Raw genomic sequence first — 57,671 nt, forward strand, 5'->3', positions numbered from 1 at the left:
GGGAAAATATTGTATCATCTTCGCATCAATTAAATTAATTTTATTTGCAACACATTTGCAACAAAATAGCCGAGAAACGGCATAAAATCGTTAAATCTCAATAATCCTCATTTACTTTTCCACTTTTTTTGATATAATTATTCCAATGAATGGAGGAAAACATCATGTTGTCAAATCAGGTACTGCAAAGAACAATATCAGAAATAGAAAATATAGCAGGGGGTTCCTGTTCTGTGTGGGCAATGGACGGACATCGCATTGTACAGGCAGGGACAGAGAGTATGAATGCGGGCGAGAGGATTCAGGCATTTCTCGAAGAGATAAAAAAAGAAGAGATCTTTCAGGGACTCGAAGAGATCCGCACAGGATACGCCCTCTTCCTTGTGTGTGATGAGGAGAAACCTGCTTACATATTAAATATAGAAAACATGAGCGGAGAAAAGGCGGAAATTGTAGGGCGCCTCGGCGTTAAACAGATGGAGGGGTTGATACGTGCCTATAAAGAAAAGATTGACAAGAACCGTTTTCTTCAGAATCTTCTTCTTGATAATATGCTTCTTGTGGATGTTTACAACCAGGCAAAGAAGCTTCATATCGAAAACGATCAGAAGAGAGTGGTCTATCTTGTAGAGGCCAGGGCCAAAGATAATCAGATGCTTCTTGAAACGATGAAAGGAATGTACGCGTCCGGCATGAAAGATTTTGTAACTGCGGTGGATGAGGGAAGTGTGATTCTTGTCAAGGCGCTGGAAGAGACAGATGGATACCGGGAAGTGTTTGAAAGCGCCAAGAGCATCGCGGATACGGTATCTGCTGAGGCAATGGTTAATATCCGGGTGTCTTACGGTACGATGATCCACGAGTTGAAGGATGTATCAAAATCCTACAAAGAGGCCGGCATGGCACTGGATGTGGGGCGGATTTTCTATCCGGACAGGAATATTCTTGCTTATAACGAACTGGGAATAGGACGGCTGATCCATCAGCTTCCGCTCTCTCTGTGCGAGATGTTTTTGAAAGAGGTTTTCGGGGACAGGGATGTATCCGAGTTTGAGGAAGAAACACTTTCCACGGTTTACAAATTCTTCGAAAACAATCTGAATATCTCCGAGACGGCCAGACAGCTCTATATCCACAGAAATACGCTTGTGTACCGGCTGGAAAAGATTCAGAAGCTGACAGGTCTGGATGTGCGGGTGTTTGAGGACGCTCTGACATTTAAAATCGCGATGATGGTATCAGAGCATATGAAATTTATGAATCAATAAAGTTTATAAACAGGGAAAACACAGAGACAGGTATTACAGCTTGTCTCTGTTATTTTAATGTGCTAAAATGAGAAAAGTACAAAATGAAGGAGGTATTTGCCTGTATGATAAAGTTATTTAAAAATGGAGTCTACTTACTGAATGGTAAAGATATCATAGAAGACGGACCGGAAGCTGCCGAGGCGCTGAAAGCAAAGACGGGACGTGTGGTTACAAAAGAAGAGGCGGCGGCGCAGACGATCGCCTATGAAATTCTGAAAGCCCACAATGTTTCAGGAAATATGAAAAATCTGAATATCAAGTTTGACAAACTGACGTCACATGACATTACGTTTGTCGGAATCATTCAGACAGCAAGAGCGTCCGGACTTGAGCGGTTCCCGATTCCGTACGTGCTTACCAACTGCCACAACAGCCTCTGTGCTGTAGGCGGCACGATCAATGAGGATGACCATATGTTTGGACTGACCTGTGCAAAAAAATACGGCGGCGTCTATGTACCGCCTCATCAGGCTGTCATCCACCAGTATGCGAGAGAAATGCTTGCCGGAGGCGGTCAGATGATCCTGGGATCTGACAGTCATACCCGATACGGCGCTCTTGGAACAATGGCAGTAGGGGAAGGCGGACCGGAGCTTGTAAAGCAGCTTCTCAGCAAGACATATGATATCCGGATGCCGGAAGTGATTGCAGTTTATCTGGACGGAGAGCCGGTTAAAGGAGTCGGCCCGCAGGATGTTGCTCTGGCGATTATCAAAGCGGTGTTCCAGAACGGTTATGTGAATAATAAAGTGATGGAGTTTGTGGGACCTGGCGTTGAAAAGCTGAGTGCGGATTTCCGTATCGGCATTGATGTTATGACGACAGAGACGACCTGCCTCTCTTCGATCTGGAAGACGGATGACACCATCCGGGAGTTCTATGAGATCCACGGAAGAAGCGGAGACTATAAAGAGCTGAATCCTGGAGAAGCCGCTTACTATGACGGAATGGTCTATGTAGACCTTGGAAGCATCCGCCCGATGATCGCAATGCCGTTTCATCCGAGCAACGCCTACACGATCGAAGAAGTTAATGCAAACTTAAAGGATATTCTTCATGATGTGGAAGAAAAAGCAAAGGTAAGCCTTGACAATGCGGTGGAATATTCACTGCAGGATAAAATACGAAACGGAAAACTCTACGTGGAGCAGGGAATCATTGCAGGATGTGCCGGAGGCGGATTTGAGAATATCTGTGCCGCGGCGGACATTATCCGCGGGAAGAACATCGGCTCCGATGCCTTTACATTCAGTGTGTATCCGGCAAGTACTCCGATTTACATGGAACTGGTGAAAAACGGTGCTGTCGCAGATCTCCTTGCGGCAGGAACGGTTGTTAAGACAGCATTCTGCGGACCTTGCTTTGGCGCGGGGGATACTCCGGCAAATAATGCGTTCAGTATCCGTCATACGACAAGAAACTTCCCGAACAGAGAAGGATCCAAGCTTCAGAACGGTCAGATTTCCTCTGTGGCGCTGATGGATGCAAGATCCATTGCAGCAACAGCCGCCAATAAAGGATATCTGACACCGGCGACCGATCTCGATGTGGAATATAAAAATCCGACCTATCATTTTGATGCCTCCATTTATGCGAACCGTGTCTTTGACAGCCACGGAAAAGCAGATCCGGACGCAGCGATCCAGTTTGGTCCAAACATCAAGGACTGGCCGCAGATGCCGGCGCTTCCGGAAAACTTATTGTTAAAGGTTGTTTCAGAGATCCATGATCCGGTAACGACGACAGATGAGCTGATTCCGTCAGGAGAGACTTCCTCTTACCGGTCCAATCCGCTTGGACTTGCGGAGTTTGCGCTTTCCAGAAAGGATCCGGCATATGTCGGGCGTGCAAAAGAGGTGCAGAAGGCCCAGAAAGCAATCGAGGCACACACTTGTCCGCTGGAAGTACTGGAAGAACTCAAACCTGTGATGGCGAAAGTGAGAGAACAGTTCCAGAATGTGGGAGAAGGAAACCTTGGTATCGGAAGCACGATCTTTGCAGTGAAGCCGGGAGACGGATCTGCAAGAGAACAGGCGGCATCATGCCAGAAGGTGCTTGGAGGATGGGCGAACATCGCAAGCGAATATGCGACGAAGCGTTACCGCTCCAACCTGATCAACTGGGGAATGCTTCCATTTATTACAAAGGAAGACCACAAAGCCCTTCCGTTTAAAAATGGCGACTATATCTTTGTTCCGGAAATCCGCAAAGTGATTGAAGGCAAAGCAGAAGAAGTGAAAGCCTATGTTGTGGATGGCGGCCTGAAAGAAATCACGCTTCATCTTGGCGCGCTGACAGATACAGAACGGGAAATCATTATGAAAGGCTGTCTCATCAATTATTATAGAGGCTGGTAAGCAGCAGAAAACCCCGTCCGGGAGCTGGACGGGGTTCATTTTTACTTTATTCTTCTCCGTTGAAGCAGTACGTACAGAGCTTGCAGGAGTCGATTCCGATGGATTCGATCAGGTCATCCAGACGGTGGTAACGAAGAGAGGTGAAATTCTGCTGACGGCAGATTTCATCCAGCATCTTCTGGTACCGGTCACTGTTCGGGTCTGCGTATTCAGCCAGGATTTCCGGGGAAGCATCTCCTTCCCAGTCGCGGATAATCCGGCGTGTAATCAGATCCAGTTCGGATTTGGATCTTGAGAAGTTCAGATACTTACATCCATATAACAACGGAGGACATGCAGGGCGTACATGCACTTCCTTGGCACCGCTCTGATAAAGGAATTCAGTAGTCTCACGCAGCTGTGTTCCGCGGACAATGGAATCATCGATCAGAAGCAGCTTTCTGTCTTCAATTAAAGCCTGCACCGGAATCAATTTCATGCGGGCGATCAGATTTCTCTGACTCTGAGTGGTCGGCATGAAAGAACGCGGCCAGGTAGGTGTATATTTAATGAACGGGCGGGCATATGGGATACCGGATTCATTTGCGTAACCTATGGCATGTGCCACTCCGGAATCCGGGACGCCTGCAACGATGTCAGGAGTAACGGTTCCGGCATCTCTTTTTGCAAGAAGGCTTCCGCATTTGTAGCGCATCTCCTCTACATTGACTCCCTCATAGGAAGAAGTAGGGTATCCATAATAAACCCAGAGGAAGGAACAGATCTTCATTTTTTCAAAAGGCTGTCCGACTGTTTCCACGCTTTCAGGTGTTACATAGACGATCTCACCAGGTCCCAGTTCCTTATAATCGGTATATCCGAGATTGATATATGCGAAACTCTCAAAAGAAACACAGTATGCATCATCTTTCTTTCCAACGACAACCGGAGTGCGTCCGTAACGGTCACGTGCCGCATAGATACCTTCCGGAGTCATGACAAGCAGAGTCATGGAACCGTCCACGATCGACTGTACATAACGGATTCCTTCTACAATCGAATCCTTTTTGCAGATCAGGGAAGCAACCAGTTCTGTGGCATTAATCTGCCCGGTGCTCATCTCCTGAAAATGAGAATGTCCATCATTATAAATCATGTTCAAAAGTGAATCAAGATTATTGATCTTGCCGACTGTAGTGATAGCAAAGCTGCCAAGATGTGACTGGATCAGCAGAGGCTGCGGTTCGAAGTCGGAAATACAGCCAATACCCAGATTTCCCTTCAGCTCCTCCAGATCTTTGTCAAATTTGGTACGAAACGGGGAATTTTCAATATTATGGATTGCGCGGCTGAATCCATTCTCTCCGTGAGTTGCCATACCGCCTCTTCGTGTTCCGAGGTGAGAATGATAATCTACCCCGTAAAATAAATCAAGTACACATTCATTTTTTGAAGCTACGCCAAAAAATCCGCCCATAGTGTGTATTTCTCCTTTCCCATTCTAAAACAATCTTACATTGACAATACTAATTTAGTTTAGCACGGATGGACCGGTAAATGAAGAGGAAATTAAAAATAGATAAATGAATAAAAAATATAAATAAATCAGATAATAAGTACAATTAGAATCAAAGAATGAAATAAAATAAAAAATATAAAAGAAAAGTATTGACAAAATGGAGGCGGGATGCTATAGTGTAATCAATCCAAAAGAAAAGAAACCTGACGAGAAAGGGATTCTTGAAAACTGGAAGTTGTTTCACTTTCAGAATTGGAAATTTAGAAAAGGAGGGCTTTTACCATTGGACAATACGGAATTCAAAACTCAATATGTTAGTGGTGTTACAGATGAAGGTTCCCATGATGAAAGCCTTTATCAATAAATCAATCCAGTAAATAGTTGAGTATACAAAGTATATCGGAGTTGTTAGAAACTGGAATTTGTGATTGAAAGATCTGTAAGACATATTGAGGATGATACCACATCAGTCAATAGTTCAAAGAGTTAGAAGATGTGTAAAGAAACATCGCATAACCATCAGAAATTTTATTAACCATTTATTTTATATTTAGTATGAGTTGATGAATGAAGACGTAGTATGCGGATAGTAAGAGGGGAGGAAGCCAAGGAGCAGAACCCATAAGAAGATTGAAATAAGAAAGAGAGTTTCTCTAAATTATATGAATCTGATATATTGGCAGAAGATCCGAAAAGTCAACAAAATTAAATACATTATAAAAGGAAGTAAAAGATCTGAGATCAAAGATTACATTAGCGGAAAATTAATCAGAGACTTTGAGTTATATATCGAATATAAAATAAAAAAGGCTTTTGGGAACCGGTAGATCAAAAGAAAGATTCCTCCGGTAAGAGAATATAGAATATGAAAAAATTGAATAGTTAGAGTAGCCATTATAAGAAAAAACGTTATAATGGCTACTTTTTTTGCGTAATAGTTTTGTAATAATTAAGAAAAAAACACTCCCATTTTTTTGACATTGACAGGTTGGTATGATACACTAAGAAAATGAAAAGATATATCATTCTTGCGTATAGAAGGCTGGTAAGGAATCGCTGCAAAAGCAAGTAATTAATGAGGTGAATGACATTGGATAAATACGAGTATCGTGAAAAAACGGAACAAATGATGAAGTACGTCCAGACAAGATCCTACGACAAGGCAAAGGAGATCGCAGATACGATCGACTGGAAGCGAGTAAAAAATGCGTCAATGCTTTGTGCTGTAAGTGAAATTTACGAATATACCGGGGAGTATCAGAAGAGCAGAGAGATCCTTTTTATTGCATATGACAGAAGTCCGGGGAGCAGGAAGATTGTATACCGCCTGGGGACTCTGGCGCTTCGGCTGGGGGAGACGGAGGAAGCGCTGGACTGCTATGACGAATTTGTGAGTATGGCTCCGAAGGATCCGAACCAGTACATATTAAAGTATAAGATTTTAAAGGCGCAGAACGCCCCGATTAAGGAACAGATTCATGTGCTGGAAGAATTTAAAAAAGCGGAATATATTGAAAAATGGGCATATGAGCTTGCAGAGCTTTACGATCAGGCGGGAATGACAACCGAGTGCCTCGAAGAGTGTGACGATCTGATTCTGTGGTTCAGTGACGGAGCTTTTGTACAAAAGGCGATGGAGCTGAAAATGAAATATAAACCTCTGACGCCGCAGCAACAAAAGAAATATCGAAAAGCGGGGAATGAGGAAGAATCCGGAAACCTGACTGCCGCTGTGGAAGAAGCACAGACAAGGAAGCCGGAAAAAGAAGAGCAGGTAAAGGTTGAGGAGATTCCGGCGGAAAATCAGAAAGAGGTTCAGGGAGAACCGGAAAAGACAGTAGATTTTGAGCAGGTGATTTCGATGCTTCAGGACCAGGGGAAAAGAGAAACACTGATTCTGAAAGCAGATTCTTCAAAAGCGCTGACAGGAGCCTTTCTGCTTGGAATGGCTGTCGGAGGAAATAAGACGATAACAGAAGTGAAGCAGATGTTCGAAAAAGGAGAGGGAGACGTGTACGAAACAGGCCAGATGAAAATAGAAGAGATCCTTCGTCAATGGGAAGAAAGACAAAGGAAAAATGCAGCCGTTATTGAAGAAAAACGGCGCGAAGCAGAGGCAAAAGCAGAGGAAGAAAAAGCAAAGCAGGAAACAGTTTCCAAGGACACAGCGACGATACTTTCAGAAGATATTCAAAGACTTCTCAGCGAGATGGAAGCGGAAGAAAAAGAAAGAGAAGAGGCTGTCGGCGGCACGACAGAGTCTCTTGCAAGACTTTCCGAGTCGATGAAAGATCAGACAGAAGAAGAGACAGAAAGTGAAACAGAACCGGATGAATCTGTCGAAGAAGAAAGTCCTGAGGACGAGTACGCCGAAGAAGAGTACGACGAGGACGAGTACGCCAAAGAAGAGTACGACGAAGACGAGTACGCTGAGGAGGAGTATGACGAGGACGAGTACGCCGAAGAGGAGTATGACGAGGACGAGTACGCCGAGGAGGAGTATGACGAGGACGAGTACACCGAAGAGGAGTATGACGAGGACGAGTATGCTGAAGAGGAGTACGATGAGGACGAGTACGCCGAAGAGGAGTATGACGAGGATGAGTACGCCGAAGAGGAGTATGACGAGGACGAGTACGCCGAAGAGGAGTATGACGAGGACGAGTACACCGAAGAGGAGTATGACGAGGACGAGTACGCTGAAGAGGAGTCCGTGGAAGAGGAGCATGAGGACGAAGAATCCGATTTTGAAGAGGATGATTCTGACTATGAAGAAGAGGTAGAAGAGTCAGATCAGGAAGAAGAGGAAGCGGCGGAACAGGAGCCGGAAAAAGAAGAGGTTCTGGAAATCGAGGAACCGGATGAAGACGAAGACTCCAGATCTTCCGGCGGATCTTCCTTTGATACAGGATTTATTGTTCAGGGAAGATATGACTTGAGCGCAACAAGTGAAATCGGTCTGAAGCTTGGTTTGACAGAGGAGCAGAAAAAACTGTTCTCCTATTTTGTACCGATCCGTGGAATGAGTGAGCAGCTTGTCGATGTTCTCGAGCAGGACAGAAACTGCAGAAAGCGGTATGGAACTTCCAGAACAGGAAATATTCTTGTAATCGGACACAAAGGATCCGGTAAGACTGTACTTGCGGTTGATATTGTAAAAGCGATTCAGAAGCAGCGCAGGATGAAGCAGGGCAAGGTTGCGATTATCACCGGAGACGCACTGAATAAGAAGAACCTGATCAGTATTATCCAGAAGCTCAGCGGTGGTGCGCTGATTATTGAAAAAGCAAGTAAAATGAATGATAAAACCATTGATGAATTGACAGGATTAATGGAAGAGCAGACCGGAGAGATGCTGTTTATTCTGGAAGATGAGAGACGTCCGATGGAGAAAATGCTTTCTGAGTATCCGGACTTCCGCAGAAAATTTACTTCCCGTGTGGAACTTCCGATCTTTATCAATGATGAGCTTGTTACGTTCGGCCAGACATATGCAAAAGAAAACGGATACCGGATTGATGAAATGGGAATTCTTGCTCTTTACAGCCGTATCGATGTACTTCAGAAAGAAGATCACTTTGTGACAGTAGCTGAAGTGAAGGAGATCATGGATGACGCGATTGCCCATTCCCAGAAAGCGAATGTAAAACATCTGATGAAGAGGGTATTTGGAAAGAGCACAGATGAAACTGACAGAATTATTCTGAAAGAGGATGATTTCAAACATTAAAGATAATCGACAATAATTGTATAAAATGACGAAAAGAGTTTTGATAAAGTGAAAAACTTTGTTAAAACTCTTTCTTTTTATCCATCCCTAAAGTATAATAAACTTAGATTTTTTGTGAGAAGGTGGATAGTATGGCGAGAACAAAAAAGAAAAAACCATATGAGATAGGAGAACTGGATCAGTACTTATTTGGACAAGGAACTCATTATGATTTATATAAAAAAATGGGATCCCATCTTGTTACGGATGGACGCAGAAAAGGTGCGTATTTTGCAGTCTGGGCGCCGAATGCGAAGGCAGTTTCGGTTGTAGGTGATTTTAACAACTGGGACAAGGATAAAAATCCGATGGTAAGAGAAGAGCCGCTTGGGATCTATACCTGCTTTATTCAGGGGATCGAAGAGGATATGATCTATAAGTACTGTATTGAGACGAAGACCGGAGACTTCCTCTACAAGGCTGATCCGTTCGCGAATTATGCGGAAGTAAGGCCTGGAACCGCTTCGAAAGTGCATGACATATCAAATCTGAAATGGAGCGACAGTGCGTGGATGGAAAAGAGGACTACCTGGAACATGGATGAGAGTCCGATGTCTATCTATGAAGCGCACATTGGTTCCTGGAAACAGCATCCGGGAGAAGAAGAGGAGCGCTTTTACAACTACCGTGAGTTTGCAGTGGAAGCTGCGAAATATATGAAAGAGATGGGATATACCCACATTGAATTGATGGGAATCGCAGAGCATCCGTATGACGGTTCCTGGGGATACCAGGTAACAGGATATTTTGCGCCGACTTCCAGATATGGAACCCCGGAAGATTTTGCGTATATGATCAACTACTTCCACAAAAATAAAATCGGGGTTATTCTGGACTGGGTACCGGCTCATTTTCCAAGAGACGCGCACGGACTTGCGGATTTTGACGGTACAGCGGTTTATGAATATGCGGATCCAAGAAAAGGTGAGCACCCTGACTGGGGTACGAAGATTTTTGACTACGGCAAGTCTGAGGTAAAAAATTTCCTGATCAGCAATGCGTTGTTCTGGATGGAACATTTCCATGTGGACGGGCTTCGTGTCGACGCAGTTGCATCGATGTTGTACCTGGATTATGGAAAGCAGGACGGTCAGTGGGTTGCCAACAAATATGGAGGTAATCAGAATCTGGAGGCGATCGAGTTTTTCAAGCATTTAAATTCGGTTGTTCTTGGACGAAATCCGGGAGCGGTCATGATTGCGGAAGAGTCTACCGCATGGCCTAAAGTGACAGGAAAACCGGAAGACGATGGACTGGGATTCAGCCTGAAATGGAACATGGGCTGGATGCACGATTTTCTGGAATATATGAAGCTGGATCCTTATTTCCGGAAAGAGCACCACAATCAGATGACATTTGCGATGACCTATGCTTACAGTGAGAAATATGTTCTTGTACTTTCACATGATGAGGTCGTCCATTTGAAGTGTTCGATGCTCAATAAGATGCCGGGACTCGGATTTGATAAATATGCGAATCTGAAAGTCGGATACGCATTTATGATGGGGCATCCGGGGAAGAAGCTTCTGTTTATGGGACAGGATTTCGCGCAGCTTAGAGAGTGGAGTGAGGAAAGAGAGCTTGACTGGTATCTGCTGGAAGAGCCGGAGCATCAGTATCTGCAGGCGTTTACAAGAGATCTTCTGAAGCTTTACAAAAAGAACAAAGCCATGTATGAGCAGGACACTGTCGGATATGGTTTTGAGTGGGTAAATGCGAACGACGGATACAGAAGTATTTTCAGCTTTATCCGTCATTCCAGAAATAATAAAAAGAATCTGCTTTTTGTCTGCAACTTCACGCCGATGGAATGGGCGGACTACCGCGTAGGTGTGCCGCGCAGAAAGCAGTACAAGCTGATATTAAACAGTGATGAAAAACAGTATGGAGGAAAGGGCGAGGAACGGCCGCTTGTTTATAAGGCTGTGAAGCAGGAGTGCGATGGAAGACCGTATTCCTTTGCATATAAACTTCCACCATACGGTGTGGCAGTATTTGAGTTCTGATTACTGCAGTTGACAGGAAAAATGATCAGGCCCGTCTGGAAGGTGCATGAAGGCTTTGCAGGCGAGCCTGATTTTGTGTGGTTTAAAAATGGAGGGTCGATATGGAAAATTACCAGATTACACAGTGGTGCCACCGGTTTATCGAAGAACAGGTTAAGGATGGGGACTACTGTATTGATGCCACCTGTGGAAATGGACATGATACGTTGCTTTTATGCAGGCTGGCAGGCAGTGATGGACTGACAGCGGGATTTGACATCCAGGAACAGGCGGTAGAGAAGACAAAAAAACGGCTGAGGGAGGCCGGCGTGGAAGAAAAGGCCAGAATTTTCTGCTGCGGACATGAAAAGATGAGAGAACAGCTGGCAGAGGACCCGGACTGCCGAAAAATGCTGGAGAAGACGCAGGACGGTTATGGAAGTGTCTCCTGTGTTGTGTTTAACTTTGGCTATCTTCCGGGAGGGGCACATGATCTTGCCACAAAAGCGCAGACAAGTCTGGAGGCAGTTGAACAGAGTCTGGAGCTTCTGAAAAAGGGAGGAATTATCAGTCTTTGTATCTACAGCGGGAAAGACAGTGGATTTGAGGAGAAGGAAGCTTTGATGGAATATCTGAAAGGTCTTGACAGCAAAAAATATCTGGTTATAATGAGCTCATATTACAATCGTCCGAATCATCCACCGGTTCCGGGACTGATTATCCGGCTTTGATGTAGCAGAATGTGGATGATATCATATACTAACTGACAGGAGGGATGAAGATATGCAGCTTGCAGCAGGACTGTTGTTACCGTTTATAGGGACCACGCTTGGTTCGGCGTGTGTTTTTTTTATGAAAGGCCAGATGAAACCGCTTATTCAGAAGATACTTCTTGGATTTGCGTCCGGAGTGATGGTGGCGGCATCGGTATGGTCACTGTTGATTCCATCGATGGAAATGTCGGAAAACATGGGAAAATATGCGTTTATTCCGGCGGCAGCCGGATTTCTGCTTGGGATTTTCTTTCTGCTTATGATGGATCAGGCGGTACCGCACCTTCACATGGGGGCGGAGAAGTCAGAGGGACCGAAATGTTCTTTAAAAAAAACAACCATGCTTGTCCTTGCCGTCACACTTCATAATATTCCGGAAGGAATGGCGGTCGGCGTGGTTTTCGCGGGGATGCTCTCGCGGAACACAGAAATTACAATGGCAGGTGCGTTTGCGCTGTCGATCGGCATTGCGATCCAGAACTTCCCGGAGGGAGCAATTATTTCCATGCCGTTAAAAAGTGAAGGAACGGGAAAGGGAAAGGCATTTTTGTACGGGATGCTTTCCGGGGCAGTGGAACCGGTGGCGGCCGGAATTACCATTCTGCTTGCGGGATTTATTACACCGGTGCTTCCGTATCTGCTGTCTTTTGCGGCCGGAGCAATGCTTTATGTTGTGGTGGAAGAATTGATCCCGGAGGCAAGCGAAGGGGAACACAGTAATATCGGAACGATCGGATTTGCAGCCGGCTTTGTGCTGATGATGATCCTGGACGTTGCGTTGGGATAATGAAAGTCCAGATGAGATCAGGAGAGAGGAGAGAATAGGATGAGACTTCGGAATATACCGGGGGCAAGATACGTGATTGCCGGACATGAAGCGGTGATAAAGAATGAGAAGGAACAGAAAGGACACTGGGAAGAGGTCTTTGGAAATGACCATCCGGTACGTGTGGAGATCGGTATGGGGAAAGGCAGGTTCCTGATGACGATGGCGCTGGAACATCCGGAAATAAATTATATTGGAATCGAGCGATACTCCAGTGTGCTTCTGCGGGCGCTGGAGCGGATGGATGCCATGGAGGAACCGCCTTCTAACATCCGGTTTGTATGTATGGATGCGGCTGAAATAGAAGAAGTATTTGAACCGGGGGAAGTGGACCGGATCTATCTGAATTTTTCGGATCCGTGGCCAAAGGCACGTCATGCAAGGAGAAGACTGACGTCAGCCGCGTACTGGGAGAGATATGATCATATTCTGAAGCAGGACGGGGTTGTGGAGTTTAAAACGGACAATAAAGAACTGTTTGAATTTTCTCTTGAGCAGGTTCAGGAGGCCGGCTGGGAACTGAAGGCACATACTTTCGACCTGCACCATAACGAAGACCTGAACCGGGGGAATATTATGACGGAATATGAGGCAAAGTTTTCCGCCAAAGGAAATCCGATCTGCAAGCTGATTGCAGAAAGAAAAAGATAGGGGGAACGCGTAACAGAATCCTTCATCCGGCATATGATGATAGAAAAAGCAGGCAGGTGGAAAATGGGAAAAAGATGCGGAAGAAAGGTCTGCCATACGTGCGGAAGATTCTGCTACGATAATATCTGGCTGAATAAAAAGATCCGGATTCTTCAAAAATCCTGTGCAGAACTATACAGGGTATTTAATCCTGGCTGCAGGTCAGGGCGGTGTGACAAATGCAGGAGTTGACAGAGCAGAATTTCCGGAAGGAAGTACTGGAGGAGAAAAAGCCTGTACTGGTAGAGTTTTATGCAGTCTGGTGCGGGAAGTGTTCGATGATGGAAGACATATTCGGAATGGTTGCGGAAGAATTTGACGGGAAAATCAAGGCGGGGAGAGTGGAAACGGAGAGCAATCCGCTTCTTGCCGCAAGATACCGTATCCGGGCAATTCCGGCATTTCTTTTGTTTTCGGACGGGGAAGAAGTTCTGCGGATGACAGGGATGATGGAGCCGGAGGAGATGGCCGGAAGATTGAACGCTGCTGAAAATATGCTGAACAGCCGGAAGAGAAAGAGATAACCGTATCACCCGGACGCCCTGAATTTCAGGCGTTTCACAAAAAATAAAAAAATTTTTAAATTTTGCTTGCATTTTCCTGAATAATGTAATATAATTTTTCTTGCGTTAAACAAATGGAAAATGCAAAATGTGCCATTAGCTCAGTTGGTAGAGCACCTGACTCTTAATCAGGGTGTCCAGGGTTCGAGCCCCTGATGGCGCACTTTAAATCACTGTTTTTGGAGAGGGAGATCTCTGGGGGCGGTGATTTTTTTGTGCCCAAAGGGCGAAAGTTTGATTTGGAATAGATAGATTAGTGATGGAAAGGGAGCACGTATGAGGCAGGATGTACAAAAGATAATTCTTCAGATCAGAAGAAGGTGGAAAAAGAGAAAAACAAAAGTAATCAGCATTTTGCTTGCGATCATCTGGCTGGCTGTCATGGTTGTGCTTTTGACAAACTGGAGAATGTTTGGCAGGACGGCAAATGGAGATTCGATAAAAGGAATCGTGCAGTGGGTACTTCTCTGGCTGTTTGGTGTTGCGGGAGCAATTCTATGGCAGTTTTACTGCCTCTTTCTCAGAAAAAAGAGGAAAATCAAACGGCTCGGGGTTGGAAGCATCGTGGTACTGGCGATTGCAATGGGGACAGGAATGTTCTGGATCATGGAGTGGATTTATAATCCGCAGATGTTTACGATTCCGTACCAGTTTGTATCTCTCAGTATCTGTGTTTCAGCCGTTGTGTTCCTGATTTTTCTGCTGTTGTGCAATTCTCTTCGTCTTGCAGTGCTTTTGTGCAGTGCCATGTATTTTATTTGGACGATTGCCAGCTATTTTGTTTACGAATTCCGGGGCCTTCCGCTGCAGATTGTGGATCTTCTGGATCTCGGGACGGCGACAACGGTAGCGGGTGATTATGAATATTCCATGACACGGCATATGCTGATTGTGGGTGTGATTATAGTCAGCATTGTTACTTCTTTATATACGGGAAACAAATACAAACTTGTAAAAGGAAAGAAGGCCAAAGTTCTGATCCGTGTGGCGGGTATATTCCTGCTTGTCGGAGGAATTCGCTATCTTGGATGGTCCGATCAGCCGGAAAGCTGGAATGTGGTTCTGAATGGGAACCGGCCGGGAGACAGTTTTTATAATTATGGAATGCAGATGTGTGTGATCCGCGGCGCCAGAGATTCGATTGTAAAGGAGCCGGATGGATATTCGGTTGAAGAGCTGCAGCAGGTATCGGACGAGATTGAATCAGGAAATGCGGGAAGCAGCAAAAAGCCGAATATCATTGCTGTCATGGATGAAACATTTTCTGATCTGACCTGGATCAGAGATTTCCCGGTATCAGAAGAAATTATTCCATTTTATAACAGTCTGACAGAAAATACAATTAAAGGGAAGCTGTTGGTTCCGGTGCTGGGCGGAGGGACAGGAAAGACGGAGTTTGAATTCCTGACCGGAACGTCGATGCGGATGTTCAACTCGACGCCTTATGTAGTGCTCGGTAAAAAACTGGATGCCTCAATGGTGGAGCCGCTCGAAAGTCAGGGATACAAAACAGCCGCGATACATCCTTTTATTCCGACAAATTATAATCGGGAAGTTGCGTATGAAGCGATGGGATTTGACCGGTTCCTGAGCTTTGATGATTTTCAGGGAGAAAGAATGGTACGGGATTTTATCTCGGATGAGGCATGTTTTGACCGGATTGAGGAAATGATAAAGGACGAGGAAGATCCACTGTTTACATTCTGCGTCACGATGCAGAATCATTCCCCGTATACAAAAGAATATGAAAATTCGGTTGAACTGCTGGAGTATACCGATTCACAGGTGGAACAGTATATGTCACTGATTCATGAATCCGACCGGGCACTGCAGAAACTGATCGAAGATCTGGAAAAGTCCGATGAGCCGACGGTAGTTGTGTTTTTTGGAGATCATCTTCCGACATTGTCCGAAGATTTTTACGAGTATGTATTTGGAAAGACAGATGAGGAAATGACGTTTGAAGAAAACCAGAATTATTATCTGACCCCGTTTTTGATCTGGGCAAATTATGATATTGAGGAGCAGCAGGATGTTGTCACAAGCAGTAATTATCTCGGAGCTATGACACTGGAGACGGCTGGGGTAGAGCTTACAAAATATCAGCAGTATCTTCTTGACTTAAGAGAAAAGGTGCCGGCTTTCAGCGGAACAGCCTACTATGGACATGACGGCAGATTTCACGAGTACGGATCCGGAGGCCGGGAGGAGGAGTATCTGCCGCTTGATGACTGTATTAATTACAACAAGATTTTTGGAGAAGAGAGCCGGCTGGACGAGTTCTTTTTCCTGAAAAACGATGAATAAGGCACAGGTTTTGTATTTTTTCCTATACAATCGCTAGGATTTGCCGAAAAGCAGGAATTGTTCCTGAAATAGTACATGAAACGCATTGACACAGATTTCACGAATCAGCTATAATAGCCCCATGAAACAGAAACAGTTGTTTCGAAACAGTATAGGGTTTATATTTGAAGGAGGATTATCAACATGAGAAAAGAATGGGAATCTTTTCGCGGAGGCATCTGGGAAAAAGAAATCAATGTAAGAGATTTCATCCAGAAAAACTACACACCGTATTTAGGTGATGACAGCTTTCTTGCAGGACCGACAGAGGATACAAAGGCACTGTGGGAGCAGGTTATGGATCTGTCCGCGCAGGAGCGCGAAAAAGGCGGAGTCCTTGATATGGACACGAAAATTATTTCTACCATTACGTCCCATGGACCGGGATATCTTGACAAAAGCAAGGAAAAGATCGTAGGCTTCCAGACAGACAAGCCGTTCAAGCGTTCCCTGCAGCCATATGGCGGTATCCGCATGGCAATCAAGGCATGCGAAGAAAATGGATACCATGTGGACCCGGCAATCGTTGAATTCTTCACTAAACATAGAAAGACACACAATGACGGAGTATTTGATGCTTATACACCGGAGATGAGAGCGTGCCGTTCCAGCCACATCATCACAGGACTTCCGGATGCATACGGACGCGGACGTATCATCGGCGACTACAGAAGAGTTGCTCTTTACGGTGTGGACAGACTGATCGAGGACAAGCAGCATCAGAAAGATACGACAAGAACAATCATGTACTCTGATGTTACAAGAGAAAGAGAAGAGCTCTCCGAACAGATTAAAGCATTAAAAGAGTTAAAAGAACTGGGACAGATCTACGGATTTGACATTTCCAGACCGGCTGAAAATGTACAGGAAGCGATCCAGTGGCTGTATTTCGGATACCTTGCTGCAATCAAGGAGCAGAACGGTGCGGCAATGTCCCTTGGACGTACTTCCACATTCCTCGATATCTATGCTGAGCGTGACCTTGCAAACGGCACATTCACAGAGGAGCAGATTCAGGAATTCATCGACCACTTCATTATGAAGCTGCGTCTTGTAAAATTTGCGAGAACACCGGAATACAATGCACTGTTCTCCGGAGACCCGACATGGGTAACAGAGTCGATCGGAGGTATGGGAATCGACGGACGTCCGATGGTTACAAAGATGTCCTACCGTTACCTTCATACACTGCAGAACCTTGGAACAGCACCGGAACCGAACCTGACCGTGCTGTGGTCCACAAGACTTCCGGAAAACTTCAAGCGTTTCTGTGCGAAGACATCCATCGAGTCTTCTTCCATCCAGTATGAGAACGATGACCTGATGAGAGTGACACATGGTGATGACTACGCAATCGCATGCTGCGTATCCTCTATGCGCGTAGGTAAGGAAATGCAGTTCTTCGGAGCCCGCGCAAACCTTGCAAAATGTCTGCTTTACGCAATCAACGGTGGTGTGGACGAAATTTCCAAGAAACAGGTGGGACCGAAGTACCGTCCGATCACATCCGAATATCTGGATTACGATGAAGTAAAGAGCAAATTCAGTGACATGATGAAATGGCTTGCACAGGTATATGTCAATGCACTGAACATCATCCACTACATGCATGACAAATACTGCTACGAAAGAATTCAGATGGCTCTTCATGACAAGAAGGTAACACGCTGGTTCGCGACAGGTATTGCAGGACTTTCTGTTGTAGCTGACTCCCTGTCAGCGATTAAATACGCGAAAGTAAAAACAGTCCGTGACGAGAATGGTATTGTAGTAGATTACGAAATTGAAGGAGATTTCCCGAAATACGGAAATGATGATGACCGTGCAGATGAGATCGCATACGATATCGTGCATGAGTTTATGTCCTATGTAAAAGGAAATCACACATACCGTGGAGGTATCCCGACAACATCCATCCTTACGATCACATCCAACGTTGTATACGGAAAGAATACAGGATCTACACCGGATGGAAGAAAGGGCGGCGAGCCGTTCGCTCCGGGAGCAAACCCGATGCACCACAGAGACAGCCATGGTGCGGTAGCTTCCTTAAGTTCTGTAGCAAAACTGCCGTTTAAAGATGCTCAGGATGGTATTTCCAATACCTTCTCCATCATCCCGGGAGCACTCGGAAAAGATGACGCCATTCTTTTTGACGACATTGCTTTCGAGCTGGAGCCGGACTGCGCATGCTGCGAGCCAAATGCAACATTAGACGACGAAGAATAATAATATAAAATAAGGAGGACAATCATATGAAAATCAGTGAGGCTCAGATTGACAATCTTGTAGGTTTATTAGATGGATACGCTGAAAAAGGCGGACATCATCTGAATGTAAATGTATTCACAAAAGATACACTTCTGGATGCACAGGCTCATCCGGAAAAGTATCCGCAGCTTACTGTACGTGTGTCCGGATACGCAGTAAACTTCAATAAGCTGACAAAAGAGCAGCAGGATGAGGTTATCTCCAGAACATTCCATGACGAAATGTAATCAGGGCTATATTCATTCGACAGAGAGTTTCGGGACCGTGGACGGTCCCGGAATTCGTTTTGTCATCTTTTTCCAGGGGTGTCCGATGCGATGCAAGTACTGTCATAATCCGGACACCTGGCAGCCGAACCAGGGAAATCTCATGACAGTGGAGGAACTTCTGGAAACATATCGTCATAATGAGAAGTTCTACAGAAAGGGCGGGATTACCGCGACGGGCGGTGAGCCGCTTTTACAGCTTGAGTTTCTGACAGAGCTTTTCAGGCAGGCGAAAGAGACCGGGATCCATACATGCCTGGATACATCCGGTATTGTATACAGAGAATCAAGAAAAGAAGAGTTTGAGAAGCTGTTTGCGGTTACGGATCTGGTTCTGCTGGATATTAAACACAGCCTTCCGGAAGGCCACAGGGAACTGACAGGACAGGATCAGGCTCCGGTGCTGGAGTTTGCCAGAGCACTGGAGACGGCGGGGGTACCGATGATTATACGCCACGTTGTAGTTCCTGGTATTACCGACGGGAAAGAAGAGCTGGAGACACTGGGACATCTGATCTCCGGTTTCCGAAATCTGAAAGGGCTGGAAGTGCTTCCATATCATACGATGGGGACGAAAAAGTACGAACAGCTCGGAATGAAATATCCGCTGGAAGGCGTGGAAGCCATGGATAAGACAAAAGCCCATGAAGCGAGAGAATTCCTGCTGAAAATCATAATGGAAGACAGAAAGAAAAGGACTGCAAAATAAGCCCTTTATATCAGAAAACGCCAGCTCCGGCAAGACCGGAACTGGCATTTTTTAATTAGGACCTATTTGAAATTCTGCATAGACATATTCGGTTGAAGAAGAAGCATTTTCCGTATAGATAGAATATGGTTTTTTAATTCTGTAGGATCCGCTTTCTGAGACATCATCTAGCGTACAGATAAATCTTTTTTCTTCACCTGCCGCGATAGTGTAGGCAATATCCTCATATACGATCGAAACCGGAACTTCCGTCCATTTATCATTAAGAAAGGTTTCGATCTCATAGGCTTCTCCGGTTGCGATGTCCTGTTCACTATTATTTATCATATTCACTTCTATTTGTGAACTTGAAGAAGGAATTACGTTTTCGTCCGAATAAAGTTCTAATAATACTGCCGGATTCGTTTCGCCATTATCGATGTGGGCTTTATTCGACGCACACCCATTGCATCCCAGCAAAATTACAGCCAATAAAATGAAAATCTTCATATATCCTCCTATATAAGTTCCTCGTTCTGTTCTGTCTCTGCTATCAGCGAAGAAATGATCTCTACCGCTTCCTCTTCTGTGTAGAAAAGGTCTTTATCCAGATGTTCACAGAAATCGCAGAATCCGTGGAGCAGTCCCGGTTCTGTGATGTCCAGGCAGATCAGCCGTTCCGGATTGGAAGACGGGAACATCAGGTAACCGTTCCGGTGGTTGACATACATGAACAGTTCGTTATCAAGGTCGCCGATGCTGCATTTAAGCATCCGGATCCCTCCGGCCGGACAGATCTGGAGGAACTGTCTGATCAGAGTAATACGGTCGGCAGGCTCAAACGGACGGTATACTTCCGGCGGATATTCCGGGATACGCCCTGTATCCAGAAAACGCCGAAGCCCTTCTTCTGAGAAAATGAACAGCATCCGGTGGCATGTAAAGCGTTCTCTGAGATCATGTACATAATCCTTCAGCATGGAAATCAGATAATCGCGGTTTGGAAGCTCCGGATAAATATATTTCTCAAAAAAGCAATCCGGAATACAGTAGGTCAGACACGGGAGCATCTGAAAACAGTAGTTCTGATCGACGTCTGCCTTGAGGTTATGAAAATAATCAAGCTGAGTCGGCAGATCACTCATGGTAACACCAAAGGAAGAGGTCTGCTCCAGATACTGATCATAAATCTGATGAAAGAACTGCAGGCTCTTCTCTGTCTGGAACAGGATTCCGGAACGCATATCTCTGGAAAGAAGGAATGCGTGTCTGGATGTAAGCACAAGATAAGGGAAGAGAAGAAGCTCATTTGATGAATGAACCAGTTCCCCGTAGTAATAATAAACATTGTATTTACATGCACAGCAGTAGACCGGGAGAATCTTCTTCAGGCAGGTCAGATTATAGTTTTTCTTGTTAATTGTCAGCTGATCGCTGGAATTAAAACAGATAATATGGCTGATTGACAGGTTTTTGTTTTCATATCCCAGAGTCGGAAGAAGATTCATCAGAAAATCCGAGTCCGGCTGGATCAGAAGACGGATCTGGGGATCGTTTGTCCGGGATTCCAGAAAAAGAATATAAAACAGCTGATGGTTAATTTCATTCTGCCCGGTTATGGTAGATACACCCGGAGTATCCGGGAAACAGGATAAAGGCGCAGGGGTCGGGGTGGAATAAATTTCAGAGTATTTTTTAAAATTTTCAAATAATTCAAGAATGCTTTTCCTGCGGTAGTAGTTTTCCAGCCCGTCAACGGAAATTTTGTAGGATTCGATAAAATCATTCCGTTCGGAAGGGGTGAGCCGCAGATACTCGGCCATCAGAAGAACGGTGTCCATGTTTGCCACATGCCGTGTCCCCTTGATAATTTTATACATAAAGGAGCGCTCAATTCCGCAGAACTGCGCCATTTCATTTGATTTTATGGCTTTTGCAGCGATATGCTTCCCTAATAAATCCGAAAATATTGACATAGATTTTTCTCCTGATTTTAAAATAATGTTCTGTTATGGAACGTGTGTTAGAATTATTATAAAGAAAAGAGGATAAAAAAACCAGATGTAAATGGAAAAAAGATTGTCCAATTTTTTGTCCACTTGGAAAATCTATAGAAAGAACAGAATAAACATGCTACAATAAATTTGTCTAAAGGGAGAGAGGGAGTTAGTGGTTAATAATAGTGTATACCGCAGAAATGTGGTATGATGAAAACGAATCTGGCAACAAGATTCGTTTTTTGTTGTCTGTAAATATGGAGGTAGCGATGGAAATAATTATCAGAAATGCAAAAAGAGAGGAAGCGGAAATTCTCGCTCAGATAGAAAGGGAATGTTTCCCGGAGGCGGAAGCGGCGACGGAGAAAGATATTGCGGAACGGATGGGCGCGTTCCTGGACTGCTTTTTCGTGGCAGAGGCAGACGGAAAGGTAGTTGGATTTATTAATGGAGCTGTGGCAAAAGAGCCGCATCTGCCGGATGAAATGTACCATGACACCGGTCTTCATGATCCGGATGGAGACTATCAGACGGTGTTTGGCCTTGATGTGCTGCCGGAGTACCGGAGACAGGGAATTGCAGGCCGTCTTCTTGAGAGGATGATTGAACATGCGCGAGAGTGCGGCAGAAAAGGTGTTGTGCTGACATGTAAAGATCATCTGGTACATTATTATGCGGGATTTGGATTTGAAGATCACGGAGTGGCAGATTCCAGCCACGGCGGAGCCAAATGGAATGATATGCAGCTGAAATTCTGATGATGGATCAGAAGCAGAAGCGATGGAAATTTCCGGACATTTAAAGAATCCGGGAAGTGTGCTATAATCAAGGTGCTTGATAAATGCAGGATTTTTGATGAAAGGGAATGGATATGGTTTACACATGGGCGGCTGACACCGCTTTGCTGATGGATGAAAAACAGTATGAGGCTTATTACCGGCAGATTCCGAAATGGAGACAGGAAAAGGCGGACCGGATCCGGATGAGGGAAGACCGGGCGCTAAGTGTCGGTGTCTGGGCATTGTATCAGAAAGCACTTCGGGAAAGCGGGCTTTCAGAAAAAATGGTCTTTAATCTGTCTCATTCCGGACATTACGTGTTGTGTTCGATTGCGGATACGGAAACGGCGAGGACCGGATGCGATCTGGAAAAGACAGGGATTCCAAGACTGAAAGTGGCCAGGAGGTTTTTCTGCCGCTCTGAATGGGATTATATTCAGAAAAAGGCGTCTGAAGATGAGAGGAAGGAAGCGTTTTATCGTTACTGGGTTTTGAAAGAAAGCTTTATGAAGGCGACGAGACTTGGAATGAAGCTTCCTCTGGATGCATTTGCAATCCGCCTGAGTGAAGGGGAAGATCCGGTGTTGACAAAAAAGCCGGATACGATAGAAGGACGGTTTTATTTCCGGGAATATCCGGAACCGGAGAGAGGATTTTTTGCTGCTGTGTGTTCGGAAGATCCGGACATGGCAGAAAATCTGAGGTGGATGACACTGTGACAGAAAGACAGAAAGGACTGCAGAATGAAAGATCAGACAAAAGAGAAGATAAGAAAACTGGAACTTCTGATACGTTACCGGATCAGGAAGATGCACCATCCGGGAAAAGTATTTTTTGTTTCCTGCGCAACGGTTCTTGTGGCCGGATTTTTGGGCGGGGTGGCGCTCGGACGCTATGTAGAAAGCCGGCAGGCTGCGGAGACAGTACAGAAAAAAGATAACCAGTATGAATCCCTTGAGAAGGAATATAATTCTGTAAAGGAGCAGGCCGAGGCTCAGAATGAAGAGACAAGGCCGTGGTACCTGATGCTTGTAAATCAGTCTCATCCGATGGAAGACGGATACGTTCCTGAACTTGCCAATATTGATGATTCCCACCAGGTTGACGCAAGAGTACTGGAGCCTTTGCAGAACATGTTGAAGGCCGCCAGTGATGAAGGGTACAGCCTTTATGTCTGCTCGGCGTACCGCTCTGTAGACAGGCAGAAAGAGCTGTTTAACGAATCAATGATTGATTATGTGAATCAGGGAATGACCTACTACGAGGCAGCTATTGAGACGGCGAAGTCGATTGCGTGGCCGGGAGAGAGTGAACATGCGACAGGTCTTGCAATGGATATTGTATCTTCGGATTATGCAGGACTGGATGAAAAGCAGGGAGAGACCGATGACCAGAAGTGGCTGATGGAGCACTGCTACGAATACGGGTTTATCCTGAGATATCCGAAAGACAAGTCGGAAGACACCGGGATCATTTATGAGCCGTGGCATTACCGCTATGTCGGAGTGGAGGCGGCACTGGCGATCCGGGATCAGGGCGTGACGCTGGAAGAATATCTGAATGAAGAATATTAAAAGATGACAGTTCTCTTGGACAGGAGGAATGCCGGATGGAATGGAGCAGACTGTTGTCCCCGAAGCGGCAGCGGACAGGGAGAAAACATAAGGAGAAAAACAGAACAGATTTAAGAAGCAGTTTTGAGAAGGATTATCACAGAATTATCGGGAGTGCCTCATTTAGGCGGCTCCAGGATAAAACACAGGTATTCCCGCTTGACCGGAGTGACTTTGTGAGAACAAGACTGACCCATTCTCTGGAAGTCTCATCTTTTGGGAAATCACTTGGACAGAATATCGGGGAGTATATCCTCGCTTACGGGAAAGATCCGGAATTTACTCCTCAGATGAAAGAGGACATCTGTAATATACTTTTATGTGCCGGACTGATCCACGATATCGGGAATCCGCCGTTCGGCCATTTTGGGGAAACGACAATCCGGGAATGGTTTGAGGAGCATCTCTCAAGGATTACATACGGCGGGAAGCCTTTGACGCAAGTTCTGACTCCAAGAATGCTGGCTGATTTTTACTACTTCGAAGGAAATGCCCAGGCGTTCCGTCTTGTGACGAAGCTTCATTATCTTGTGGATGAAACCGGAATGAATCTGACCTTTGCGCTGTTAAACACGATTGTCAAGTATCCGGTTGATTCTCTGCATGTGGATCCGTACAGTGAGAAAATCCAGCAGAAAAAGCTGGGATATTATCTGGCGGATGAAGAACTGTTTTTTAAGATCAGCAGTGAGATAGGAACCGGAAACAACCGGCACCCTCTGACTTTTATTCTGGAGGCAGCCGATGATATTGCGTACAAAACAGCGGATATCGAAGACGCTTATGTGAAAGGATTTCTGCCGTTTTCAGCTCTTTCCAGAGAACTGGAAAAGATAGATACCGGCGAGACATTTCAGGCTTATGGACACCTGATGGATCTTTACCGCGGTGCTGTCGAAAGGCAGGAAGAAGAGCCGGAAGCCTATGCGGTCAAAAACTGGATTGTGCGGGTGCAGTCGTTCCTGATCGCCTGCGCGACAGAAGGATTCACAGAGAATTACGAGGCGATCATGTGCGGAGAGTATCAGAAGGATCTGTTTGCAGGGACGAAAGCGGAAGAGCTGATGGATGTACTCGGGCATGTTGCAGAAAAATATGTGTTTATGACCGATGAAATTTATAAAATGGAAGTAGCTGAATCGAGAATTCTTTCCTTTCTGATGGAAAAATTTGTGATGGCAGCTGTCCGGTACAGTGATCCAAAGCAGAAGATGGATTCGATTGACAGGCGGATGCTTGCTTTCATTTCGGATAATTATAAGAAAGCATATCAGCATCAGTCTCAGGGAAAAGGAGATATTGAGAAGCTGTATCTTCGGATTCTGCTTGTAACGGACTACATCTGCGGAATGACGGACAGCTACGCAAAAAGGCTGTATCAGGAGTTGACAGCGAAGATATAAAAAGAAAACACGACATAAACTGACAGGGAGGGACTGCATACGGTCTCTCCTTTTTTGAGTTCGTTTCTGGTTTCCGGTTCTTTTTCTGAAAGGACGGGCATAGTATGGAAAGGAAAAGGAAACAGGCGGGAAGCAGATTTATGAAGCGTTTTATCTGTTATCTTTATGAGTATCAGGAAGGAAGACGGATCAGAAATATCGGATTTTGTAAAGTGGAATCATCGGAGGATGGATGCACGGTCAGTATTCACGGGAAAGGCTGGGGGATGAACAGTCCAAGAAAGCTGTCACTGTATCTGTTCTGGAGAGAGAATGGAAAGTGCCTTGGGGTGTATCAGGGAGAACTTGGGAATGTCAGTCCGGCACTGAATTACAGGCTTTCCTATACGGAAGAAGATGTAGGAAGCAAAGCACGGTATGACCGCGTGGAGGGAATCATTTTATGCGGAGAGAACGGGCCGCGGTATGCTGCGGTCTGGACCGATGAGGCGGTGGATATCAGCCGGATGGAGCCGGCCGAAAAAGAAGAGATGACAGAAGAAAAGGAAGAACAGCCGGAAGAGCCGGAAGAGCCGAACGAGGAAGAGCCGGTGCCGGAGGAAAATGAGATGCCGGATGAGCAGGAAGAACCGGCAGGTGTTTCCTATGATGTGAGGGAGATTTTGCCGGAGGAGAGCCGGGAACTGGAAGAAAAGGAGCCGGAACCGTTCTATTTTGACGAGGAAGAGGAGGATTCGAAGCCTGAGATTGCGGAACAGGAGTGTCAGACAACGTGCCGGTTTCGCTGCACCAAAATCCAGAGACAGGATCTCTCAAGACTCATCCGAAGAGAATGGCAGCTGGCAAACAACAGCTTTCTCCTGCACGGTTATTATAATTATCATCATCTTGCTTTTTTGCAGGAGGGAGAGAACCTCTACCTCGGAGTACCGGGAGTCTACAGCGAAAAAGAACGAAGAGCTGCACAGGCCTTCGGATTTCCTGGATTTGTAAATTATGAGGAGGAGATGCTGGATCTGCCGGAGGGAGAAAAAGAGGACCGGGCAGATTTCGGGTATTGGTGTCGACAGGTTCATCAAATTAGAGTATAATGAATAAGAAATTGCCGTGTTTCAGAGGACTTTCGATAAAAACGGCACAGAAGAATTTCAGTAAAAGACACAGGAGTATCGAAGATGGGACGCAGACGTTCAAAAGAAGAGAAAGAACAGGAAGAGAAACTTCAAAAAGAGCTTCAGGAAAAGCAGGATATCAAATACATGAAAGAAGCGGTGAAGCAGGCGAAGAAGGCTTATGCCCTGGGTGAGGTCCCGATCGGATGTGTCATCGTATATGAAGATAAGATTATCGGACGGGGATACAACCGCCGGACGATTGATAAAAATACACTGGCCCACGCGGAGCTTCAGGCGATCCGCAAGGCGAGCCGGAAGATGAATGACTGGAGACTTGAGGACTGTACGCTGTATGTCACCCTGGAACCGTGCCAGATGTGTTCCGGGGCGATTGTGCAGGCGCGGATCAGGCGGGTAGTCGTCGGATGCATGAATCCAAAGGCGGGCTGTGCAGGATCGATCATGAATCTTCTGCAGGTGCCGCAGTTTAATCATCAGGTGGAACTTACGACGGGGATCATGGGCGAAGAGTGCAGCCGGATGATGAAGACATTTTTTAAAGAATTAAGGCAAAAAAAATAGAGCAGTCATCTGCTCTTTTTTGTGCGCTGTGCGTCGAACGCATCTCCCAAGCGTTACTCTGGCAGTTAACTCAACCCAGGCACCCTCGCGGCACACGGGAGGTTCCGCTTAGTGCTGCTTCGTTCCCGACCTGACACGGTTCACGGAGTCCAGTTGCGCGAGACCCGAAGTATCAACGCCACTTTCCAGAGGCAGCCTCACAAGAATACGCCCTCGGCACAGCATCACCCCTACTATAGCGGATTGTAGGTACAGGGTACCGCTAACACCCCGGCTGCACGTTTCATAAGTTTACAGTGTTTTTGGGGAAATGTCAATAAAATCGGCAAAATAAAAAGGAGAAAATTACGTATGAAAACCATTCTCGCGGCAGTGAATGCCAAATATATCCATTCCAATCTGGCTGTCTATTCTCTAAGGGCTTATGCAAAAGACTATCTGAGTGAGACGAAGATTGCGGAATATACGATCAACCAGCAGATTGATGAGATCCTGATGGATCTGTACCGGGAGCAGCCGGAACTTCTGTGCTTTTCCTGCTATATCTGGAATCTGGATTATGTGGAGGAGCTGGTGCGGGAGATCAAAAAGATCCTGCCGGAGACAATCATCTGGCTTGGCGGTCCGGAAGTCTCCTACGATGCGAAAGAGGTGCTTCTCAGACTGCCGGAGGTTACCGGAGTGATGAAAGGGGAGGGCGAGGAGACGTTTGCCGCGCTTCTGGACTTTTATCACGGGAAAACAGAAAGGCTGGATGAGATTGCCGGAATCACGTTCCGGAAAGAGGACGGTGAGATCCGGGAGAATACATGGCGGGAAGTCATGGATTTAAGTCTTGTACCGTTTGTATATGAGGATCTGAGCCTGTTTGAGCACAAAATTATTTATTATGAGACAAGCAGGGGATGTCCGTTCCGGTGCAGCTACTGTCTGTCCTCGGTTGATAAATGTCTGAGATTCCGGGATCTGGATCTGGTAAAACGGGAGCTTCAGTATTTCCTGGATCAGAAAGTTCCGCAGGTAAAATTTGTGGATCGGACGTTTAACTGCCGCCACGGCCATGCGAAGGAAATCTGGAAGTATCTTCTGGAACATGATAATGGAATCACAAATTTTCATTTCGAGGTGTCGGCAGATATTCTGAATGAGGAGGAACTGGAACTGATTTCCCGGATGCGTCCGGGGCTGATTCAGCTGGAGATCGGAGTGCAGTCGACCAATCCGGATACGATCCGGGAAATCAAAAGGACGATGAATTTTGAACGGCTTTCGGAAGTGGTAAAAAAGATCAAGGCAATGGGAAATACACACCAGCATCTGGATCTGATTGCGGGGCTGCCATATGAAGGGTATGAGAGCTTTGGACAGTCATTTGACGATGTCTACGGCCTGATGCCGGATCAGCTGCAGCTTGGATTTCTGAAAGTGCTGAAGGGTTCTTATATGCAGGAGCATGCGGAGGAATACGGACTGGTATATAAAGGAAAACCGCCGTACGAAGTGCTTGGGACAAGCTGGCTTTCCTACGGAGAGATTGCACAGCTTAAAAAGATCGAAGAGATGGTGGAGGTCTATTATAACAGCGGACAGTTTGCGAATACACTGCGCTTTCTGGTAAAGGAATTTGCATCGCCGTTTCGGATGTACGAGAAACTGAGCGGCTACTATGAGGAGAAAGGACTGTTTGGCCGGAGCCACACAAGAACCGCAAGATACGAGATTCTGCTTGACTTTATCGGGGAAAACGTAAAAGGAAAGACAGAATTTTACCGGGAACTTCTGGTGTATGATCTGTATCTGCGGGAAAATATCAAGAGCCGTCCGGAATTTGCAGGGGAGTCTCTGGCGGACAAGGAGTTTTTGAAAGCATTTTACGACAGGGAAGAAAAGGAGCCGGTATATCTGAAATCCTATGAAAAGGCGGATAGCCGGAAACTCCGGAAGATGACCCATATCGAAGTATTTGAGTTTCAGGTGGACCGGGATATGGAGCCGGGGAAAACCGTGCTGCTGTTTGACTATCAGAACCGGAATCCATTAAATTATGAAGCGGCGGTGTTCCGGATCGGAGAAAAAGAGGAGTAAGAAAAATGAAGAAACGGACAAAGGAGATTCTGGATATTCTGGATCAGCAGTTTGGAACAGAATATAAATGTTATCTGAATTATGAGACGCCGTGGCAGCTTCTGGCGGCCACCATGCTGAGCGCACAGTGTACGGACGCGCGGGTCAATATCGTGACGAAAGATCTGTTTCAGAAGTACACATCACCGGGAGACATTGCGGCAGCGGATTTAAAAGAACTGGAAGAAGATATCCGGCCTACCGGATTTTACCATAACAAGGCGAAAAACCTGATTGCGTGCATGAAGGACATTCACGAAAAGTATCACGATGAGGTGCCGTCCACGCTGGAGGAGCTGACGTCGCTTGCGGGAGTAGGGCGGAAAACCGCCAATGTGATCCGGGGCAATATTTACCACGATCCAAGTGTTGTGGTAGATACCCACGTGAAACGGATTTCAAGGAGACTTGGATTTACGACAAATGAGGATCCGGAAAAGATTGAGCAGGATCTGATGAAAGAACTGCCAAAAGACCACTGGATTCTCTACAACATCCAGATTATTCAGTTTGGAAGGACGATCTGCACGGCAAGAAGTCCAAAGTGCGGGGAATGTTCCTTGCAAAAATACTGTGAAGAGTATAAAATAAAAGGAAAAGTCTGACAGGAGAAAGGATGATGGGATGAATTTCCATGATAAAAAGACACGAAGACTTGTGGCAATTGTGATTATACTGGTGATTATAGCAATGGTAGCAACGTCTATTATACCTTATCTGATTTAGGAGAAATGGTGGGAGCGCCTATGGGAGAACGGAAGAAAGAAAATCCAAAACACACGCAGAGGAGAATGAGTGCAGCACAGAAAAGAAAGTTCATAGCCCTTGCCGGGCTGGCTTTTCTATGTGCTCTTTTTGTCATTGGCATTTTTTATTCTTCTGTCTACCGTTATGTACACAGAATGGATCGGGAGCAGATTGAGCAGAATGTATTTGTTCAGGGAGTAGATGTTTCCGGTATGACAGAAAAGGAGGCGCTTGAAAAGTTAGAGGACCGGTGGACGGTTATGAAACATACGCCGGTTACACTGAAAGCAGACGGAAAGACGGCACAGGTGACAGTCTCCGAGCTTGGAATCCGGCAGGGTGATTTGGAGAGTCTTGTAAAAGAGGCGTCCGAATACGGGAAGCACGGAAATCTGTATCAGCGATACAGGAAAATACGGCAGGCAAAGAAAGAGAAAGTAGAATACGCAGACGATTATCAGATCGATGAGGAAACAGCGGAAAAAGTGCTGGAAGAGAAAACAGCAGACTTCTTTGAAGAGGCAGTGAACGCAAAGATTACAAGGGTCGGAGGCGTATTTCAGATCACCGATGAAAAAGACGGAGAGAAAGCGGCAGTTCAGGATGTTCTGGATGAGATCGTTGACAGGCTGGGCGATCTTGAGAAAGGAAAAGATGTGGAAATTGAGGTGAAATCCGAAAAGGATGAGCCGAATATCAGCCGGGACGACCTGGAAGCGGTTCAGGACGAGCTTGGCAGTGCATCTGTAGAGATCCGGAATGATGAGACGCGCCAGGAGCTTCTGACGTTGACCGGAGATCTGAACGGACAGATTGTGATGCCGGAAAAGGAACTTTCCCTTCAGAAAGTGCTGGAAGAGCATTCCGGGGAGGAGATGTCTCAGGAAGCGCTGGATCTGATGGCTACCAGCCTCTATGATGCTGCCCTGTATGCAGAGACCGGGATTTCCGAACGACATGAATCAGAAACGCTTCCGGAATATGTAGACGCGGGAATGGAAGCGGTTCTCTCGGAAGAGAAGGATCTGAAAATAGAAAATACAACAGAGTCGCCTCTTTATATTGAAGCCTATATCAATGGAGATGAAGAGCTTGTCTGTACCATTTACGGGGAAGAAACCCGTGAGAAAGAGAGAAGCATTTCTTTCAAAACCGAGACGGAAGAGAAAGAGGACTCTGAGGTGGCGACTGTCTATGAGGAGGACGCTGCGCTTGCAGCCGGAAAAACCGAAGTAAAGGAGAGCGGATCGCCGGAAAGCACAGTGACTCTTTTGAAGATTGTAAAAGAAGACGGTGAAAAATCCGATGAAGAGGAAGTCGGTGCATCCGAATACGAGGCGGTCAGCAGGATTGTGAGCGTCGGCATAAAGACAGACGATGAAAAAACAAAAGAAGCACTGAAAGAGGCGGTTGCCACACAGGATCAGGAGACCATCGAAAGGGCGGTCGAACAGGCAAGGAACAGTAAAGGACAGGAAAGATGAGAAAAGGGATTTTGACACAGGCTGCATATCAGCGGTCTGTATATAGAAAATTAAAAGATGATCATCCGGCACTTTCGCCGTACAGCTGGAAACGCTGTACGAAAATACCGCTTGGTGCCAAAGAACTGGTGGTTTCGGAGATTCTCATGACCGGAAGGGAGAAGGATCTTTTTGTCTATGCCGCGGCCAGGGCGGTGACGGCTGTCGCCGCGGAGGGCGGGCATCCGTTTGGGGTAAGGGTGTCCGTCCTCGTGCCGGAGCAGACAGAGGAAGACTCCATAAAGGAAATGTCGGAGATTCTAAAAGAAACGGCAAAAGAGCAGGGATTTCAGATTCTGAATATATTTACCGAAGTATATCCTGATGCAGATGTATTTACCGTGTCGGTTACCGGATTCGGTACATGTGAAAGTACGGACGAAGAACCGGAAAAGGGATACGACGGAAAGGATCTGGTTCTTGTCAATCCGGTTGCACTCGAAGGGAGCCTTCGGGTTCTGCACGAAAAAGAGGTGGAAATCCGGGAGCGGTTTGTGCCGGTATTTTTGCAGAAACTTCTGGATTCCAGAGGGACTCTGTTTGCAGAAAAAGCAGTCAGAAAAGCAGAAGAATATCATGCGGATTTTATCAAGCCGGTGACAGACGGCGGAGTATTTGGAGCTCTGTGGGAACTGGCGGAAGAGACGAAAACGGGATACGAGGTGGATCTGAAAACATTTCCGGTCCGCCAGGATATCATCGAGATCTGCGAGCTTTTCAGACTGAATCCATATCAGATGGCATCGGGAGGATGTCTGCTTATGATCCTTGAAGATGGACGTGGTTTTGTTGAGGCTTGTAAACGGGACCAGATAATGGCGTCCGTCATCGGAAAGATGAAAGCAGGAAAGGATAAAATCATTCTCAATGGGGAGGAGAGACGGTGTACGGACCGTCCGGCTGAGGATGAGTGGTTTCGGATCTGTAAAGGAGGAAAATAAGATGAATATGAGAACGGAAATATTGCGTTACCTGGAAAAGAACAGCCGTGTGGATTTAGGGGAGCTGGCAGTGCTTCTCGGAACAGACGAGGCAACGATCGCAAATGAGATCGCGGACATGGAGAAAGAAAAGATTATCTGCGGCTACCATACATTGATTGACTGGGACAAGACAGGGGAAGAGTCTGTGACAGCCCTGATTGAAGTCCGGGTGACACCGCAGAGAGATCTGGGATTTGACCGGATTGCGGAGCGGATCTACAATTTCCCGGAAGTTACAGCGGTCTATCTTATTTCAGGAGCATATGATTTTCTGATTATTCTGGAAGGGAAGACACTCAAGGAGGTATCCCGGTTTGTTTCAGAGAAACTTTCCCCGATCGAACCGGTGCTTTCCACGGCAACCCATTTCATTTTAAAGAAATATAAGGACCACGGAACGATTCTTGCGCCTCAGAAGAAGGCAGAAAGGATGCTGGTGATGCCGTAATGAGAAATCCATTATCCGATAAGATTGTAAATATACAGCCGTCCGGTATCCGGAAGTTTTTTGATATTGTAAATGAGATGAAAGACGCGATTTCCCTGGGAGTGGGTGAGCCGGATTTTGATACTCCGTGGAGAATCCGTGAAGAGGGAATCTACTCTCTGGAAAGAGGACGGACATTCTATACATCCAATGCGGGGCTGAAAGAATTAAAAGACGAAATTTCAAAATATCTGGAGCGGAAGATTCAGGTTTCCTACGATCCGGCATCCGAGATCGTTGTGACGGTCGGAGGAAGTGAAGGAATCGACATCGCCATGCGTGCCATGCTGAATCCGGGGGATGAGGTACTGATCCCGCAGCCAAGCTATGTCTCCTATCTGCCGTGCGCAGTGCTGGCGGACGGAGTGCCGGTGGTGATTCCGCTGCAGGAGAAGAATAAATTTAAGCTGACAAGAGAAGAACTGGAAGAAAAGATTACGGATAAGACGAAGATACTTGTGCTTCCATTTCCAAACAATCCGACAGGATCCATCATGACCAAGGAGGATCTGGAGCCGATTGCAGAAGCAGTTGTGGAGCACGATCTCTTTGTAATCTCCGATGAGATTTATTCGGAGCTGACTTATGGAACGGATCATGTTTCTATTGCATCATTTCCTGGAATGAGAGAGAGAACGATTGTGATCAATGGTTTCTCCAAAGGATTTGCCATGACCGGATGGCGGCTTGGATATGCGTGCGGACCGGCTCCGATTCTGGAACAGATGTTAAAGATCCATCAGTATGCCATCATGTGCGCACCGACCAACAGCCAGTATGCGGCTGTGGAGGGACTGAGAAACTGCGAGGATGAAGTCCAGGAGATGAGAAAGGCGTATAATCAGAGAAGACGATACCTTCTGCATGAGTTTCAGCGGATGGGGCTGCAATGCTTTGAGCCGGAGGGAGCGTTCTACATGTTCCCGGGCATTCAGGAGTTCGGAATGACCTCGGAAGAATTCGCGACACGCTTTCTGGAGGAAGAGAAGGTGGCTGTCGTGCCGGGGACGGCATTTGGAGACTGCGGGGAAGGCTTCCTGCGTATTTCCTATGCGTATTCGCTGGATGACCTGAAAGTTGCGATCGGGCGTCTGGAAAACTTTATTACAAAGCTTAGAAATCAAAAGAAAGCATGATGCTGTCATATCAGGACAGCGTGTGCGGGGGGGGGAGGAATCACATGCTGAATATTGTGCTGCATGAGCCGGAAATTCCGGCAAACACCGGAAATATAGGGCGCACCTGTGTGGCGGCGGGCGCGAGGCTTCATCTGATTGAGCCTCTTGGTTTCCGCCTGACAGAGAAAAACTTAAAACGGGCCGGGATGGACTACTGGGATCAGCTGGATGTCCGGACTTATATTGATTTTCAGGATTTTCTGGAGCAGAATCCTGGAGCCAAAATCTATATGGCCACGACGAAGGCGCACCAGATTTACACGGATGTCCGCTATGAGCCGGACTGTTACATTATGTTCGGAAAAGAAAGCGCGGGAATTCCGGAGGAAATCCTTGTCGATTATGAGGATACCTGCATCCGGATTCCCATGATCGGGGATATCCGTTCCCTGAATCTTGGCAATTCGGCGGCGATTGTTCTGTACGAAGCGCTCCGCCAGAACGGATTTGCGGGAATGAACCTGGAAGGACATCTGCACAGGCTGGACTGGAAAGAATAAACAAAAGATATCTTATTTCCGCAAAGGCGGTTCTGTCTGATACAGACTGCTTTTGCGGAATTCTAATGACACATCATGTTACAGAGGGAAGATTCTCTTTCACAAAGAACTCCAAAACAGGATAAAATTTCTGAAAATGCATATTTATAGACTGAAGTACGAAAAAAACGGTACTCTTTGAGAAAAAAATAACAATTTTGAAATAGTTTTTTTCTATTATAGACAAAATATTTAGATACAGGATGTTTCAAAAGATTCATCAATAAGTAAAATATCAGCCGAAAAAGTTACGAATCGTTTCATTTGTGCAAATTGCATTATAATAAGAAGAGAAGGAACTTTTTCATTATCGGAATTGCACATTGAAAAAATTGCAGTTTAAAATATTTTATGCTAAGATAAATCTATATGGGGCAGAGATTTATAGACAAAGGTGGTGAGAAGGTGATACAGAAAACAATTCAGGCTGTACAGGAGGCGGAAGCGAAAGCAGCTGATACCTTGAAGCAGGCCGATGACAAAGCGTCTGAGGTGCTCGCCAAAGCAAATCAGAAAGCCGGTGAATTGAAAGAGGCTGTTGTCAATGAGGCACAGGAAAGAGCAGAGAAGAGGATGGAAACATTGAAAGTAAAATTGAAAGAAGAAGAAGGGGCTTTCGATGCGGATACTCAGAAAGAAGTGGATGCCTTAAGGGCAATAGCAGATCAAAGGGAAGCGCAGGCAGTGGAGATGATTCTCAGAGAGCTGTCATGACGCTTTGCAACAAGAAAGGAGGAGTTTCCATATGTCAGTATTGCAGATGCAGCGAATCAGTATCTGCGCGTTGAAAAAAGACCGGAAGGCAATACTGGAAGAACTTCAGGAACTGGGAGTACTGGAGATCGAGACTTCCAAAGTGACGGCGGACGGACTGGACAGACCGGATACAGCTGAAGAGAAACAGAGATCTGAGAAGCAGGCTCTGATGCTGGATCAGGCGCTAGATGTACTGCAGGAATATGCTCCGGAAAAAACTTCGATTTTTGCCTCCCTGGAGGGGAAGAAACTGGTGGCAAGAGGCAGCTTTTTGGCTGCTGTCAAAGAGAGAGAAGCGATTCTTGAGTCTGCCGGGAAAATTCTTTCTTTAAAGAAAAAGGAGGCGGAAAACAAAGCCGAGATCGTGAAACTGCAGACACAGAAGGAAGCGCTCACACCGTGGCTGGCACTGGATATTCCGATGAACTGTGAGGGGACTAAAAAGACCAAAATTTTTATCGGCAGTATCGGAAGTGTTATGACGCAGGAGGAGATCCTGACCAGAATTGCACAGACGGCACCTGATCTGTCTGCGGTAGATGTCGAGATTATTTCTGCAGACAAAGATCAGACCTGCCTGACGGCGGTATGTCTGAGAACCGAAGCCGACAGACTGGAAGAAGCACTCAGAGCTTCCGGCTTTTCCAGACCGGCACAGTCCTGGGAGAAGATTCCGGCACAGGAGCTGGAAGAAATCGAAAAGAAAATGGAGAAGGTCCGGAGTAATATCGCGGGGATCCAGGAAGAGATCAGATCGATGGCGGATCTCAGAGAGAACCTGAAGATGCTTTCGGATTATTGCAGGACAAGAGCACAGAGATATGAAGCTCTTGCAAAGATTCCGCAGACACAGAAGACATTTCTTGTCAGCGGATATGTGGCAGCCAAGAATGCGAAAAAGCTGGCGCAGAGACTGGAGCGTCAATTTACGCTCTCTGTAGAGATTGAGGAGCTTGCAGAGGATGAAGAGGCGCCTGTACAGCTGGAAAACGGAAAGGCGGCAGCTTCGGTGGAAGGTGTTCTCGAGGCATTTGGACTTCCGGGAAAGGGAGAAGTGGATCCGACCAGAATTATGTTTGTGTTTTATGTGTTTCTGTTTGGAATGATGCTTTCCGACGCTGCGTATGGGCTGATTGTGTTCGTAGCCTGTGCGGTTCTTTTAAAGAAGTTTCCAAGAATGTCCGAAAGTATGGCGAAATCACTCAGAATGTTTATGTACTGTGGAATTTCTACAATCGTATGGGGCGTTCTGTTTGGAGGATATTTTGGAAATATTGTAGATATTATATCTGAAAAGTTTTTTGGAGTAACAGTGACGGTACCGGCGGTATGGTTCATGCCGCTGAATGATCCGATGAAACTGCTTGTATTCTCCATGTTGTTTGGGTTGATTCATCTGTTTACAGGTCTTGGAATCAAAGGATACATGTGTCTGAGGGACAAGCGCTACATGGACTTTTTCTGTGATGTGGTTTTGTGGTACTGCCTGCTTGTCGGACTGATTCTGATGTTGCTTCCAAGCAGTATTTTTGCATCCATTGCACAGGCGCATATTGTACTGCCGGAGCCGGTGAATCTGCTTGCAAAAGTACTTGCCATTGCCGGAGCGGCAGGAATCGTACTGATGTCCGGGCGCGGAAGAAAGAATCCTGCGCTTCGGCTGGCACTTGGAGCCTATGATCTGTACAACATTACAGGGTGGCTCAGTGATGTTTTATCCTATTCCCGTCTGCTGGCACTGGGACTTGCCACGGGAGTTATTGCTTCTGTTGTAAACCAGATGGCGGGCATGCTTGGAAACGGCATTATCGGAATTATCGGATTTATTTTAATTTTTATCGTAGGTCATACGTTAAATCTTGGGATTAATCTTCTGGGTGCGTATGTGCATACAAACAGGCTGCAGTTCGTAGAGTTCTTCGGGAAGTTTTATGACGGCGGCGGAAGAGCATTTGCACCGTTTCATTCAGACACAAAATATATGGATATTATGAAGGAGGAAGAATTGTAATGAGTATTTTTGAAAATTTAGGGCTTGTTTATGCGTTATTAGGTGCTGCGCTGGCAGTTATTTTAGCAGGTATGGGTTCTGCGTATGGAGTAGGTATTGCCGGACAGGCAGCGTCCGGAGTTGTGACGGAAGATCCGTCAAAGTTCGCAAAGGTTCTGATTATTCAGCTTCTGCCTGGTACACAGGGAATTTACGGTCTGCTTGTTGCGTTCATTACACTTTCCAAGATCGGTCTTCTCGGAGGAAGTCCGGCAGATCTTGATGTGAGAACAGGGCTGCTGATTCTGATTGCCTGCCTGCCGGTTGCGCTTGTCGGACTTGTTTCCGCAAAACATCAGGGAAGAACTGCAGTGGCTGCAATCGGAATTGTGGCAAAGAAACCGGAGCAGTTCGGTAAAGCCATGCTGTTCCCGGCAATGGTTGAGACTTACGCGATCCTTTCACTTTTGATTTCCATCCTTGCTGTTACAGCAATTCAGGTATAGTATCAGGACAAAATCTAAAAGTAAAGGAGAGCTTAAGAATGACTGGATTAGATAAAATGATCAGCCAGATTCTGGAAGAAGCGGATGCCGCAGCATCACAGAAAGAAGCGGACGCCGCATCACGTGCTGAAGCGATCCTTTCGGAAGCAGAAAAAGAGGCGGAGATCCTGAAGACGGAGATTGAAGAAAAATCTGAAAAAGAACTTGCAGGATATGAGAGCCGCCACCGCCTGGCCGATGAGCAGAAGAGGCGAACAGCCCTTCTTTTGGCGAAGCAGGAGATTATTTCCGATACAATCGAAAAGGCATATCAGAAATTCTGCTCGATGGAGACAGAAGCCTATTTTGAAGTGATTGCAAAAATGATTAGAAAATTTGCGCTTCCGAAGGAAGGAGAGATACTGTTTTCCGAAAAAGACCTTGGAAGGATGCCGGAAGGATTTCGGGCGGAAATCGCCCGGGCAGCAAAAGAAAAGGGCGGCAGTCTTACTGTTTCCGGTGAGACAAGACGGATGGAAGGCGGTTTTGTCCTTGTATATGGAGGAGTTGAGGAAAACTGCTCTTTCAGGGCGCTTTTTGATTCCAGAAAGGATGAGCTGCAGGATAAGGTTAATAGATTATTATTTTTTTAGACAGCGCAATTCCGCGAGAAGGAGGATTTAACCAATGGCAAAAAATCAATACACCTATGCGGTTGCGCGGATCAGGTCAATGGAAGTATCGCTGTTTTCCCAGGCGGATATTGAACAGCTCCTTGCGTGCAGGGATGAAAAACAATGTCTGCAGCTTCTTCAGGAGAAGGGGTGGGGAAATGCGGACACACCATCTGATGCTGAAGCGATATTGACATGTGAACGGGAAAAGACCTGGGCGGAAGTCGGCGGTATGATCGATGATATGTCCGTGTTTGACGTACTGTCTTACCCGGATCTTTTTCACAATCTGAAGGCTGCGATTAAAATGGTGGCTTCCGGAACAGGGATTCCGGGTATTTTCATCAGCGGGACGAGAATTCCTGCCAGAGAGATACTGGACAGTGTAAAAAACAAAGAATTCGAAAAGCTGCCCGATTACATGGCGGGGGCTGCCAGAGAAGCATATGAGACACTTCTGCATACGCAGGATGGACAGCTTTGTGACATCATGATTGACAGGGCGGCTCTTGAGGCCGTCTATCAGGCAGGGAAAAACGCAGAGGATGACATTATCCGGGAATATGCCGAGTCCACTGTCGCGGTGGCGGATATTAAAATCGCGGTACGTTCACAGAAAACCGCAAAAAGTCTGGAATTTATGAAAAATGCGATGGCAGAGTGCGGAAGTCTGGATGTCGATGCGCTCTGCAGGGCAGCGCTTGGCGGAGTAGATACAATTGCAGAATATCTGGAAGGCACAGCATATAAAGGAGGAGCGCAGGCACTGAGAGAGTCGGCTTCCGCTTTTGAATGCTGGTGCGACAACCGGATTATCGAAACGATCCGCCCGCAGTTATACAACCCGTTTACAATCGGACCGGTTGTTGCGTATGTGCTTGCGCGGGAAAATGAAATAAAAACGGTGAGGATCATACTGACCGGAAAGCAAAATGAACTTCCGGAAGAATCCATCCGGGAAAGGGTAAGGGAGATGTATGTATAAGATAGCAGTATTAGGCGATTATGACAGCATTTACGGTTTTGCGGCCCTGGGTCTTGACATCTGTCCCGTAAACAGCCCGGAGGAGGCAAAGAAGACATTTGTACAGCTGGCGGAGGCAAAGACAGGTATCATCTATGTGACCGAAGCTCTGGCGGCTGTCTTGAAACACGAAATAGACAGATATAAGGACGCAATTGTGCCGACTGTGATCCAGATTCCTGGAATCAGCGGAAACACGGGCGCCGGAATCGATGGGGTAAAGAAGTCTGTAGAGCAGGCCGTAGGCTCCGATATTCTGTTTGGTGGTAATTAGGAAAGCAGGTGATTGTCGAAATGAGTAAGGGAACGATAAAGAAAGTGGCAGGGCCGCTGGTTATCGCTGAAGGAATGCGTGACGCCAACATGTTTGACGTGGTTCGTGTAAGTGATCAGCGATTAATCGGAGAGATCATCGAAATCCACGGTGATCAGGCCTCTGTACAGGTTTATGAAGAAACGGCGGGACTGAAACCGGGCGAACCGGTAGAGTCCATGGATGTGCCGATGTCCGTAGAGCTTGGACCTGGACTGATCACAAGCATCTACGACGGTATCCAGCGTCCGCTTGATGATATTATGAAAGTGACAGGCGGAAACAGCCTGAAACGCGGAGTCGAAGTCCCATCCCTGAAACGGGACAAGAAATGGGAGTTCGTTCCGGTAGCTAAAGTAGGAGACGAAGTTGAGGGCGGAGACGTGCTCGGAACTGTTCAGGAGACCATTGTCGTACAGCAGAAGATCATGGTACCTCCGAATGTAAAAGGAACAGTAAAAGAGATCCGTTCCGGTTCTTTCACTGTCGAAGAAGTAGTTGCGGTACTTTCCACTCCGGAAGGAGACAAAGAGCTTACCATGATGCAGAAATGGCCGGTAAGACGTGGACGTCCGTATCAGAAGAAACTTGCTCCTGAGATGCCGCTGATCACAGGACAGCGTGTTATCGATACATTCTTCCCGATTGCAAAAGGCGGTGTGGCTGCGGTTCCGGGACCATTCGGAAGTGGAAAAACAGTTATTCAGCATCAGCTTGCAAAATGGGCGGAAGCAGATATTGTCGTATATATCGGATGTGGAGAGCGTGGAAACGAGATGACCGACGTTCTGAACGAATTCCCGGAACTGAAGGACCCGAAGACAGGCGAGTCCCTGATGGAGAGAACCGTTCTGATCGCCAACACATCGGATATGCCGGTTGCAGCGCGTGAGGCATCCATTTATACAGGAATTACGATCGCGGAATATTTCCGCGATATGGGATATTCCGTAGCTTTGATGGCAGACTCCACATCCCGGTGGGCAGAGGCGCTCCGTGAGATGTCCGGACGTCTGGAAGAAATGCCTGGTGAAGAAGGATATCCGGCTTACCTCGGAAGCCGTCTGGCGCAGTTCTATGAGCGTGCAGGACATGTGGTTTCTCTTGGAAAAGACGGACGAGAGGGGGCTCTTTCCGTAATCGGAGCCGTATCGCCTCCGGGTGGTGATATTTCCGAACCGGTATCCCAGGCAACCCTTCGTATCGTAAAGGTATTCTGGGGACTGGATTCCAACCTGGCTTACAAGAGACATTTCCCGGCGATCAACTGGCTGACCAGTTATTCGCTGTATCTGCAGGATATGGAAAAATGGTTCAACGAAGAAGTAGCTGCGGACTGGATGGATAACCGTCAGAAGATGATGGGACTCCTTCAGGATGAAGCAGAACTTGACGAAATCGTTAAGATGGTAGGTATGGATGCACTGTCACCGTCCGACCGTCTGAAGATGGAGGCCGCACGGTCCATCCGTGAAGACTTCCTGCACCAGAACTCCTTCCATGAGATTGACACTTATTCTTCTTTGAAGAAGCAGTATCTCATGATGAAACTTGTGCTTGCGTTCTACGAAGAGTCTTCCAGGGCTCTTTCCGAAGGAGCATCCATGAACAAGCTGATCGGCATGCCGGTACGCGAGCAGATCGGACGTTTTAAATATACTCACGAAGATGAGCTGGATGATGCTTATCAGAAAGTGACAGAAGAGCTTACAGCAGAAGTAGCGGACACGTTCGGAAAGGAGGACTTCTAAATGCCAAAAGAATATAGAACAATTCAGGAAGTTGCCGGACCGCTTATGATGGTCCGCGGGGTAGAAGGCGTTGCATACGACGAGCTGGGCGAGATTGAACTTGTAAACGGTGAAACCCGCCGGTGCAAAGTTCTGGAAGTAGATGGAGATACCGTACTGGTACAGCTGTTTGAAAGTGCGACAGGAATCAACCTTTCCAACAGCAAGGTACGTTTCCTTGGAAGAAGCATGGAGCTTGGTGTATCAGAAGACATGCTCGGCCGTGTCTTTGACGGACTGGGACGTCCGATCGACGGCGGGCCGGAAATCCTTCCGGAAGAGAGACTGGATGTTAATGGTCTCCCGATGAACCCGGCGGCGAGAAGTTATCCGGAAGAGTTTATCCAGACAGGAGTTTCCGCAATTGACGGATTGAACACTCTTGTCCGTGGACAGAAACTTCCGATTTTCTCGGCATCCGGACTTCCGCACGCGCAGCTTGCCGCACAGATCGCAAGACAGGCAAAAGTGCGGGGCACCGATGAACCGTTCGCCGTTGTATTCGCGGCAATGGGTATCACATTCGAAGAATCCAACTTCTTTGTGGAAAGCTTCCGGGAGACAGGAGCTCTGGACCGTACGGTTCTGTTCGTCAACCTTGCAAATGACCCGGCTATCGAACGTATTTCCACGCCGAAGATGGCGCTGACAGCAGCAGAGTACCTTGCGTTTGAGAAAAACATGCACGTACTTGTTATTCTGACGGATATCACAAACTACGCGGACGCGCTCCGTGAAGTATCCGCAGCCCGTAAAGAAGTTCCGGGCCGCCGTGGCTATCCGGGATATATGTATACAGACCTTGCATCCATGTATGAAAGAGCAGGACGTCAGAAAGGAAAGAGCGGAAGTATCACGATGATTCCGATCCTGACCATGCCGGAAGATGACAAGACCCATCCAATCCCGGACCTTACCGGATATATTACAGAGGGCCAGATCATCCTGAGCCGTGATCTTTATCGTAAGGGCGTTCAGCCGCCGATCGATGTACTGCCGTCTCTGTCCCGTCTGAAAGACAAGGGAATCGGTGAAGGAAAAACCCGTGCGGATCATTCCAACACGATGAACCAGCTCTTTGCGGCGTATGCACGTGGAAAAGAAGCGAAAGAACTCATGGTCATCCTCGGTGAAGCAGCGCTGACGGAAATTGACCTGATCTACGCAAAGTTTGCAGATGCATTTGAGAAGGAATACGTTTCCCAGGGATACGGAACAGACCGTTCTATCGAGGAGACACTGGAAATCGGATGGAAGCTGCTCTCTATTTTACCGAGAAGCGAGCTGAAACGTATCGATGATAAATATCTGGATCAGTATTATGGCAAATAGAAATGGGGGTGAACTGGCTTGGCATCTACACAGGTAACACCAACCCGTATGGAGCTGACGAGGCTGAAGAAAAAGCTGGTAACTGCGACAAGAGGCCATAAGCTCTTGAAAGATAAACGTGATGAGCTGATGCGCCAGTTCCTTGATCTGGTCAGGGAAAATATGGCGCTTAGAGAAAAAGTGGAAGCCGGTATCAAGGCGGCAAACAAAAACTTTGTCATCGCAAGAGCCGGTATGTCCGGCGAGGTTCTGAAAACTGCTTTGATGATGCCGAAACAGTCGGTGGAACTTCAGGTGGGAGAGCGGAATGTCATGAGCGTTGATATCCCTGTTTTTGAGACAAAGACAAGGACCGCCGATGCAAACGATATCTACTCATACGGCTTTGCTTTTACGTCCAGCGATCTGGATGGAGCTGTAAAGTCGCTTGCCGATATTCTTCCGGATATGTTAAAACTGGCTGAAACGGAAAAAGCGTGCCAGCTGATGGCATCGGAGATTGAAAAGACGAGACGGCGTGTAAATGCGCTGGAACATGTCATCATTCCGGAGACGCAGGACAATATCAGATATATTACGATGAAGCTGGATGAAAACGAGAGAAGCTCTCAGATCCGGCTGATGAAAGTAAAAGACATGATGCTGGAAGATGCGCATCATTATAAAGAACGCCAGGCATAGACGGCGTGATCATGTATCAGGCAGATGGAGGAAACTGTTTCTTGAGAACATTTCCGCATCTGCCTGTACTGTTTGCAGCCGGATCTTTGATCTGTCTAAAAGACAAGATAGAGAACGAGAAGGAAGAAAAGATTACAGATGGTAAAGATCCGGATATATTTTCCTTTTTGCTCCGGATATCCGGATGAAATCTGCCGGTAGGAGATCAGGCTGGCCATAGAGGCAATCAATGTGCCAAGGCCGCCAAGGTTCGTTCCGATGATCAGCTCGGAAATACGGGATGTGTAATTCGAGAGCAGCATGGCAGCAGGAACATTGCTGATGACCTGGCTTGCGAGAATGCTGACCGGCCGTTCGTGATTCTCGAGCACAGAGCGGATAAAGATGCGCAGACTTTCAAAATGATCGATATTTCCCACAAAAATAAAAAAGAATACAAAAGTCAAAAGCAGCGCATAATCAATTCTTGCAAACAAGATCCTCTTTCGAAAGAAAAGAGGGACGGCAACAAGAATCAGAAGTGCCCGGTCTGGCAGAAAGCCGGCGACAGAACACAGGCAGAAAAGGAAAAGGATCCCGAAAAACAGAAGATCTTTTCTGCCGGGAAACGAGGACTTTCCGACCTGAATACTGATTGATCCGCGTTCTGTTCCAAAGAAGGAAAAGAGAGCCAGAAGCACGGCCGCAAGTGCGGTAAAAGGCAGCATCAGCCATAAAAATTCCGGAAGACTCATTCCGGAAAGGGAATACAGGTAGAGGTTCTGCGGATTTCCGATCGGGGTGAACATGCTTCCCAGATTTGCAGCGATTGTCATCAGGACAGTCAGATAACAGATCCTGGATTCCATCTGGCCCATTTTCAGGATCAGAATACCGAACGGGACGAACGTAATCAAGGATACATCGTTGGTAATGAACATGCTGCTCAGAAAGCATAAAAATACGAGGGTAAGCGCGAGCCCTCTCCTGGAAGAAGTCCTGTTTAAAAGCAGCCCTCCTATATAGAGGAAAAAGCCTGCTTCCCTTAAACCTTCCACAATCAGCATCAGGCAGAAAAGTAAAATCAAAGTATGAAAATCGATATAGCCAAGATATGCAGGCCCGGGAGGCGTGATCAGGCAGGACAGAAGAGCCAGACACAGAGATACCAGCAGAACAATATCATTTTTAAATAAACAGATGATTTTTCTTATCATTTCTCAACATTCCTTTCGTGCGTTTTTTGCACCATTGAGATTATAGCAGAAGTGAGTCGAAACGTCACCATTTTTGAAAGGAAACCGGACGGATTTGAAAAAATAAAAGAAAACAAGGAGGCAAGCTGCAAAATTCCAGTTTTTGCATATGGTAAAGTAGATTATATCAGACAGGAAGTGCGAAGAATATGGAACATAAACTACCTTATTATATGGCCTATCCGATGGATTTAAAGGAATACGGTGAGGAAAAAAGAGACCGTCGTGATGTGGAATACATGAAGAGCATGTATCCGATGTCCGCAAAGAAAATCCTGCCGTATGTGGAAGAAGAGTGTGACCGGATGGAATATGAGGGAAGTATGATCTATGACGAATACCCGGACCGTCTGCTTCTCTATCTGATGGCAGGCCGGATTTATGACAGAATGAAAGAAGGGGAGAAGAAGGAAATTGCCATGGAGATTGAAAAAGAGCAGGTGGAAACACAGGAGCTTAAACGGAAGAAAAAGGACAGGGAAGAGACTCTCATGGATCTGGTCCAGATTCTTCTGTATCAGGAAATTGTGCAAAGAAGATGTAGGCATCGCAGAAATTGCAGGCATTATTATTAAATTTTTCGTCAGGATACAGGGTTTACGCAAAGTTTAAACCATGATAAAATATGAATGGAAATACAAATCGATACCGTTTTTTCTAAAAATGAAGAATGCGGCACGAGAAGAGAGGAAGGCAGATGAAGAAAAATCTCATTTTCATAGGTATGCCGGCATCTGGAAAAAGTACGATCGGTGTTGTGACAGCAAAGCGTCTGGGATATCGGTTTATCGATACAGATCTTATGATACAGGAGCAGGAAGGAAAGCTGCTCAGGGAGATTATTGAAGAAAGAGGAACGGATGGATTTCTGGAGATCGAAAATCAGGTTAATGCGTCTGTGCAGGCAGAAAAAGCGGTGATCGCACCGGGCGGGAGTGTCGTGTACTGCGAAAACGCGATGGAGCATTACAAAGAGATCGGGACGATTGTGTATCTGCACGTTCCGTATACAGAGATCGAGGCACGGATCCAAAATGCAAGAAACCGCGGTGTTGTGCTGAAGGAAGGACAGACGCTGCGGGAACTGTACGATGAACGCTGCAGACTTTTTGAACAGTATGCAGATGTCCGTATCAATGAAGACGGTTTATCGATGGGAGAGACGGTTGAAAAAGTACTTGCTGTTCTCAGTGATATCAGGGGAGAAAACTGAGGATAAATAGTCCGGTCTGTCTGCATCTCCGGCAGTCGGCACAAAAAGGAACGAGAAATAAAAGTTTTACAAACAGAAAATTTGTGCTATACTAATCCGGTAAGAGTGTTCTTTGTTAAATTTATATGAACATTAGTTAAAATTTAGATAGATCAGGACGAAATTACGGATACGATTAAATAGTAGTCGAGGTGTGATATGGAGCAGTATATTATTAAGGGAGGGACTCCTCTTGTTGGCGAAGTTGTTATAGGGGGAGCCAAAAACGCGGCGCTTGCAATTCTTGCAGCTGCAATTATGACGGATGAGACAGTACACATTGATAATCTTCCGGATGTGAATGATATCAATGTTTTATTAGAAGCAATGGAAGGTATCGGTGCGCAGATCAAGAGAATTGACCGTCATACGGTACAGATCAGCGGTGGAGCGGTGCATGATTTTAATATTGATTATGACTATATCAAGAAGATTCGAGCTTCCTATTATCTTTTAGGAGCCCTTCTCGGTAAGTATAAGCACGCGGAAGTGGCACTTCCGGGCGGGTGCAATATCGGAAGCAGACCGATCGATCAGCATTTGAAGGGATTCCGTGCCCTTGGAGCGGAAGTGGAGATTGAGCACGGAAAGATTCTTGCCGATGCGGACAGACTTGTGGGAAGCCATATTTATTTTGACGTTGTCAGCGTAGGAGCTACGATCAATGTGATGATGGCAGCTTCGATGGCAGAGGGTATGACGATTCTTGAAAATGTGGCAAAAGAGCCGCATGTAGTAGATGTTGCCAACTTCCTGAACAGCATGGGAGCTAATATCAGAGGCGCAGGTACGGATGTGATCAAGATCAAAGGTGTAAGCAGACTTCACGGGGCGGAGTATTCTATTATTCCGGATCAGATTGAGGCAGGTACCTTTATGTTTGGAGCAGCCGTGACAAAGGGCGACGTGACAGTACTCAATGTGATTCCGAAGCATCTGGAAGCGACCATTGCAAAGCTTGTAGAGATCGGATGCGAAGTGGAAGAGTTTGATGACGCTGTGCGTGTAGTTTCAAAAGGGAAACTGCGTCATACACAGGTGAAGACCCTTCCTTATCCGGGATTCCCGACAGACATGCAGCCGCAGATGGGAGTTGCGCTGGCATTGTGCGAAGGAACAAGTACGATTACAGAAAGCATTTTTGAAAACCGTTTTAAATATCTGGATGAGCTTGCACGTATGGGCGCGGTCTCCAAGATTGAAGGAAATTCCGCGACGATCGAGGGCGTGGAGCGGTTCTCCGGAGCAAGAGTGAGCGCGCCGGATCTGAGGGCCGGAGCTGCACTGGTACTTGCAGGACTTGCTGCGGACGGTATTACGATTGTGGATGACATTGTTTATATTCAGCGTGGATATGAGCGGTTTGAGGAGAAATTAAGAGAGCTTGGCGCAGAGATTGAGAAAGTCTCAAGCGAAAAAGAGATTCAGAAATTCAAATTGAAAGTCAGCTAAAACAATGCGTGAGGAGTGGGGTGCGGAGATACCGTATCCCTGCTTTTGTTAAAAAACTCTTGACAGGATTATATGATGGTGATATGATTCCGTACAGTGACAAGTAAATCAAGTTATATTTTCTCTTATTCAGAGTGGTGGAGATACATAGGATCTGAGAAGCCACGGCAACCCCGGTCACGGAAGGTGCCAGCCTGAGCGAGTAATCGAACAATAAGAGGATTGATATATGATGTATATATAACAGTCCGCTTATGGTGGGCTGCTTTTTATTGCGCATTAATATGTTTTAGTGCAGCAGAAAAGCCCGCCAGAGAAAACAGACAGTATATGAGAGAAAAGGAAAGGCAGGAAAAGATGGAAAAATTATTATTTACTTCTGAATCAGTAACAGAAGGTCATCCGGACAAAGTCTGTGACGCGATTTCTGACGCGATTCTGGATGCTTTGATGGAGCAGGATCCGATGAGCCGTGTGGCATGTGAGACATGTACAACGACAGGTCTTGTAATGGTTATGGGTGAGATTACAACCAACGGATATGTAGATATCCAGAAGATCGTGCGCGACACGGTAAGAGAGATCGGATATACAAGAGGAAAATTCGGATTTGACGCGGACACATGCGGTGTTCTGGTAGCTATTGATGAGCAGTCCTCCGATATTGCAATGGGCGTTGATAAAGCGCTGGAAGCAAAAGAAAACAAGATGTCCGATGAGGAGATCGAAGCGATCGGTGCCGGTGATCAGGGTATGATGTTCGGATATGCGTCCAATGAGACAGAAGAGTATATGCCGTATCCGATTTCCCTTGCACACAAACTCACAAAGCAGCTTGCAAAGGTGAGAAAGGACGGAACACTCCCGTATCTTCGCCCGGATGGAAAAGCCCAGGTGACAGTAGAGTATAATGAAGAAGGAAAGCCGGGACGTCTGGAGGCAGTGGTACTTTCCACACAGCATGATCCTGCAGTCACACAGGAGCAGATCCATGAAGATATCAAAAAACATGTATTTGATCCGATTCTCGATGAAAAGATGATCGATGAGAATACGAAGTTCTTCATCAATCCGACAGGACGTTTCGTTATCGGCGGACCGCACGGTGACAGTGGATTGACAGGACGTAAGATCATCGTAGACAGCTATGGCGGAATGGCACGTCACGGCGGCGGCGCATTCTCAGGAAAGGACTGCACAAAGGTAGACCGTTCCGGAGCATATGCAGCACGTTATGTAGCAAAGAACATAGTGGCAGCAGGCCTTGCGGATAAATGTGAAGTACAGCTTTCCTACGCAATCGGAGTTGCTCAGCCAACTTCCGTGTGGGTAGATACCTTTGGGACAGGAAAACTTTCCGATGAAGCGCTGGTAAAAATGATCCGTGAAAACTTCGATTTAAGACCGGCAGGAATCATCAAAATGCTTGACCTCAGAAGACCGATCTACAAACAGACAGCAGCATACGGACACTTCGGACGTAACGATCTGGATCTTCCTTGGGAGAAGCTTGATAAGGTGGAAACACTGAAAAAGTATTTATAAAAACTTTAGAAAATTTTAGGGGCGCCTATAGTGGAGGCGCCCTTTTTCGTGATATACTGTACCTGTGATCAGAGCAGAGAAAGCAGAGAGGAAGAACTGTTTTGAAATTGAAGACAAAATTGATTATTTCATTCGTAATCATTACGATTCTGCCGGCGGTTTTGACCGGCTTTGCTGTATGGGGTGTGGCGAACTATCATATTAAAGCCATCGAACGTACCTATGGGATTTCAGGTGAGGAGTACCGGGACTTTAAGCAGTCGATCGGTACATTGAATCAAATTCCGGAAGTTCACGAATTTCTCAGCACCATGATCATTGGTGTGATCCTGATTCTTGCCCTTACGGCAATGCTGATGATTCTCTGGATTTACGGCAGCCTTCTGCGGCCGATTGAGAAGATGGAGATCGCGGTAAAGAGCATCACGGAAGGAGAGCTGGATTTTGAGCTTCATCCAGAAAAAGACGACGAGATCGGGCAGCTGTGCAAGGACATTGAAGAAATGCGAAAAAGGCTGAAGGAGAATGCGGAAGAAAAGCTGAAAAATGATAAAGACAACAAAGAATTGATCAGTAATATTTCCCATGACCTGAAGACACCGATTACAGCAATCAAAGGATATGTGGAAGGGATTATGGATGGAGTGGCAGATACGCCGGAGAAAATGGACCGTTATATCAAAACGATCTACAACAAGGCAAATGAGATGAACACACTGATTAACGAGCTGACGTTCTACACAAAGATTGATACAAACCGGATTCCATACAATTTCGCCCCCGTCCGGGTCAATGACTATTTTAATGACTGTGCGGAGAATCTGTCTTCCGAACTCACAAATCAGGGCGTGGAATTTGGATATTTTAATTATGTTGAAGACGATGTCAAGATTATTGCGGATGCCGAGCAGCTGATGCGTGTTGTCAATAATATTATCAGTAATTCCCTGAAATATATGGACAAACAGCAGCCGCGGATCAACCTGAGGGTCAAAGATGTGGGCGACTTTATCCAGGTGGAGCTGGAGGATAACGGAAAAGGAATCGACGCGAAGGATCTGCCATATATTTTTGACCGCTTTTACCGGACGGATGCTTCCAGAAATTCATCCAAAGGCGGGAGCGGAATCGGGCTTTCCATTGTAAAAAAAATTATTGAAGAACATGGCGGAAAAATCTGGGCCACAAGCAGACCGGGCACAGGGACGGTAATGTACTTTGTCATCCGAAAATATCAGGAGGTACCAATTTATGAGTAAGATTTTTATTATAGAAGATGAAGAAGCGATCGCGGATCTGGAGAAAGACTATCTGGAACTCAGTGGATTTGAGGTAGAGGTGGAAAATGACGGAAACGCAGGACTGAAAAAGGCACTGGAAGAAGACTTTGATCTTCTGATTCTGGACCTCATGCTTCCAGGAGTAGACGGATTTGAGATCTGCAGGAAAGTACGGGACGAAAAAGATGTGCCGATTATCATGGTATCCGCAAAGAAAGATGATATTGATAAAATCCGGGGACTAGGTCTTGGCGCAGATGACTATATGACCAAACCATTCAGTCCGAGCGAACTGGTAGCCAGAGTCAAGGCACATCTTGCAAGATATGAACGCCTGATTGGAAGCCACGCGGAAGAAAATAAAATCATCGAAATCCGTGGACTGAAGATTGACACCACAGCAAGACGTGTGTGGGTAAACGGAGAAGAAAAAGCATTTACGACGAAAGAATTCGATCTCCTCGCATTCCTGGCGAGCCATCCAAACCATGTATATACCAAGGATGAGCTGTTCAGTGAAATCTGGGATATGGAATCGATCGGAGACATTGCGACCGTTACAGTACATATCAAAAAAATCCGCGAAAAGATCGAGTACGACACATCCAAGCCACAGTATATTGAAACCATCTGGGGAGTTGGATACCGCTTTAAAGTATAGTGAATTGTTTCTGAATTTTTGGGGACGTGTTCCGATGCAACGGAACACGTCCCCAAAATCGTGCAGACTTCCGGAAATTCGCGGAAAACGGGGGTTGACAGGGTGTTTCGATTATAATACTCTTAAAGCTGATAATAAAATTTTTATAAATTTCAGGTTAAATAATTAATATAGTAAGGGGATTATATGAGCGGAAAGAGAAGGAAACGCAGAAGGAGAAGAACGGGGAGACTGGCGCTTGGAATCGGATGTATGCTTTTGTCGGCAGGTGCGTTTGCTGCAGTGATCTATTTTAGCAATGCAGGGCGTGATGAGGCGGAGCAGGAGGGTGCTTCGCAGCAGACAAAAGAAGATTCGGCTACACGGGAAGAAGAGACAAAGACACAGGAAAGTGAGATTGATCAGAAGCTGGAGGGGCTGACGCTGCAGGAGAAGATTGCGCAGATGTTTATGATCACACCGGATGCTCTGACAGGTGTTCAGGGAACATGGAATCCGGGAGAGGTGACGGAAACAGCCTATAAGGAGCGGCCGGTGGGCGGTCTGATCATGATGGAAAATAATCTGGTCTCTCAGGATCAGATCAAGACGTGGAATGATACGATTACAGGATTTTCCAAAGAGGTGGTCGGAGTGGAGCCGTTCCTTTCCGTGGATGAAGAGGGCGGAACAGTAGCACGGATTGCGGGAAATGCGGCTCTTGGCATTGAGAATGTAGGAAATATGTCAGAGATTGGTGCATCCGGGGACAGTCAGAAGGCGTATGATGCGGGCGAGACGATCGGAACGTATCTGAAAGAGCTTGGCTTTAATATGGATTTTGCTCCGATGGCGGATGTCTGGACAAACCAGGAGAATACGGTTGCGCAGTACCGGGCATTCGGATCGGATCCTGAGACAGTGTCAGAGATGGTATCCGAGGCGATAAAGGGATTCCACAGCCAGGGGATTTATACAGTGGCCAAGCATTTCCCGGGACACGGAGGAACGAGCGGGGATTCCCATGAGGGGACGGTGTATTTAAACAGCACGAAGGAAGAGCTGGAATCGTGCGAGTTCCTTCCATTTCAGGCTGCGATTGATGCGGACACAGAGTTTGTAATGGTTGGGCATATTTCTCTTCCGAATATTCTGGAGGATGATACACCGGCTTCTCTGTCCGAAGAAGTAGTGACAGAGATGCTGAGGAATGATCTGGGATTTGACGGGATCGTGATTACGGACGCTATGAATATGGGAGCAATTACAAATGACTATACATCTGCTGAGGCAGCGGTACAGGCTGTTCAGGCGGGAGTTGACATGATTCTGATGCCGCAGAATTTTGAGGATGCATATCAGGGAATTTTGAGCGCAGTAAATTCCGGCACAATATCGGAAGACCGGATCGATGAATCCGTAAGACGGATTCTGGAAGTGAAAATGGGAGAATCAGGAGAGAGCGCGTCATGATTACAAGTACAGCAAATCAGAAAATCAAGCGGATACTGAAGCTGCAGAAAAAGGCAAAAGCAAGAAATGAGGAAGGAATCTTTATCGTAGAGGGGATCCGGATGATGAAGGAAGCGCCGGAAAGCCGGATCAAAGAGCTGTATATTTCAGAGACATTTCTGCAAAAATATCCGGATCTGCCGGAACATTTAAAAAAGAAAGCGGAGATGGTAAGTGATACAGTGTTTGCCCACATGTCGGATACAAAAACGCCGCAGGGAATTCTCGGGGTGATTCGGAGAATGTCCTGGACGATGGACGAGCTTCTTCACGGAGAAGACGGAAGGGCACCTTTTCTGATGGTGCTGGATCATCTGCAGGACCCGGGAAATCTGGGAACGATTTTTCGGACGGCGGAGGGTGCCGGGGTGACAGGAGTGATCCTTGGTTCGAACTGCGCGGATCTTTATCAGCCCAAAGTCATCCGGTCCACGATGGGATCGATTTACCGGATGAGAGCAGTTTGTGTAGATGATATGAAAGAGACTGTTCGCCTTCTAAAACAACATGGAATTCACACGTATGCGGCACATCTGGATGACAGCCGTTTCTATGATGAGGAAGATTATACAAAACCGACGGCATTTCTTATTGGAAATGAGGGAAATGGTCTTCCGGAAGAGATATGTGCTGAGGCGGAGCATAAAATCAAGATTCCGATGCATGGTCAGGTAGAGTCTTTAAATGCGGCCATGGCAGCGGGAATTCTGATGTATGAGGTCTGCAGGCAGAGAAGAAAATAGGACAGACAGGGAAAGAAGACAGACGATCGGCGGGTGAGAGTTTTCGGTTTGATTATGAGGAGGAGCAGGATTTTGGGTCCTGCTTCTCGACGTTGAGCGTATTGACAATGTAAATACAAAAATGTAAAATAGAATACGGGAGGTGCAGAACAATGGCGAAGACATTTTTACAGGTACGGACAGATGAGAGAGACAAAGAGCAGGCCAGTGTGATTCTGGAAGAGCTCGGAACGAATCTGTCTTCTGTAGTGAATATGCTGTTGAAACAGATCATCATGACAAAAAGTATTCCGTTTGAAGTAAAAATGCCGCAGGCTTACACAGAACAGGAAAAGGCAGAAGAAGTCAAAGTTTCCATGGAGATGGAAAGGCTGACATTGACAGAAGAAGACCTGGAGCTGTTAAACCAGTACCGGAAAGCGGCAGACAAAGACAAATTCAGGGAGGAGATCCTGGCAGAATACGCGGAGGCATAAATGAGTGATACGATTTACTGTTATCCGGATTCGGACGTACTGATCAACAAGATGGACATCCGGGATCAGGCGAAACTGGAAGAGGCTGAGAGACGGCTTACGATGTTCCGCATGAGCGATTTGCTGGATGTTCCCGTGAAAGGTGATTTTGATTTGGATCACCTAAAGAGCATTCACAGATACCTGTTCCAGGATCTCTATTCCTGGGCAGGGGAGATCCGTACGGTTGATATTTCCAAATCGGCCGTCTTTTGCAAAGCACGTTTTATTGAGGGGCAGGCCGATGAACTGTTCGGAAAATTGAAAGAGGAGCATTACCTTGCAGGGCTTCCGAAAGAGCGGATTGTCAGACGTCTTGCCTATTATTTTTCCGAAATTAATGCGCTGCACCCGTTTCGGGAAGGTAATGGAAGGACACAGAGAGAGTTTATCCGGGAGCTTGCGCTGAAAAGAGGTTATGTAATCCGGTTTGCGCGGGTTTCCAGAGATGAGATGATGGAGGCGAGCAAGGAGTCTTTCCTGTGCAGATATGAAAAAATGGAGGCACTGTTCTGGAAGGCAGTGCAGTAAATGATAAAGGTAAAAAGGACTGCCCGGCAGAGAGAAAGATATTTCTGCCGGGCGGTCTTTTTGCAGTTATAGTTTTTTCGACAGATATAGTATGAGATCATCGTCGTTACAGCAGTCTGTATAAGGTTCACAGATATGATCTCCATACCAGACGCCGCTTCCGTCCGGAATGTATCCGCGTTTGATGTACATTCTCTGGGCGCTTCCATAGCCGCTGTGAAGCCCGACACCAAGATAGACTGTATCGGCAAATCCGGCAGCAATCTGTTCTGCGGTATCCATCAGAAGAGAGCCGATCCCATGGTTCCGGTATTTTTTCAGGACACCAAAATCAACCAGTTCCGGCAGCCCTTTTCCTGCAAAGGCGCCCCGGTCAGAATCCGGGTAGATGCTGATATAACCGGCTGTCTGCCCCTGGTATTCGGCAGCCAGTGCCACGGCTTTTCCCTCTGCCTGATCCTGAAGACGCATGTCATATTTTTCGCGGGTCACATGGTCGCCCTGGAGCTGTTCTTCCTCTGCAAGAATCTGCGCATCATCCGGGGCCAGCGTCCGGATCAGGATGATGCCGTCATCATAATAAATCATAATACTCCTCCCTGTGCGTTTGATAATCTGATTTTATCATACTATTGTGAGTTTATCACCGAAAAATCTGAAAAATGTGTTATGATAATGATAAATAAAGAGGACGAACAAAAAGGAGGCGTATGATATGAAACTGAAAGACAAAGTTGCATTGATTACCGGAGGGAGCCGCGGAATCGGATTTGCTACAGCAAAACGTTTTCTCGAAGAAGGAGCAAAAGTGATTGTGGCTGCCAGCAGGCAGGAGACGGCGGATAAAGCAGTCGCTCAGCTGAAAGAGAGCATTCCGGGGGCTTCCGTGGAGGGAATCTGTCCGGATCTTTCCAGTCTGGAATCTGTACGGGAAGCTGTAAAAGGCATACATGACACATACGGACGAATCGATATTCTTGTCAATAATGCAGGTGTTTCGGACAGTGTTCCGTTTACAGAATATACGGAAGAATTGTTTGACAAGGTCATGAATCTAAATGTGAAAGGTGTGTTTAACGCATCCAGAGCAGTTGTGGATTATATGGTGGAGCAGGGAGAAGGAGTGATCTTATCCACCTCATCGATGGTAAGTATCTCCGGACAGGCAGCAGGAGTGGCCTATCCGACTTCCAAATTTGCAGTAAATGGAATGACAATCTCGCTGGCACGGGAGCTTGGGCCGAAAGGAATCCGTGTCAATGCGGTGGCACCGGGAATTACGGAGACGGATATGATGAAAGCGGTACCGAAAGAAGTGATTGATCCGCTGATTGCGCAGATTCCGCTCCGCCGTCTCGGGCAGCCGGAAGATATTGCCAACGCATTTGTATTTCTGGCATCAGAGGAAGCATCCTATATTACAGGAGTGATTCTGAGTGTAGACGGCATGAGCAGGGCGTAGAGATACTGTTCTTGAAAAAACGATTGTTTTAAATCAAAGGGGCTGTCGGGAAGCGAAATTCCCGGCGGCTTTGTCTGCGCATTTGCCGAAGAATGCGGATGAAAAGAGGAATTGCAGATTGTGAAAAAAAGCTGGATTTTTTTACCGACATGGATTATACTGAAAACAGTAATTATTATTTTTATCAGACATAACCGGAGGTTAGAGAATGAAAGCACTGAAACTAAGGGAGAATTTTTACTGGACAGGAATTGTAGATGCCGATCTGCGTGTATTTGACATTATCATGTACACAGAATTTGGAACAACATACAATTCTTACGTTCTGAAAACAGGGGACAAGACCATCCTCTTCGAAACTGCAAAAGAGAAATTTTTCGATGATTATCTGGAGAAACTGAAAGAAATTACCGATGTGGAGAGCATTGACTATCTTGTTGTAGAGCACACCGAGCCGGACCATGCAGGCAGTGTGGAGCGGCTTCTGGATCTGAACCCGGGCATGAAAATCATCGCTACAGGCTGCGCCCTTGGATTCCTGAAAGAGATCGTAAACAGAGACTTTACCGGAATTCCGGCAAGAGACAACATGACAATGAAGATCGGAGACCGTACGCTCCGTTTCCTCTTTGTACCGAACCTGCACTGGCCGGATACCATGTATACTTATATTGAAGAAGAACAGATTCTTGTTACCTGTGATTCCTTCGGATCCCATTACGGATTTGACGATGTCCTGCTGAGCAAGGTGACAGACTGGGAAGGCTATATGAGAGCCACAAAATATTATTATGATAATATTATCGGGCCGTTCAAGCCGTTCATGTTAAAAGCACTGGAAAGAGTGCGCGAACTGGACATTTCCATGATCTGCACCGGACATGGACCGGTTATCGATGATAAGATTGACTTTATTCTGAATACCTACGAAGAATGGAGCACAGTAGTCAATCCAAATCCAAAGAAAACAGTGATCATGCCATATGTCAGCGCCTACGGATATACCAAATCCCTGGCGGAAAAGATTGCAGAAGGAATCCGTGCAAGCGGGGATATCGATGTGCGGGCTTATGATATGGTAGAGGCTGATCAGGCAAAAGTACTTGAAGAGCTTGGATTTGCGGACGGTATTCTGCTCGGGTCACCAACAATCGTAGGAGAAGCCCTGAAACCGATCTGGGATCTTACAACTTCCATCTTTGCGGGAACACACGGCGGAAAACTCGCCAGCGCATTCGGAAGCTATGGATGGAGCGGAGAGGCCGTACCGCATCTGATCGAAAGACTGAAACAGCTGAATATGAAGGTAACAGAAGGATTCCGTGTACGGTTTAAACCAGACGAAAATCAGCTTCAGGATGCCTTTGATTACGGATTTAACTTCGGATGCCTTCTTCAGGAAAAAGAGAATCCAAAGAAGAAAAAAGGAGCAAGAACACTGGTAAAATGTCTTGTCTGCGGCGCTGTTTTTGATTCCTCCATTGACATCTGCCCGGTTTGCGGAGTAGGACCGGAAAACTTTGTGGAAGTGGAGGCGGAAGAGAACGAATTTTCCAATGATACAAAGAATTTCTATATCATTCTCGGAAACGGAGCAGCAGGCCACTATGCAGCAGAAGCAATCCGGAAAAGAGACCGTACCGGAACCATTACGATGATTTCCAATGAACCTTACCGGACATACAACCGTCCGATGCTGACCAAATCCATCATGGCAGGTCTGAATGAAGAACAGATCGCAGTGGAAGACGCATCCTGGTACGAAGAAAATCATATTTACCAGATTCTTGGACACGAAGTAGTCAAAATCGATCCGGAAGCAAAAGAAGTACATCTGGATGACGGAAGCAAATATCATTATACAAAACTGATTTATGCACTGGGATCCGAATGTTTCATTCCGCCGATCAAAGGAGCGGACAAAGACAGAGTCATTGCAATCCGGAGGCTTTCCGATACAAAGAAAGTAGCAGAGAAATTAAAAGAGACAAAACACGCAGTTGTCATCGGCGGAGGCGTTCTCGGCCTGGAGGCGGCATGGGAACTC

At 46.4% G+C, this 57,671-nt stretch carries 52 protein-coding genes, 1 tRNA gene, 1 other RNA gene and 1 riboswitch (1 of these 55 running past the window's edge); of the genes, 48 read left to right on the plus strand and 6 right to left on the minus strand.

Going from position 1 to position 57,671, the window contains the following annotated elements:
- The first annotated feature begins 164 nt into the window (after window positions 1-164).
- On the plus strand, window positions 165-1,268 hold the full coding sequence (locus H6A32_RS06945) for a PucR family transcriptional regulator (protein WP_087166595.1): 1,104 nt from the start codon (window positions 165-167) through the stop codon (window positions 1,266-1,268).
- Between the two features lie 104 nt (window positions 1,269-1,372).
- Window positions 1,373-3,667, plus strand: coding sequence for a hydratase (locus tag H6A32_RS06950; protein WP_087251862.1), 2,295 nt, complete (start codon window positions 1,373-1,375; stop codon window positions 3,665-3,667).
- A gap of 46 nt (window positions 3,668-3,713) precedes the next feature.
- On the opposite strand, the gene H6A32_RS06955 is transcribed toward H6A32_RS06950, so the two are convergent.
- Window positions 3,714-5,123: an amidophosphoribosyltransferase gene (locus tag H6A32_RS06955; RefSeq protein WP_087166597.1), complete on the minus strand. Its 1,410-nt coding sequence runs from the start codon at window positions 5,121-5,123 to the stop codon at window positions 3,714-3,716.
- Between the two features lie 199 nt (window positions 5,124-5,322).
- On the opposite strand from H6A32_RS06955, the gene H6A32_RS06960 reads away from it, so the two are divergent.
- The 12 genes from H6A32_RS06960 to pflA all read left to right on the plus strand — a co-directional run bounded on the left by H6A32_RS06960 (window position 5,323) and on the right by pflA (window position 19,363).
- Window positions 5,323-5,529, plus strand: a complete 207-nt coding sequence (locus H6A32_RS06960) for a hypothetical protein (protein WP_087251861.1) — start codon at window positions 5,323-5,325, stop codon at window positions 5,527-5,529.
- Between the two features lie 720 nt (window positions 5,530-6,249).
- A complete protein-coding gene (locus tag H6A32_RS06965) occupies window positions 6,250-8,895 on the plus strand; it encodes a hypothetical protein (protein WP_243424870.1) in 2,646 nt (881 codons plus the stop codon).
- A 131-nt stretch (window positions 8,896-9,026) separates the two neighbouring features.
- Entirely contained in the window at window positions 9,027-10,940 is a 1,914-nt protein-coding gene (gene glgB, locus H6A32_RS06970; protein ID WP_087251860.1) for a 1,4-alpha-glucan branching protein GlgB, read from the plus strand.
- A gap of 101 nt (window positions 10,941-11,041) precedes the next feature.
- Window positions 11,042-11,650 (plus strand): class I SAM-dependent methyltransferase, encoded by a 609-nt coding sequence (locus H6A32_RS06975; RefSeq protein WP_087166601.1) that lies wholly within the window; start codon window positions 11,042-11,044, stop codon window positions 11,648-11,650.
- Between the two features lie 52 nt (window positions 11,651-11,702).
- Entirely contained in the window at window positions 11,703-12,479 is a 777-nt protein-coding gene (locus H6A32_RS06980; RefSeq protein ID WP_087166602.1) for a ZIP family metal transporter, read from the plus strand.
- Between the two features lie 39 nt (window positions 12,480-12,518).
- Window positions 12,519-13,169 (plus strand): tRNA (guanosine(46)-N7)-methyltransferase TrmB, encoded by a 651-nt coding sequence (gene trmB / locus H6A32_RS06985; protein ID WP_204863998.1) that lies wholly within the window; start codon window positions 12,519-12,521, stop codon window positions 13,167-13,169.
- Window positions 13,170-13,387: 218 nt separating this feature from the next.
- On the plus strand, window positions 13,388-13,732 hold the full coding sequence (locus H6A32_RS06990) for a thioredoxin family protein (RefSeq protein WP_087166605.1): 345 nt from the start codon (window positions 13,388-13,390) through the stop codon (window positions 13,730-13,732).
- A 129-nt stretch (window positions 13,733-13,861) separates the two neighbouring features.
- Window positions 13,862-13,934, plus strand: a tRNA-Lys gene (locus H6A32_RS06995).
- Between the two features lie 113 nt (window positions 13,935-14,047).
- Window positions 14,048-16,078: a sulfatase-like hydrolase/transferase gene (locus tag H6A32_RS07000; protein ID WP_204863999.1), complete on the plus strand. Its 2,031-nt coding sequence runs from the start codon at window positions 14,048-14,050 to the stop codon at window positions 16,076-16,078.
- Between the two features lie 183 nt (window positions 16,079-16,261).
- Window positions 16,262-18,346: a formate C-acetyltransferase gene (gene pflB, locus H6A32_RS07005; protein WP_087166607.1), complete on the plus strand. Its 2,085-nt coding sequence runs from the start codon at window positions 16,262-16,264 to the stop codon at window positions 18,344-18,346.
- Between the two features lie 26 nt (window positions 18,347-18,372).
- Window positions 18,373-18,615, plus strand: a complete 243-nt coding sequence (gene grcA3, locus H6A32_RS16660) for an autonomous glycyl radical cofactor GrcA3 (RefSeq protein ID WP_024734038.1) — start codon at window positions 18,373-18,375, stop codon at window positions 18,613-18,615.
- On the plus strand, window positions 18,602-19,363 hold the full coding sequence (gene pflA, locus H6A32_RS07015) for a pyruvate formate-lyase-activating protein (protein WP_087166608.1): 762 nt from the start codon (window positions 18,602-18,604) through the stop codon (window positions 19,361-19,363). The genes grcA3 and pflA overlap by 14 nt, the downstream gene beginning before the upstream one ends.
- A 51-nt stretch (window positions 19,364-19,414) precedes the next feature.
- On the opposite strand, the gene H6A32_RS07020 is transcribed toward pflA, so the two are convergent.
- Both H6A32_RS07020 and H6A32_RS07025 read right to left on the minus strand, forming a co-directional pair.
- On the minus strand, window positions 19,415-19,852 hold the full coding sequence (locus H6A32_RS07020; RefSeq protein ID WP_204864000.1) for an immunoglobulin-like domain-containing protein: 438 nt from the start codon (window positions 19,850-19,852) through the stop codon (window positions 19,415-19,417).
- Window positions 19,853-19,860: 8 nt separating this feature from the next.
- Window positions 19,861-21,318, minus strand: coding sequence for a helix-turn-helix transcriptional regulator (locus tag H6A32_RS07025; RefSeq protein ID WP_138372603.1), 1,458 nt, complete (start codon window positions 21,316-21,318; stop codon window positions 19,861-19,863).
- A gap of 290 nt (window positions 21,319-21,608) precedes the next feature.
- Between H6A32_RS07025 and H6A32_RS07030 the strand changes: the two genes are divergently transcribed.
- The 6 genes from H6A32_RS07030 (at window position 21,609) to tadA (ending at window position 26,831) form a co-directional block, all read left to right on the plus strand.
- Entirely contained in the window at window positions 21,609-22,097 is a 489-nt protein-coding gene (locus tag H6A32_RS07030; RefSeq protein ID WP_118637115.1) for a GNAT family N-acetyltransferase, read from the plus strand.
- 113 nt (window positions 22,098-22,210) lie between these two features.
- Window positions 22,211-22,837 (plus strand): 4'-phosphopantetheinyl transferase family protein, encoded by a 627-nt coding sequence (locus H6A32_RS07035; RefSeq protein ID WP_158099173.1) that lies wholly within the window; start codon window positions 22,211-22,213, stop codon window positions 22,835-22,837.
- Window positions 22,838-22,861: 24 nt separating this feature from the next.
- Window positions 22,862-23,692: a M15 family metallopeptidase gene (locus H6A32_RS07040; protein ID WP_087166612.1), complete on the plus strand. Its 831-nt coding sequence runs from the start codon at window positions 22,862-22,864 to the stop codon at window positions 23,690-23,692.
- A 35-nt stretch (window positions 23,693-23,727) separates the two neighbouring features.
- Window positions 23,728-25,134 (plus strand): deoxyguanosinetriphosphate triphosphohydrolase, encoded by a 1,407-nt coding sequence (locus H6A32_RS07045; RefSeq protein WP_204864001.1) that lies wholly within the window; start codon window positions 23,728-23,730, stop codon window positions 25,132-25,134.
- 104 nt (window positions 25,135-25,238) lie between these two features.
- Window positions 25,239-26,225, plus strand: a complete 987-nt coding sequence (locus H6A32_RS07050; RefSeq protein WP_204864002.1) for a DUF6128 domain-containing protein — start codon at window positions 25,239-25,241, stop codon at window positions 26,223-26,225.
- Between the two features lie 84 nt (window positions 26,226-26,309).
- Window positions 26,310-26,831 (plus strand): tRNA adenosine(34) deaminase TadA, encoded by a 522-nt coding sequence (gene tadA, locus H6A32_RS07055; protein ID WP_087251849.1) that lies wholly within the window; start codon window positions 26,310-26,312, stop codon window positions 26,829-26,831.
- Between the two features lie 19 nt (window positions 26,832-26,850).
- Here the strand turns inward: tadA and ffs are convergent.
- Window positions 26,851-27,113, minus strand: an RNA gene (gene ffs, locus H6A32_RS07060) — signal recognition particle sRNA large type.
- 69 nt (window positions 27,114-27,182) lie between these two features.
- On the opposite strand from ffs, the gene H6A32_RS07065 reads away from it, so the two are divergent.
- From H6A32_RS07065 to H6A32_RS07140, 16 genes are all read left to right on the plus strand, one after another.
- Window positions 27,183-28,916, plus strand: a complete 1,734-nt coding sequence (locus tag H6A32_RS07065) for a B12-binding domain-containing radical SAM protein (protein ID WP_204864003.1) — start codon at window positions 27,183-27,185, stop codon at window positions 28,914-28,916.
- A 5-nt stretch (window positions 28,917-28,921) separates the two neighbouring features.
- Entirely contained in the window at window positions 28,922-29,560 is a 639-nt protein-coding gene (nth, locus tag H6A32_RS07070) for an endonuclease III (protein WP_087251847.1), read from the plus strand.
- Between the two features lie 141 nt (window positions 29,561-29,701).
- Entirely contained in the window at window positions 29,702-31,186 is a 1,485-nt protein-coding gene (locus tag H6A32_RS07075) for a peptidoglycan binding domain-containing protein (protein ID WP_171027867.1), read from the plus strand.
- A complete protein-coding gene (locus H6A32_RS07080) occupies window positions 31,183-32,166 on the plus strand; it encodes an AIR synthase-related protein (protein WP_138372608.1) in 984 nt (327 codons plus the stop codon). Before H6A32_RS07075 ends, H6A32_RS07080 begins: the two co-directional genes overlap by 4 nt.
- A gap of 7 nt (window positions 32,167-32,173) precedes the next feature.
- On the plus strand, window positions 32,174-32,656 hold the full coding sequence (locus H6A32_RS07085) for an Lrp/AsnC family transcriptional regulator (protein ID WP_087166914.1): 483 nt from the start codon (window positions 32,174-32,176) through the stop codon (window positions 32,654-32,656).
- Window positions 32,656-33,831: an aminotransferase class I/II-fold pyridoxal phosphate-dependent enzyme gene (locus H6A32_RS07090; RefSeq protein WP_191437078.1), complete on the plus strand. Its 1,176-nt coding sequence runs from the start codon at window positions 32,656-32,658 to the stop codon at window positions 33,829-33,831. The genes H6A32_RS07085 and H6A32_RS07090 overlap by 1 nt, the downstream gene beginning before the upstream one ends.
- A 44-nt stretch (window positions 33,832-33,875) precedes the next feature.
- Complete coding sequence (locus H6A32_RS07095) at window positions 33,876-34,373, plus strand: tRNA (cytidine(34)-2'-O)-methyltransferase (protein WP_087166621.1); 498 nt, start codon at window positions 33,876-33,878, stop codon at window positions 34,371-34,373.
- Window positions 34,374-34,817: 444 nt separating this feature from the next.
- On the plus strand, window positions 34,818-35,126 hold the full coding sequence (locus H6A32_RS07100) for a hypothetical protein (protein ID WP_087166622.1): 309 nt from the start codon (window positions 34,818-34,820) through the stop codon (window positions 35,124-35,126).
- A 31-nt stretch (window positions 35,127-35,157) separates the two neighbouring features.
- Window positions 35,158-37,179, plus strand: a complete 2,022-nt coding sequence (locus H6A32_RS07105) for a V-type ATP synthase subunit I (RefSeq protein ID WP_204864004.1) — start codon at window positions 35,158-35,160, stop codon at window positions 37,177-37,179.
- On the plus strand, window positions 37,179-37,664 hold the full coding sequence (locus H6A32_RS07110) for a V-type ATP synthase subunit K (protein WP_087166624.1): 486 nt from the start codon (window positions 37,179-37,181) through the stop codon (window positions 37,662-37,664). Before H6A32_RS07105 ends, H6A32_RS07110 begins: the two co-directional genes overlap by 1 nt.
- 38 nt (window positions 37,665-37,702) lie before the next feature.
- Window positions 37,703-38,296, plus strand: a complete 594-nt coding sequence (locus tag H6A32_RS07115; protein ID WP_087166625.1) for a V-type ATP synthase subunit E — start codon at window positions 37,703-37,705, stop codon at window positions 38,294-38,296.
- Between the two features lie 34 nt (window positions 38,297-38,330).
- Entirely contained in the window at window positions 38,331-39,302 is a 972-nt protein-coding gene (locus H6A32_RS07120) for a V0D/AC39 family V-type ATPase subunit (RefSeq protein WP_204864005.1), read from the plus strand.
- Complete coding sequence (locus H6A32_RS07125) at window positions 39,295-39,615, plus strand: V-type ATP synthase subunit F (protein ID WP_204864006.1); 321 nt, start codon at window positions 39,295-39,297, stop codon at window positions 39,613-39,615. Before H6A32_RS07120 ends, H6A32_RS07125 begins: the two co-directional genes overlap by 8 nt.
- A 20-nt stretch (window positions 39,616-39,635) precedes the next feature.
- Complete coding sequence (locus tag H6A32_RS07130; RefSeq protein WP_087166628.1) at window positions 39,636-41,405, plus strand: V-type ATP synthase subunit A; 1,770 nt, start codon at window positions 39,636-39,638, stop codon at window positions 41,403-41,405.
- A complete protein-coding gene (locus H6A32_RS07135) occupies window positions 41,406-42,776 on the plus strand; it encodes a V-type ATP synthase subunit B (RefSeq protein WP_087166629.1) in 1,371 nt (456 codons plus the stop codon).
- 18 nt (window positions 42,777-42,794) lie between these two features.
- A complete protein-coding gene (locus H6A32_RS07140) occupies window positions 42,795-43,457 on the plus strand; it encodes a V-type ATP synthase subunit D (protein WP_087166630.1) in 663 nt (220 codons plus the stop codon).
- Between the two features lie 95 nt (window positions 43,458-43,552).
- Here H6A32_RS07140 and H6A32_RS07145 read toward each other — a convergent pair whose 3' ends face one another.
- Window positions 43,553-44,653 carry an SLC13 family permease gene (locus tag H6A32_RS07145; protein WP_204864007.1) on the minus strand — a complete coding sequence of 367 codons (1,101 nt, stop codon included), beginning with the start codon at window positions 44,651-44,653 and terminating at the stop codon, window positions 43,553-43,555.
- A 188-nt stretch (window positions 44,654-44,841) separates the two neighbouring features.
- Between H6A32_RS07145 and H6A32_RS07150 the strand changes: the two genes are divergently transcribed.
- The 10 genes from H6A32_RS07150 to H6A32_RS07195 all read left to right on the plus strand — a co-directional run bounded on the left by H6A32_RS07150 (window position 44,842) and on the right by H6A32_RS07195 (window position 54,162).
- Window positions 44,842-45,267, plus strand: a complete 426-nt coding sequence (locus H6A32_RS07150) for a hypothetical protein (protein ID WP_087166632.1) — start codon at window positions 44,842-44,844, stop codon at window positions 45,265-45,267.
- A 122-nt stretch (window positions 45,268-45,389) separates the two neighbouring features.
- Window positions 45,390-45,905, plus strand: a complete 516-nt coding sequence (locus tag H6A32_RS07155; RefSeq protein WP_087166633.1) for a shikimate kinase — start codon at window positions 45,390-45,392, stop codon at window positions 45,903-45,905.
- 198 nt (window positions 45,906-46,103) lie between these two features.
- Window positions 46,104-47,396: a UDP-N-acetylglucosamine 1-carboxyvinyltransferase gene (locus tag H6A32_RS07160; protein ID WP_087166634.1), complete on the plus strand. Its 1,293-nt coding sequence runs from the start codon at window positions 46,104-46,106 to the stop codon at window positions 47,394-47,396.
- 122 nt (window positions 47,397-47,518) lie between these two features.
- Window positions 47,519-47,616: riboswitch (SAM riboswitch) on the plus strand.
- Between the two features lie 137 nt (window positions 47,617-47,753).
- Window positions 47,754-48,941, plus strand: a complete 1,188-nt coding sequence (gene metK / locus H6A32_RS07165; RefSeq protein ID WP_204864032.1) for a methionine adenosyltransferase — start codon at window positions 47,754-47,756, stop codon at window positions 48,939-48,941.
- Window positions 48,942-49,042: 101 nt separating this feature from the next.
- On the plus strand, window positions 49,043-50,200 hold the full coding sequence (locus H6A32_RS07170; protein ID WP_087166635.1) for a sensor histidine kinase: 1,158 nt from the start codon (window positions 49,043-49,045) through the stop codon (window positions 50,198-50,200).
- Window positions 50,193-50,882: a response regulator transcription factor gene (locus tag H6A32_RS07175; protein ID WP_087166636.1), complete on the plus strand. Its 690-nt coding sequence runs from the start codon at window positions 50,193-50,195 to the stop codon at window positions 50,880-50,882. The genes H6A32_RS07170 and H6A32_RS07175 overlap by 8 nt, the downstream gene beginning before the upstream one ends.
- Before the next feature lie 186 nt (window positions 50,883-51,068).
- Complete coding sequence (locus H6A32_RS07180) at window positions 51,069-52,334, plus strand: glycoside hydrolase family 3 protein (protein WP_204864008.1); 1,266 nt, start codon at window positions 51,069-51,071, stop codon at window positions 52,332-52,334.
- Window positions 52,331-53,116, plus strand: coding sequence for a TrmH family RNA methyltransferase (locus H6A32_RS07185; RefSeq protein ID WP_204864009.1), 786 nt, complete (start codon window positions 52,331-52,333; stop codon window positions 53,114-53,116). Before H6A32_RS07180 ends, H6A32_RS07185 begins: the two co-directional genes overlap by 4 nt.
- 152 nt (window positions 53,117-53,268) lie before the next feature.
- Window positions 53,269-53,592 (plus strand): type II toxin-antitoxin system RelB/DinJ family antitoxin, encoded by a 324-nt coding sequence (locus tag H6A32_RS07190; protein ID WP_087251839.1) that lies wholly within the window; start codon window positions 53,269-53,271, stop codon window positions 53,590-53,592.
- Window positions 53,593-54,162, plus strand: coding sequence for a Fic/DOC family protein (locus H6A32_RS07195; RefSeq protein WP_087166640.1), 570 nt, complete (start codon window positions 53,593-53,595; stop codon window positions 54,160-54,162).
- A 66-nt stretch (window positions 54,163-54,228) separates the two neighbouring features.
- Here H6A32_RS07195 and H6A32_RS07200 read toward each other — a convergent pair whose 3' ends face one another.
- Window positions 54,229-54,750: a GNAT family N-acetyltransferase gene (locus tag H6A32_RS07200; RefSeq protein ID WP_204864010.1), complete on the minus strand. Its 522-nt coding sequence runs from the start codon at window positions 54,748-54,750 to the stop codon at window positions 54,229-54,231.
- Window positions 54,751-54,877: 127 nt separating this feature from the next.
- Between H6A32_RS07200 and H6A32_RS07205 the strand changes: the two genes are divergently transcribed.
- Window positions 54,878-55,624 carry an SDR family NAD(P)-dependent oxidoreductase gene (locus H6A32_RS07205; RefSeq protein WP_204864011.1) on the plus strand — a complete coding sequence of 249 codons (747 nt, stop codon included), beginning with the start codon at window positions 54,878-54,880 and terminating at the stop codon, window positions 55,622-55,624.
- 208 nt (window positions 55,625-55,832) lie between these two features.
- Window positions 55,833-57,671 carry the 5' portion of an FAD-dependent oxidoreductase gene (locus H6A32_RS07210; RefSeq protein WP_204864012.1) on the plus strand. It continues 690 nt past the right edge of the window, so 1,839 of the gene's 2,529 nt are visible here — the first part of the coding sequence; it begins with the start codon at window positions 55,833-55,835; its stop codon lies beyond the right edge, outside the window.

Source organism: Drancourtella massiliensis (genome assembly GCF_016900655.1).
Classification (GTDB): Bacteria; Bacillota; Clostridia; order Lachnospirales; family Lachnospiraceae; genus Sellimonas; species Sellimonas catena.

Coding starts and splice junctions, on each gene's coding strand:
- H6A32_RS06945 (WP_087166595.1), top strand. CDS start 165: ATGTTGTCAAATCAGGTACTGCAAAGAACAATATCAGAAATAGAAAAT.
- H6A32_RS06950 (WP_087251862.1), top strand. CDS start 1,373: ATGATAAAGTTATTTAAAAATGGAGTCTACTTACTGAATGGTAAAGAT.
- H6A32_RS06955 (WP_087166597.1), bottom strand. CDS start 5,123: ATGGGCGGATTTTTTGGCGTAGCTTCAAAAAATGAATGTGTACTTGAT.
- H6A32_RS06960 (WP_087251861.1), top strand. CDS start 5,323: ATGGAGGCGGGATGCTATAGTGTAATCAATCCAAAAGAAAAGAAACCT.
- H6A32_RS06965 (WP_243424870.1), top strand. CDS start 6,250: ATGACATTGGATAAATACGAGTATCGTGAAAAAACGGAACAAATGATG.
- glgB (WP_087251860.1), top strand. CDS start 9,027: ATGGCGAGAACAAAAAAGAAAAAACCATATGAGATAGGAGAACTGGAT.
- H6A32_RS06975 (WP_087166601.1), top strand. CDS start 11,042: ATGGAAAATTACCAGATTACACAGTGGTGCCACCGGTTTATCGAAGAA.
- H6A32_RS06980 (WP_087166602.1), top strand. CDS start 11,703: ATGCAGCTTGCAGCAGGACTGTTGTTACCGTTTATAGGGACCACGCTT.
- trmB (WP_204863998.1), top strand. CDS start 12,519: ATGAGACTTCGGAATATACCGGGGGCAAGATACGTGATTGCCGGACAT.
- H6A32_RS06990 (WP_087166605.1), top strand. CDS start 13,388: ATGCAGGAGTTGACAGAGCAGAATTTCCGGAAGGAAGTACTGGAGGAG.
- H6A32_RS07000 (WP_204863999.1), top strand. CDS start 14,048: ATGAGGCAGGATGTACAAAAGATAATTCTTCAGATCAGAAGAAGGTGG.
- pflB (WP_087166607.1), top strand. CDS start 16,262: ATGAGAAAAGAATGGGAATCTTTTCGCGGAGGCATCTGGGAAAAAGAA.
- grcA3 (WP_024734038.1), top strand. CDS start 18,373: ATGAAAATCAGTGAGGCTCAGATTGACAATCTTGTAGGTTTATTAGAT.
- pflA (WP_087166608.1), top strand. CDS start 18,602: ATGACGAAATGTAATCAGGGCTATATTCATTCGACAGAGAGTTTCGGG.
- H6A32_RS07020 (WP_204864000.1), bottom strand. CDS start 19,852: ATGAAGATTTTCATTTTATTGGCTGTAATTTTGCTGGGATGCAATGGG.
- H6A32_RS07025 (WP_138372603.1), bottom strand. CDS start 21,318: ATGTCAATATTTTCGGATTTATTAGGGAAGCATATCGCTGCAAAAGCC.
- H6A32_RS07030 (WP_118637115.1), top strand. CDS start 21,609: ATGGAAATAATTATCAGAAATGCAAAAAGAGAGGAAGCGGAAATTCTC.
- H6A32_RS07035 (WP_158099173.1), top strand. CDS start 22,211: ATGGTTTACACATGGGCGGCTGACACCGCTTTGCTGATGGATGAAAAA.
- H6A32_RS07040 (WP_087166612.1), top strand. CDS start 22,862: ATGAAAGATCAGACAAAAGAGAAGATAAGAAAACTGGAACTTCTGATA.
- H6A32_RS07045 (WP_204864001.1), top strand. CDS start 23,728: ATGGAATGGAGCAGACTGTTGTCCCCGAAGCGGCAGCGGACAGGGAGA.
- H6A32_RS07050 (WP_204864002.1), top strand. CDS start 25,239: ATGGAAAGGAAAAGGAAACAGGCGGGAAGCAGATTTATGAAGCGTTTT.
- tadA (WP_087251849.1), top strand. CDS start 26,310: ATGGGACGCAGACGTTCAAAAGAAGAGAAAGAACAGGAAGAGAAACTT.
- H6A32_RS07065 (WP_204864003.1), top strand. CDS start 27,183: ATGAAAACCATTCTCGCGGCAGTGAATGCCAAATATATCCATTCCAAT.
- nth (WP_087251847.1), top strand. CDS start 28,922: ATGAAGAAACGGACAAAGGAGATTCTGGATATTCTGGATCAGCAGTTT.
- H6A32_RS07075 (WP_171027867.1), top strand. CDS start 29,702: ATGGGAGAACGGAAGAAAGAAAATCCAAAACACACGCAGAGGAGAATG.
- H6A32_RS07080 (WP_138372608.1), top strand. CDS start 31,183: ATGAGAAAAGGGATTTTGACACAGGCTGCATATCAGCGGTCTGTATAT.
- H6A32_RS07085 (WP_087166914.1), top strand. CDS start 32,174: ATGAGAACGGAAATATTGCGTTACCTGGAAAAGAACAGCCGTGTGGAT.
- H6A32_RS07090 (WP_191437078.1), top strand. CDS start 32,656: ATGAGAAATCCATTATCCGATAAGATTGTAAATATACAGCCGTCCGGT.
- H6A32_RS07095 (WP_087166621.1), top strand. CDS start 33,876: ATGCTGAATATTGTGCTGCATGAGCCGGAAATTCCGGCAAACACCGGA.
- H6A32_RS07105 (WP_204864004.1), top strand. CDS start 35,158: ATGTCAGTATTGCAGATGCAGCGAATCAGTATCTGCGCGTTGAAAAAA.
- H6A32_RS07110 (WP_087166624.1), top strand. CDS start 37,179: ATGAGTATTTTTGAAAATTTAGGGCTTGTTTATGCGTTATTAGGTGCT.
- H6A32_RS07115 (WP_087166625.1), top strand. CDS start 37,703: ATGACTGGATTAGATAAAATGATCAGCCAGATTCTGGAAGAAGCGGAT.
- H6A32_RS07120 (WP_204864005.1), top strand. CDS start 38,331: ATGGCAAAAAATCAATACACCTATGCGGTTGCGCGGATCAGGTCAATG.
- H6A32_RS07125 (WP_204864006.1), top strand. CDS start 39,295: ATGTATAAGATAGCAGTATTAGGCGATTATGACAGCATTTACGGTTTT.
- H6A32_RS07130 (WP_087166628.1), top strand. CDS start 39,636: ATGAGTAAGGGAACGATAAAGAAAGTGGCAGGGCCGCTGGTTATCGCT.
- H6A32_RS07135 (WP_087166629.1), top strand. CDS start 41,406: ATGCCAAAAGAATATAGAACAATTCAGGAAGTTGCCGGACCGCTTATG.
- H6A32_RS07145 (WP_204864007.1), bottom strand. CDS start 44,653: ATGATAAGAAAAATCATCTGTTTATTTAAAAATGATATTGTTCTGCTG.
- H6A32_RS07150 (WP_087166632.1), top strand. CDS start 44,842: ATGGAACATAAACTACCTTATTATATGGCCTATCCGATGGATTTAAAG.
- H6A32_RS07155 (WP_087166633.1), top strand. CDS start 45,390: ATGAAGAAAAATCTCATTTTCATAGGTATGCCGGCATCTGGAAAAAGT.
- H6A32_RS07160 (WP_087166634.1), top strand. CDS start 46,104: ATGGAGCAGTATATTATTAAGGGAGGGACTCCTCTTGTTGGCGAAGTT.
- metK (WP_204864032.1), top strand. CDS start 47,754: ATGGAAAAATTATTATTTACTTCTGAATCAGTAACAGAAGGTCATCCG.
- H6A32_RS07175 (WP_087166636.1), top strand. CDS start 50,193: ATGAGTAAGATTTTTATTATAGAAGATGAAGAAGCGATCGCGGATCTG.
- H6A32_RS07180 (WP_204864008.1), top strand. CDS start 51,069: ATGAGCGGAAAGAGAAGGAAACGCAGAAGGAGAAGAACGGGGAGACTG.
- H6A32_RS07185 (WP_204864009.1), top strand. CDS start 52,331: ATGATTACAAGTACAGCAAATCAGAAAATCAAGCGGATACTGAAGCTG.
- H6A32_RS07190 (WP_087251839.1), top strand. CDS start 53,269: ATGGCGAAGACATTTTTACAGGTACGGACAGATGAGAGAGACAAAGAG.
- H6A32_RS07195 (WP_087166640.1), top strand. CDS start 53,593: ATGAGTGATACGATTTACTGTTATCCGGATTCGGACGTACTGATCAAC.
- H6A32_RS07200 (WP_204864010.1), bottom strand. CDS start 54,750: ATGATTTATTATGATGACGGCATCATCCTGATCCGGACGCTGGCCCCG.
- H6A32_RS07205 (WP_204864011.1), top strand. CDS start 54,878: ATGAAACTGAAAGACAAAGTTGCATTGATTACCGGAGGGAGCCGCGGA.